Here is a 57,671-nt window from a genome sequence, read left to right on the forward strand (position 1 = left end):
GCCGGTGGACATCCACATGTCAACCTGGATCTGGTATTCGAAAGCGGCGTTCAAAAAAGCCGGCATAACGAAAGAACCGGCCACGCCGGACGAGCTGTTTGCCGCGCTGGACAAGCTCAAGGCGGCCGGCCTGGTTGGCCTGGCGCATGGCGGCCAGCCATGGCAGGAGAACATCCTGTTCCAGGCCATGCTGGCCAATGTCGGCGGCAAGGACTTGTATTTGCAGGTGCTGCGCGACCGCAATCCCAAGGCTATCAATTCGGAAGCCTTTAAAAAAGTGCTGCTGGCCTTCAAGCGTTTGCAAAGCTATGTCGATGCCGGTTCGCCTAACCGCAACTGGAATGACGCTACCGCCATGCTGATTAGCGGACGTGCCGGTGTGCAGATCATGGGCGACTGGGCCAAGGGCGAATTCGCTGCCGCGAAACAGACGGCGGGCAAAGACTTCGGCTGTATTCCCGGCCTCGGCGCGAACGTCCCCTATCTGATTCAGGGCGACGCGTTTGTCTTCCCGAAAACCAGCAATGCCGACGCGGTGCGTGCGCAGAAGCTGCTGGCAACCACCATGCTGGCGCCGGGCGCGCAGCTGGAGTTCAACAAGATCAAGGGTTCCCTGCCGATTCTGAGCAACGTCGATACCTCGACCATGGACGTTTGCGCGCAGGCTGGCATGGCCATCCTCAAGGATAAATCCCGTGCGGTCGGCATGATCGAGGTGTTCCTCACGCCCGACCAGAATGGCGCCTTGCAGGACGTGCTGACCACGTTCTGGAACACGCGCATGCCGGTGGAAAGAGCGCAGAAGGGGATTGCCTCTGCGTTGCAGGACTAATTGGGCTAAAGTGGTCTGCTTGTCATGTTTTGGGGCGTGGGTTATCCTTGCCGCCGCATAGACAGAACAGATAAGGGAACTCGTGGCAACCATCAAAGACGTAGCCCGGCTGGCGGGCGTGGGATTGGGCACCGCCTCGCGCGTTATCAGCGGCAAGGGATCGGTGTCGCAATCCACCACGGACAAAGTGCGCAAGGCGATCGAGGAGCTGGAATTCCGGCCATCGCACGCGGCGCGCTCGCTGCTGTCGGGGAGCTCGCAGATGGTGGGCGTGTACATTCCGTATCTGAGCGGGACGTTCTATACGCCGATTCTGCAGTCGATCTACACGGCCCTGCGTGCAGCAGGCTTGAACATGGTGGTGGCGTTCGGCGTCGGTGACGGCGATGCGCGCAACCAGGCGATCGAGGGCGTCAACTTCCTGATCGAGCGTGGCAGCGATGGCCTGATCGTGATGAGCAATGCGATGGAAGAAGAAGACTTCCTGGCACTGGGGCCGTTCCAGTCGAAGGTGGTGGTGATTAACCAGGACTTCGCGAGTATCACGGACCAGTGCTTCACGGTGAACCACGATGCCGGCGGACGGCTGGCCGCGCGTACCTTGCTGGACCTGGGGCACCGCAAGATCGCCGTGATTGCCGGTCGCGCTGCGGCGCCCGATAACCAGCAGCGTATCGCTGGCTTCAAGGATGAACTGGAAAAGGCGGGCATCGACACCAGCAAGATGTGGATGGCGGACGGTGAATTCACGCCGGAAGGCGGGCTGGCGTGCGCGGAGCAGCTGCTGCAATCGGGCGAGGAATTTACCGCAGTATTTTGCGCCAATGATGAAATGGCGGTCGGTGCGCTGTCGATGTTCCAGAAGGCTGGCGTGCAAGTGCCGCAGCAGGTGTCGGTGCTGGGTTACGACGATACGCACAGCGCGGAATTCACCGCGCCGCAGCTCACCACCGTGCACATTCCGTGGAGCGAGATGACCCTGAACGGGCTGAATTATCTGCTCAATCAGTGCTACGAATTAAAGCGTCCGGTGGTGCGCGAGTACCAGATCCATGTGGCGGAACGTGCTTCACTGGCGCGGCCGCCGCAGTAAGCAGTAAAAAGACGTAAAAAAAGAGGGCAGGCGCTGGTCGCATGCTCTTTTTTTGAGGTATATTGGAAACGATTCCACTGAATGGAACGGGGAGACTGATGTTTACACAACGATTGCTCAGAACAGCAGGCCTGGCGGCCGCGCTGCTGGCCGCGCAGTTGGCCGTGGCTGCGCAGGCGCAGACCGCTTTGCCCATGCTGCATACAGAGGGCACGAAATGGCTTGCGGCCGACGGCAAACAGCCGGCGCTGCGGGGCGTCAATCTGGGTAATTACCTGATCCAGGAATTCTGGATGATGGGGCAGGAGAACAAGTCCGTCGGCGACCAGTGCACGCTGGAGGCGGTCCTCGACAAGCGCTTCGGCTATCAGGAACGCCAGCGCCTGTACACGCTGTTCCGCGATAACTGGATCCAGCAGCGCGACTGGGACATGCTGCCGAAGATGAATCTGAATCTGGTGCGCCTGCCGTTCATCTACAGCGTGATCGAGGATGAGAAAAATCCACGCCACCTGCGCGCCGACGCCTGGAAGTATCTGGACAACGCCATCGACGAAGCCGAGAAGCGCGGCATCTATGTGATCCTTGACCTGCATGGCGCCGTGGGCAGCCAGGGCTGGGAACATCACAGCGGCTGCGCCGGCAAGAACAAATACTGGGACACGCCGGAATACCAGGAGCGCACCATCTGGCTGTGGCAGCAGATCGCCGCGCGCTACAAGGACCGTGGCGCGGTGGCCGGCTACAGCATCCTGAATGAACCGTGGGGCACCACGCCGGAGAATCTGGCCGTGGTCATGGGCACGCTCTACACGTCGATCCGCGAAGTGGACCAGAACCACGTCATCATCCTGCCGGGCCATAGCAAGGGCATCGATGCGTATGGCAAACCGTCCGAGCACGGCATGCGCAACGTCGCCTTCGAAATGCATCCATACCCCGGCCATTTCGGCTGGGGCAAACCGGGACTGGCCGTACATAAAGGCTGGCTGCAATGCGTGGGCGAAGGCGACAACGTGTGCAAATGGAAGGCCAAGCTGGAAGACCTGAACACCGCCTTCTTCGTTGGCGAGTTCCAGCCCTGGGCCTTTATGGGCGCTGAAAACGGCGGCCAGGTCATGCGCGTGACGTACGACACCTATGTCGCCAATGGCTGGGCGTCGACCGCATGGGCTTACAAACGGCTGACCAACCATGGCGGGCAGGGCACCGGCACCTGGGGCCTGGTCACCAACGCGCCCGGCGTCAAGATTCCTCAACTCGACTTCAACAAGGCCTCGCTGGCCGATATCGAAAACCTTTTCCGCCTGTTTGGCAGCGTGCCGTACGAGCCGCAGCAAACCGCCATCAAGTGGATGAATTCACCTACACCGCCAACTCCATTCGCCAAATAAAAACTATGACCATGATTCTTACTGACCTGCCTACGGCGATTAAACGTTCTGACTTTGCCAGCGATTTTCTGTGGGGTGTATCGACATCTGCCTATCAGATTGAAGGCGCCGTTGCTGAAGATGGCCGCGTGCCGTCGATCTGGGATACCTTTGCCGACACGCCGGGCAAGATCCGCGACGGCTCGACCGGCGCGGTCGCCTGCGACCACTATCACCGCTGGGAAGAGGACCTGGACCTGGCGCAGTCGATGGGCTTGAACTCGTACCGTTTTTCGATTGCGTGGACGCGCATCTTCAACGGCGTGGATGCGACGCCGAATCCGAAAGGACTGGAGTTCTATTCGAAGCTGGTGGACGGCATGCTGGCACGCGGCCTGCAACCATGGTGCACGCTGTACCACTGGGATCTGCCGCAGTACCTGGAAGACCAGGGCGGCTGGAACAACCGCGCCACCATCGACGCCTACCTGCAGTACGTGGACGTCATCACCAAACATCTGGGTGGCCGCATCAAGCACTGGATCACCCACAACGAGCCGTGGTGCACGGCCATGCACGGCAACTGGGACGGCATGCACGCACCGGGTAACAAGTCGCTGCCATTGGCGCTGCAGATCTGCCATAACGTGCTGGTGTCGCATGGCCGCGCGGTGCAGCTGATCCGCGCCAATGTGCCAGGCGCCAAAGTGGGCATCGCCCTGAGCCTGCATCCGGTGAAAGCCGCCAGCGACAGCGCTGCCGATATCGCCGCCGTGTCGCGTCACGACGCGCTGCGCAACCGCTGGTTCCTGGACGTGCTGTATGGCCGCGGCTATCCGGCGGAAGCGCTGGCGCTGGTCGGCAACGACGCGCCGAAGATCGAAGCAGGCGACATGGAGGCGATTGCTGCACCATGCGACTTCCTTGGCGTGAACTACTACTTCCCCGAGATTGTCCAGGACGCGCCGGACGAATATCCGCTGCGTACCAAAATCGTGTATCCGCAAGACCGACAGCGTACCGACTTTGGCTGGGAAGTCTCGCCGGAAGGCTTGATTACGCTGCTGGAGCGTGTCGCGCGCGACTATCCAACCGGTGACCTGTACGTCACTGAAAACGGTTCGTCCTACGACGACCACCTCGGCGCAGATGGCGCAGTGACCGACACCGCACGCCGCGACTACCTGATCCGCCATCTGGCAGCAATGCGCGATGCCATTGCTGCCGGTGGCAAGATCAAAGGCTATTTCGCCTGGAGCCTGCTGGACAACTTTGAATGGGCAGAAGGCTACCTGCGCCGCTTCGGCCTGACCTACATCGACTACGCAACGCAGCGCCGCATCGTCAAACAGAGCGGCGAGTGGTACAGCGCCTTCGTGCGCGGCAAAAACTGATAACTACAAACGGAGAGAGACTGAATGAATTCGCATAACCACATCCTGCGCCGCGCCGTGCTGGCCGCCACTGCCACGCTGGCACTGGGCATCAACGCCGTCGCCGCACCGGCCGCCAAACCGCTGACCGACTGGCCGCATATCACCAGCGCCGTCAAGCAGGACAAGGCCATGGAAGCGCGCATCAAGCAGATCGTGGCAGGCATGACGCTGGCGCAGAAAATCGGTCAGATGACCCAGCCGGAAATCAAATTCAGCACGCCTGAAGACATCCGCAAGTACTACATCGGCTCCGTGCTGAATGGCGGCGGCAGCTGGCCGCAAGGGAACAAGCATGCCAGCGCTGCGGACTGGGTCAAGCTGGCCGACGCTTACTACGACGCGTCGATGAGCACCGACATGAAGGTGCAGGTCCCGGTCATCTGGGGCATCGACGCCATGCACGGCAATTCGAATATGTACGGCGCCACGCTGTTCCCGCATAACATCGGCCTCGGTGCCGCGCATGATGCCAAGCTGATAGGCGAGATGGCCAAGTCGGTGGCCAAGGCGGTGCGTGCCACCGGTATCGACTGGGTGTTTGCGCCAACGCTGGCGGTGGTGCGTGACGATCGCTGGGGCCGCACCTACGAGAGCTTCTCGGAAGATGCGGCGATCGTTAAGGAATACTCGGGCGTTTACGTCAAAGGTCTGCAGGGCGATCTGAAATCGGACAACACCGTCGTCGCAACTGCCAAGCACTTTGTCGGCGATGGCGGCACGGCCGAAGGCAAGGACCGCGGCGTCAACCAGTCCACCATGTCGGAGATGATTAACATTCACGCGCAGGGCTACTACCCGGCGCTGGAAGCAGGCGTGCAGACGGTGATGGCGTCGTTCAATAGCTGGAACGACGTCAAGGGCGGCAAGGACCACGGCAAAATGCACGGCAGTAAAGAACTGCTGACCGTCGCACTGAAAGAGAAGATGGGCTTTGATGGCCTGGTGGTCAGCGACTGGAACGCCATCACCGAAGTGCCAGGCTGCGCCGAAGACAGCTGCGCCGCCGCCATCAACGCCGGCGTGGACATGGTGATGGTGCCGGAGAAGTGGAAACCCTTCATCGCCAACACCATCGCCCAGGTAGAGAAGGGCGAGATTCCGATGTCGCGTATCGATGATGCGGTAACCCGCATCCTGCGCGTCAAACTGCGCGCCGGTCTGTTCGATGGCAAGAAGCCTTCGCAGAACATCTACGCCGGCAAGCAGGAAGTGCTGCAAGACCGCGCGCTGGCGCGCCAGGCCGTGCGTGAATCGCTGGTCCTGCTGAAGAATAATGGCGGCGTGCTGCCACTGGCGCGCGGCAAGAAAATCCTCGTGGTCGGCAAGAGCGCTGACAACATGGCCAACCAGTCCGGCGGCTGGTCGCTGACCTGGCAGGGCACCGACAACAAGAACAGCGACTATCCATACAGCGACACCATCCTGGCAGGTATCCAGGATGCGGTTGGCAAGGACAACGTCACCTATAGCGAAAACGCCGCAGGGGTTGATGTCAGCAAGTTTGATGCGGTGATCGCGGTCATCGGCGAGACTCCGTATGCGGAAGGCGATGGCGACATCGGTCCCGCTGGCACGTTGCGTCTGTCGGGACGCCATCCGGAAGACCTGGCGGTGCTGCAGGCGGTATCGGGCAAGGGCAAACCAGTGGTGACGGTGGCGATCACCGGTCGTCCGCTGTACACCAATGACCTGCTGAATTTGTCGGACAGCTTTGTGGCCGCATGGCTGCCTGGCACGGAAGGCAAGGGCGTGTCCGATGTCCTGTTCCGCAAGGCCGACGGCAAGGTCAACGCCGACTTCCGTGGCAAACTGTCCTTCTCGTGGCCGAAGTCTGCGTGCCAGTCGCCGCTGAACGTGGGCGACGCCAACTACGATCCGTTGTTCAAATACGGCTATGGCCTGAACTACAGCAGCAAGACCTCGGTGCCGGCGCTGGACACCAGCTATCCGGAAGGCGGCTGCGGCAAATCGCTGGCGGTGCCGATCTATAACCCGACTGACCGTTCGACCTACGCCCTGTACGTCACCAGCGGCGACAAGCGCGTCGCTCTGGGCGCGGACCTGAACGCGGTGCACAACCTGCCCACCGTGAAAGTGGAAACTGCACAGATCAACACCCAGCAGGACGCCAAGCGCCTGACCTGGACCGGTCCGGCCAAGCTGGAAGCACAATCCAGCAAGGCCATCAAGGTGCCTGCCTACGCATTGGCTGACGGTGCACTGCAGTTTGATGCTATCGTGTCGGCTGCGCCGCAAGGCAAGGTTTCCATTGGCATGGAGACAGTGGCGCTGGACGCCAGTACCGTATTCCAGAAGCTGGCCGGCAAAGGCAAGCAGACGGTCAAGATTCCATTGGCCTGCTTCGGCGCCAAAGGACTGCCGCTGGCGGCACTGAGCACGCCATTCAGCGTGGCCGCCGACGCACCGTTTGCGGCGACGTTTGCCAACATCCAGGTGGTTGGCGGCGCTGCCAAGGACAAGGACGCGCTGGCATGTGGGGACTTCAAATAAATAAAGAAGCGTATAACGAGGAGAAAGTAAGAGTATGGAACACTATTCGCAAACTGCACCGGTAGCATCCGGGCAGTCGCAGGCGGGCGGCAATACCGGCCCGCTGGTCATCGTCACTATCCTGTTTTTCATGTGGGGTTTGCTGACGTCCCTGAATGACGTGCTGATTCCCCACCTGAAGGCGGTGTACACGCTGACCTATGTGCAGGCGATGCTGGTGCAGTTCTGCTTCTTCGGCGCGTATTTCATCGTCTCGCTGCCGGCCGGTATGCTCATCAAGAAGATCGGCTACCAGAACGGCGCCGTGGCAGGCCTGACGATTGCGGCGGCGGGCTGCGCGCTGTTCTATCCAGCGGCAACCAGCGGCTATACGCTGTTCCTGATTGCTTTCTTCGTGCTGGCTGGCGGCATCACCATCCTGCAGGTGGCCGCCAATCCTTACGTGGCGATATTGGGCGACGCGCGTACGGCATCCAGCCGTCTGACGCTGACCCAGGCCTTCAACTCGCTGGGCACCACCGTTGCGCCAACGCTGGGCGGCATCCTGATCCTGGCCGGCGGCGTTCTGAGCTCGGCCGACCTGGCCAAGCTGACCACCGAACAGCTGGCAGCCTATCACCACGCACAAGCGGCCAGCGTGCAAGGTCCTTACCTGGCGCTGGCTGGTGCACTGCTGGTGCTGGCAATCCTGTTCTCGCTGGCGCGTCTGCCGAAGATCATCGATACGGCAGCGGGCGGCGCACAAGGCGGCTTCTCCGAGGTGCTCAAGCACCGCCATCTGGCGCTGGGCGTGGTTGCGATCTTCCTGTACGTGGGCGGGGAAGTCAGCATTGGCAGCTTCCTGATTAACTTCATGGGTGATGCGCACGTTGCCGGCCTGTCCGCTGCGGATGCCGCGCCTTACGTCAGCTATTACTGGGGTGGCGCCATGGTCGGCCGCTTCATCGGCTTTGCGGTGATGCGTACCATCAGCCCAGGCAAGGCGCTGGCCTTCAACGCCGCAGCCGTGATTGTGCTGGTACTGGTGGCCATCTTTAGCGGCGGTGCACTCGCGATGTGGTCCCTGCTGGCGGTAGGCTTGTTCAACTCGATCATGTTCCCGACCATTTTCTCGATGGCGCTGAACAAGCTGGGTCCATTGACTGGCCAGGGTTCGGGCCTGCTGTGCATGGCGATTGTGGGCGGCGCGCTGGTGCCGTTCGCGCAAGGTCTGCTGGCCGATAACATCAGCCTGCAGCTGTCCTTCCTTGTGCCGGCGGCCTGCTATCTGTTCATCCTGTATTTTGGCGTGAAATACGCGAACATGTACACGGAGGAATAAGCTTTTCCGAAGCGCCTTTTAGAAGCTCCCCTCAGCTTGGGGAGCTTTTTTATTTTCTTTGATCTATCGCACAGACCTCGCATATTTTCGCCCCCTAAAATCATTGACATATCAATGAAAAGGAGTAGGTGCATGAATCATCCCATCAAAGCTTATCTGATCGGCGGCGGCATCGGCTCGCTGGCTGCAGCGGCATTCATGATCCGCGACGGTGGCGTGGCCGGCAGCGACATCACCATCTTCGAGGCGATGCCATTGGCAGGCGGCAGCCTCGATGGCGGCGGCAACCCGGACAGCGGCTATACGCTGCGCGGCGGCCGTATGCTCACCACCGACAACTACGAATGCACCTGGGACCTGTTCAAGAGCATTCCATCGCTGGAGCATCCTGGCCAGACGGTGTACGACGAAACTGCAGCTTTTAATGAAGCCAACAAGTCCCACTCGCGCGCGCGGCTGGTGGATCGCAACCGCTTCAAGGTCGATGTTACGTCCATGGGCTTTTCCATGCAGGACCGGCTGGAGCTGGTCAAGCTCACCGAAGCCGATGAAGCAACGCTGGGTGACAGCGCCATTACCGACTGGCTGTCGCCGGAATTCTTCGACACCAAATTCTGGTACATGTGGGCGACCACGTTTGCGTTCCAGCCGTGGCATAGCGCGGTGGAATTCAAGCGCTACCTGCATCGCTTCATGATGGAGTTCTCGCGCATCGAGACGCTGGAAGGCGTGAAGCGCACGGTCTACAACCAGTACGATTCCTTCGTGCGTCCTTTGCAGCACTGGCTGCATCAGCAGGGCGTGCAGATTGCGTTCAACAGCACGGTGCATGATCTTGAACTGACCGATGACGCCTCGACGGTCACCGCCATCCATTACACGCAGGATGGCGAAACCAAGATACTTCGCGTGCGCCCGGAAGACCTGGTGTTCTTCCAGAATGGCTCGATGACGGATGCCTCCAGCTACGGCAGCATGTTCAGCGCCCCGCCCAAGCTGGATAAGGACGACAGCCAGGGCTGGGCTTTGTGGGAAAAGCTGGCGCAAGGCCGTCCGCAGTTTGGCAATCCGGCTGCATTCAATTCCAGCATTCCCGAATCGTGGTGGGAGTCCTTCACCGTGACGCTGAAACAGCCGGCGTTCTTTGACCGCATGGAGAAATTCACGGGCAACCGCGCGGGCACCGGCGGCCTGGTAACGTTCAAGGATTCCAACTGGTTCATGTCCGTAGTGCTGGCGCACCAGCCACACTTTATCGGCCAGCCGGAAGGTGTGCAGGTATTCTGGGGCTATGGCCTGCATCCAGACCGCGTCGGTAACTTCGTCGCCAAGCCGATGGCGGAATGCAGTGGTGAAGAGATATTGCGCGAACTGTGCGGCCATCTGAACTTCGATTATGAAGAGGTGATGGCGACGGCAAACTGCATCCCATGCCGCATGCCCTACATCACCAGCATGTTCATGCCGCGCCAGTACAGCGACCGTCCGTTGCCGGTGCCGAAAGGCTCGCGCAACCTGGCCTTCGTCAGCCAGTTTGTCGAGGTGCCGGATGATGTGGTGTTCACGGTCGAGTACTCGGTGCGCGCGGCGCAGATGGCGGTCTACCAGCTGCTGGAAATCCAGCGCGAAGTGCCACCGATTACGCCGCATGACGAGTCGCTGAAAGTGAAGTTCGACGCGCTGATCAAGGCCTTTAAATAAGGTCGCCAGCAAAGTCTTTTGTGGAGGGATATACTCTTGATGTTGTCCCTCCACAGGAGCCGTCATGACAGGCAGGATGAGTAGAAAACACTGGTTCTCTCTGATCGTATTGACTGTCATCTTCGCCCATTACTGTTACTTCCGCGTCCCGTTTGTCGCCAATGACTACGGCCGCAGCATGGCTGAGTGGCCCTTGCTGGGTGACGTGCTGCTCTCCATTCCTCTGCTGTACTACTTCATGTTTCGCCCGCCGCTCAAACGCTTCCTGATGGCGTGGCTGGGCATTGTCGCCGCAGGGTTGCTGGTGGGCCGCGCGCTGATACCCGATGAAAGCAAATATCTGTGGCGCGGTATCGAAAGCTACTGGCTGCTGCTGGTGCTGGCCGAGAGTGCGCTGGAAATCTATTTGCTGGTGCTGGTCGCACGTCGCGTAAAGGCTTTGCTGCAATTGAACGGAAATGCCGACGAGGCGCTGGCGACCGCCGTTCGTGGCCGCTTTGGGCATAGTGGCTTCGCACCGTTTGCCTTGTTTGAAATGCGGATCTGGTACTACGCACTGTTCATGCGCAACGGCGAGCAACTGCGCTTTCGCGGCGAGCAGCACTTCAGCTATGGCAAGAACGACGGCAATGTGTCCAACCAGTTCGCGTTCATCATGGTGATGCTGTTTGAGATGCCGTTGTCGCACTTCATGCTGCACCTGATGTCGGTGAGACCATGGGCGGCGTGGCTGATGGACATCCTGAGTTTGTGGTCGATGCTGTATCTGGTGGCGGAATACCGCGCCAGCCAGTGGCGGCCCATCTCGCTCGATGGCAACGCAGTGCTGATCCGGAATGGCGTGTGTGCCGGCGACCGCGATGTGCCTTACGCGATGATCGAATCAGTGGTCCGCTGCGGCAACGACATCCGCCGCCAGCGTGGCATCCTGCGTTTCCGGCAGTTTGGCAGCCTGAATGTCGAGATTCAGCTGCAGCAAAACAGCAAGCTGGCGAACGGTTTTGGCCGCGTGCGGCCTGTCTCCAGAATCTACCTCAGCCTCGACAAACCCGACGCTTTCGTCGACGCCCTGCGCGCCAGAATCCCGCCGGCGCACCCACCGGTTTCTGCATAGGACCGAGCACACCAGGCGCTGTTCGTTGCCTGCACTTCCTCCGCATCGTCATGCACATCCGTGTAGTAGGGCGCGCGCGCCATCACCCCCGGAGACCAGCAGTGACAGCGGCTCTGCCAGCATTTGGCGTGGCGAACGGCCATGCAACAATTTGAAAGATTCTTCTTGCGTTGACGGAATACTGAATCCATAATCAATAAAAAAAATGAACAATCATTCATTATGGAGACAAAGATGCGTGGACGTATACCTGGTCCCGGCTGGACCTTTCATGGCCGATCCCTGCCTCTTGCGGTACTTGCCGCATGTGGCGCTTTCCCTTTCACCGTAGCGGCACAAAATGCCCGCCCAGATGCCGCAGCGGCGTCCGAGGCGATTGAAACCGTGGTCGTCACGGCACAGCGCCGCCGCGAACCGGCGCGCGAAGTGCCGCTCACCGCAGACGTCGTGCGGGGCGAGGCGCTGGAGCGGTCCGGCTATCAATCGCTGGCCGATCTGGCCGCGCTGCTGCCGGGCGTGAACTACAACGAAGCCGGCAGCGGTACGGGACAAAGCCAGGTCACCATGCGCGGCATCTCGACCGGTTCGCAGGTTGGCGCCACGGTCAGCATGTATATCGATGATGTCCCGTTCGGCTCCAGTTCCGGCTATGCGGGCGGCGGTTCCAGTGCGTTGGATCTGGGCCTGTTCGATCTGGCGGCGGCCGAGGTCTTGCGCGGTCCTCAGGGAACACTCTATGGCGCTGGCGCGATGGGCGGCTTGATCAAGTATGTCGCGGTCGAACCGGACACGCATGAGCGTGTGGCCAACGTCACCACGGAACTGTCCAACGCCCGGCACGGTGAGTTGAGCCACGTGGCGCGCGGCGTGTTCAACCTGCCGCTGAGCGATGGCGTCGCCGCGCTGCGCGCCACGCTGTATCAGCGCAAGGAGGGCGGTTTCGTGCACGACCGTAACCATGGCGGCCAGGTAGTTGATGGCTCGCTGACCAACGGCGCACGCGTGGCGCTGCTGCTGACACCGAGCAAGGATCTGTCGTTGCGGCTTACCGCGCTGACCCAGTCCCAGCAGCGTGACGGCTCGTCCACCGAAGATGTCCAGATTGCGACCGGGCAGCCAGTGGATGGACGGCAAACCAAACGGCTGTTCGTCAACGAACCGGTCAAAGTGCATAACGACCTGTTGTCGCTGGCGATCAAGGCCGACCTGCACTGGGCGACGCTGGATGCGATCACCGGCTGGCAGCGTTCACGCAATGACGGCCGCGCCGATCCGTCCGCACTGTACGTACCTTATCTGGCGCCGCTAGGCATCAGCGCACCGGGCTACGCGCTGGACTACAGCTTCTACAACCGCAAGGTGAGCCAGGAGATCCGGCTGACGTCGCCACGCAGCCGGGTATTCGAATGGCTGGCGGGAGCGTTCTACACCAATGAGGCTGGCGCCAAGTCGCAGCACTTGCAGCCACTGAATGCGGCATTCGAACCGGTTCAGCCGTTGCTGGCGGATGCACAATTTCCCTCCACCTTCCGCGAAGCGGCCGTGTTTGGCACCGGCACGTATTTCTTCAACGAGCGCACCGACGTGACCCTGGGTGTACGCCGTAGCCATAACACCCAGCACCTCGATCAGCGCTTCGCCGGCCTGTTCGCGCCGGCCCCGCAGCCGACAGCCGAGTCGTCTGAAGATGTGACGACCTGGATGGCGACCGCGCGCTGGCGGCCGGCGCCACGGCACGCATTGTACGTACGCGCCGCCAGCGGCTACCGTCCCGGCGGACCGCTGCCGGTGATCCGCAACCCGCTCACGGGCGAGCCGCTCAACAAACCATCGTTTGCTTCCGATACCCTGTGGAGCTACGAAGCCGGCTGGAAGGGCGACCTGGTACCAGGCAAAGTATCGGCCGAACTGGCCGTGTACCAGATCGACTGGAAAGACATGCAAGTGTTCACCGCGAACGCCGGGTTTTCCGGCATCGGCAATGCAGGACGCGCCCGCTCACGGGGGATCGAAGCAACCTTGCGCGCCAAGCCGGCCGAGGATGTGCGCGTGGCGGCCGCGCTCAGTCTGATCGATGCGAAACTCCGTGACGACAGCCCCGACCTCGGCGGCAAGGCCGGCGAGCGCCTGCCCGACGCCGCCCGGGTGGCTGGCGCGGTGCAGGTGGATCGCGATTTTTCGGTAGACGGCAACCATGCCTACCTGGGCGCATCCCTGCGCTACACGGGTGAGCGCTTCAATGCCTTCGTGCGGCCGCCGGCTAACCCTTTATACCGGTTGCCCGCCTACACCATGATCGACCTGCGTGGCGGCATCGAACTGGGGCGCGCCAGCATCGGCTTCTTTGTGCGCAACCTGCTGGACCGGCGCGCGCAGACTTCCGCCGATACCACGCTGAGCGCCATGGGCGGGCCGGCCCGCATCAACCTGGCCGCGCCGCGCACGCTGGGCGTGCAGTTTTCCTATGCCTTCTTTTGAGAGCGTCCCATGCTGATCTCAACCTTCATCGAACACGTCTCTTTCAAGCAGCCCTTGTCGATAGCCGGCCGCACCCTGGCTGGCCAGCAGGTGCTGCGGATCTCGGCCCGTTACCAGGGCTGGGCAGCCGAAGCGGAAGCGGCCGGTGTGTTTTACCGCGGCGAGTCCGGCGCCACCATGCAACAGCAGGTGCACGACTGGCTGGCGGATCTGCCGTGCGACCTGCCGGGCATGTGGCGCCGGGTGCAGCAGATGCCAGCGGGCGGCGCCCGCAATGCGCTGGACTGGATCGTCTGGCAACTGGAAGCGGCGCAGCGCGGCATCCCGGCTTATCAGCTGGCTCATTTGCCAGGTCTGCTGGCCAAGCCCACCATGGTCACGCTGGGCGCTGCCGCCGCCGGGCAGATGGCAGCCATGGCGCAGACCTATCCTGGCGCCCGCGCGCTCAAGCTCAAACTCGATGGCAGCGCCGAAGATGCCGAACGCGTCGCCGCCGTTCGGCGCGCGCGGCCGGACGTCAGCCTGTCTGTCGATGCCAACGAAGGATGGACGGTGGAGCACCTGGACCGCATCATGGGCTGCCTGCTGGAACACCGGGTGGAGCTCATCGAGCAGCCGTTACCGGCCAACGCTGATGCCATGCTGGACCACTTCCACTCGCCGATCCCGCTGGCGGCCGACGAATCGCTGCAGACAGTGCACGACCTGGAGCAGGTGGCGCGCCGCTACCAGGTGGCCAACATCAAGCTGGACAAATGTGGCGGACTGTCCGCAGCACTGCCGCTGGCCGCCAGTGCGCGGCGCCTCGGTCTGGGCGTCATGGTGGGATGCATGGGCGGCCGTTCGCGGGCCTTGCTACCGGCCTTCATCGCGGCCCAGGACGCCGACCTGGTGGATCTCGACGCACCGCTGTTGATGAGCACGGACAGCGTGCCGTCCGCCCGCTACGAGGACGGCTGCATCAGCTTCGACTTGGCAGCTTATGCACCTGCAGCCTCGGCGGCAACTGCCGCTAGCGTTTCTTCCGCACAGGCGTGGCATGCAGCCGGCTAATCAGCATGCGGGCCGCCGCGATCTTGGTATCGATGGTGGTCGGCACGCCGATCAACATTTGCGACTGTGCGGCAATCAGCAGCGACAGCAGGCTCTCGCCAACAGCCAGCGCGTCGGCCGCATCCAGGCCGGCAGCGTCTGCGTTGACCCTGGCGACAGCCTCCAGCACTGCGCTGCGCAACTGTTCGTAGTTCCTGATTACCACGGCCTGCACTTCGGGACTGCGGCGCGCAATCGCCGCCACTTCCAGCGCAGTCCGGGCCGCCTGTCCCGCAGTATCCGGCGCTTCCTGGCGGTGCAGGATGGTTTCCACCAGTTCCAGCAAAGCGGCAGCGCTGCCGCAGGCGGCAAATGGTGCACCACTCAGTTCGGCGGTTTCGATGAGTGCCACCAGGATGGCTTCCTTGGAACGGAAATGCACATACAGCGAACCGACCGACAGGCCGGCTTCCTTGCTGACGTCGCTCATGGAAGCGTCATACAGCCCCTTGCGTTCGAACACGGCGCGCGCGGCGCTGAGGATTTGCTGGCGTACGGCGGCCATATGGCCAGGATCGCGTTTAGGCATGGAAATAAAAAGAATGATTGTTTATTCATTTTAAATGGAAAGAGATAGCAATGACCAGTAATGACATGGAAAAACTTGATGCGGTACTGTCCGGCCTGGCAACCGATGGCGGTCCCGGTGTAATTGTGAGCGTGCAGCGTGCTGGCGTGCCGCTGGTGCGGCGTGGCTACGGCCTGGCCAGCCTGGACTCGGGGCTGGTGAACACGCCAGCGACCAAGATGCGGATAGGCTCCACGACCAAACACTTCTGCTGCGTGCTGGCGCTATTGCTGCGCAACGAGGGCAAGCTGTCGATTGACGAACCCATCGCGCGCTGGCTGCCTGAACTGCCAGCATCGCAGGGCGCGCGCACGGTACGCCAGCTGATGAACCATACCGGCGGCATGCGCGACTACCTGGACCTGTCGCTGCTGTCCAATGGCCTGACCATCGTGCCGGAAGAGGCGGCGTTTGATTACCAGTGCCGCCAGCAGGAAGAAAATTTCAGCACCAGCGAGCAGTTCATGTACAACAACGGCGGCTATCGCCTGTTGTCGCTGGTGATCGAGCGTGTAATCGGCAAGCCGCTGGCGCACGCCATGCGCGAACGGCTGTTTGAACCGCTGTCGATGTATGACACCGTGCTGTGGAGTACCGACCTTGATCCGCTGCCGGGCAGCGCAACCACGCATCTGGTGCATCCGGACGGCCATTTCACAAAGAGCCTGTTCCCATCGGTGATACTGGGCGAGGGCGGTGTGGCGTCGACGCTGGATGATATGCAGCGCTGGCTGAGCCATCTGGTCAATCCGGCGTTGTGGCCGCATACCTTGTCGGATGAACTCATGGCGCCGACCACGCTGTCCAATGGGTACATCAACCCCTACGGTTTCGGACTGATACACGAAAACTGGCGCGGGATGACGGTGCTGCACCATGCCGGCGGCGTGGTTGGGGGAACCTGCCAGATGCTGGCCGCGCCGGAACAGGACATCCAGATCATCGTCATGAGCAACCGCAGCGACGTCACCGCCGCCGACATTGCCCAAAAATTGCTGACTGCGCTGCTGGAACCGCAATTGACGCCGGAAGACGAGCCGGCCGATCCGCAGCTTGGCGCATCATTGGGCGGCGATTATTACTGCGACCAGAGCGGCCGGCACTTTGCGATTGAAGCGCGTGAGGGCAAGTTGTACCTGGTGAGCTTTGGCATGCCGTTGCCATTGCTGAGGGATGGCGAATCCGGGCTCAAGGTGAACCTGCTGTCGATCATCGTGTTCGGCATCGTCGCGGTGCGCGACAGCAGTGGCGCCGTGACCGCGATTCACGTAACGGAGCAGGGCAAGACCCACCGCTGCGAACGCGTCAGCCAACCGGTCCAGTCGGCCAGCAGTGTCGAACCGTTTTCCGGCAACTGGCGCAGCGACGAACTGGGCGCCGACATTGTGGTCGAAACGGGCGAGCGCGATGTGCTGCGCATCGTGGGTTTATATGGACGCAACGTGTTCAAGCTCCAGCCGCTGCGTGGCGATGTCTGCCTGCTATCGAGTCTGGACCCGCATGTGCCCCTGCATGGCACCTTGCGCCTGCGGCAGGGCGCAACAGGAGGCCGTGAACTGATGCTCGATACCTCGCGTACCCGCCGCTTGCGTCTGCAGGAGCGCGCCGACCATGGCTGACACCTCCGCCCCATCGCGCGTGCTGAGCGCCGGCTTTGGCGCGGGCACGCTGGGTTCAACGCTGAGTTCCGGCGTGGTGCCCTTGCTGTTCCTGTTCTACCTGACCGAGTTCGCCCATGTGCCGCCCGCGCTGGCGGGCCTGCTGCTGGCGATTCCCAAGGTGGCCGATATGCTGCTGGACCCGTGGATCGGCCGTTGCACGGATGGCTGGGCACGCAAGGCGGGCAACCGTGGCGCGCTGCTGGCGGTCACTGCACTGGTGCTGCCTGCCGTGCTGGTGCTGCTGTTTGTGCCGACCGACAGCCTGGCACTGCCATTGCGCGTGTCGTTGATCGGCGTGCTGCTGGTGGTCCAGTCGCTGGTGTTGACGGTGTTTTCCGTGGCGCATACCGCGCTTGCCGGCGACATCACGGACACCATTACTGGCCGCAGCACGCTGATGTCGGCACGCGCGCTGGGACAGACCTTCGCCGGACTGGCGGTGTCCGTGCTGGCGCCGCAACTGGTGGCGGCTTTCGGCTCAGGCAGTGGCGGCTATTTGTGCATGGCCGCCGTGCTGGCGGCTGCGTCAGCGCTGGCGCTGGTGCTGTGCTGGCTGGCCGTGCGCCGCACGCCGTTGCGGGCTGGCGTAGAAAGCCACGCCACCGCGCCATTGCTGGCGGCATTGCGCGCCACCTTGCGCAACCGGGAGTTCTATCGCGTGGTGCTGATCCTGGTGTTGCTGGGGACCAGTTCTACCGCCCTGTTTGCAGCGCTGCCCTATGCCAACCAGCATTTGCTGCGGGCCGGTCCGGAAAACCTGTCAGCGCTGCTGACGCCCATCTTCGTGTCGCTGCTGCTTGGTGTCGCGATAGCGCCGGTGCTGGCACGCCTGCTGCGTCCCAACGCGGTGCTGGGCGCAGCCTTGCTGGCCGCGTTCGCCGGCGTGCTGTGGTTTGCCGCCGGCCCGCGTGAAAACGTCTCGATGATGGCCGGTGGCGCGCTGTTCGGGCTGTCCTGCGGCACGCTGACCGTGCTCATCTCGACGCTGGCAATGGAAGCCGCAACGAATTCATCGAGCCGTGGCGAAAGCCTGGGCCTGTACCTGGGCATCCTGTTTTCTGCCGAAAAGCTGGGCCAGTCGCTGGGCGGCATCGTGGTCGGCTTTGGCCTGGAGTGGGTCGGTACGTTACAAGGCACACCCGCGCCGGCGGCGCTGCACCGCCTGGCAACGCTGTTTGTTGCGGTGCCGGCGGCGGCGCTGCTGTCAGCGTTGCTGGTCGTGCTGCCATTAATTGCGCGGAACAGCGCACAAGCGATAAAGGACAACAACGCATGAGAATCTTCACTTCCGCGCTGGTCACGGAAACCAATACTTTTTCGACCTTTCCCACCACGTTGCGCTCGTTCGAGGAACTCGGCATCGTGCGCGGCGCTATTGCGGACGACGTGCTTAGCGACGTCGGGCCGATCGTCAAGAACTGGCGCCGTCTGGCCGCACAATACGGAGACACCGTGCATGAAGGCGTGTATGCGATTGCCCAGCCTGCAGGCGTGGTGGCCGCTGGCGCCTACCGCCAATTGCGCGGCGAAATACTGGCCGCGCTTGAGCGCGCCATGCCGGTTGATATGGTACTGCTGTTCCTGCATGGCGCCATGGTGGCCGAGGGCGTGGACGATTGCGAGGGCGAGCTGATCGCCGCAGTGCGCGCCTTCGCCGGGCCAGACTGTGTGATCGGCGTCGAACTCGATCCCCATTGCCACATGAGCCCTGCCATGGCAAAGGAGGCGGATGTCATCATCCTGATGCGCGAATATCCGCACGTTGACTATGAACCACGCGCCGTGGAATTGTTCGAACAGTGCCGCGCAGCCGCCACCGGCGCCACCCGTCCGGTGATGGCCGTGGCCGACTGCGCCATGGTGGGTTTTTATCCGACCACCGCACAGCCGATGCGCGGTCTTGTGGACTTGCTGGGCGAGGTTGAACGCCGTCCCGGCATCCTGTCCGCCAGCTATGTGCACGGCTTCCCGTGGGGCGATGTGCCGGACGCGGGAACCAAGGTGCTGGTAGTGGCGGACCATGACCGCGAACTGGCGGCGCGCACCGCGCATGAACTGGCGCAGACGCTGTACCGGCTGCGTCACGACCTGCTGCCATGCCTGGAAAGTGTCGAGCAGGTACTCGACCCGGCGCCTGCCGGTCCTTATCCGGTGATCCTGGCTGATGCTGGCGACAACCCCGGCGGCGGTGCGCCGTGCGACCACACCGCGTTGCTGGCCGCCTTGTTGCGCCGTCCGGCGCTGCGCTGCGCGTTCGGCATGTTGTGGGACCCGGAGGCGGTCGACGCCTGCCACCAGGCAGGGCTGGGCGCGGCCATCAACCTGAGCATCGGCGGCAAGGCCGGGCCGGTGTCCGGTACGCCGCTGCAGCTGGATGTGACCGTGCTCGGTCTGGCCGAGCAGCACAGCCAGCAAGTGGGGCCGATGGTTGATCCGCTGGGGCGGGCGGCCTGGGTGCGCTGCGGCGCTGTGGACATTGTGCTGATCAGCCGTCGCCAGCAAACCCTGTCGCCTACCGCCTTCACCGGCCTTGGCGTGCCGCTGCACGAGGCGCGCGTGATTGCCGTGAAATCCAGCCACCACTATTACGCCGAGTTTTCCGCGCTCTCCAGCAATTGCCACGTGATTGAGACCGGCGCGGCGCTGTCGATGGACTTTGCGCACTTGCCTTACCGCCGGCGCAGCAAACTGTTTTACCCCGCTGTGGCCAACCCGGCGCCGGAGCTGGCATGAGCGCAGTAGCGAAGACGATAGCCCCGCTGCACCGCGTGGGATCGCCCAGCTGCGCCTGGGTCGAAGTCGATGGCCGCCATCTGCTGAGTTTTGGCGGATCGGGCTACCTCGGCCTCGGCGACCAGCCAGACCTGATCGAAGCCGGAGTCGCTGCGCTGCGCCGCTTTGGCGTGCATTCGCAGCTGGGCCGGCACTATGGTTATGCGCTGGGTGCGAATCTCGAAGCAGAGCAGGCCGCACGGGCATTTTTCGACGTCGATGGCGCGATGTACTTCGGTAGCGGCTATCTGTTTGGCCTGATTGCGATGCCGGCCCTGGCCGATTTCTGCGACGCGATTTTCATTGACGAAGCGGCGCACTACAGCCTGCGCGATGGCGCCCGCGCCTCCGGCCGTCCCGTGCATACCTTTCTGCACTGCGACCCGGCGGATCTGGGACGTCAACTGGCGCGCAAGCTGCCGCAGGGCGGTCGGCCCATGGTCGCCACGGATGGCATGTTCGCCACGCGCGGCACGATTGCGCCGCTGGATGCCTACGCCGCGCTGCTGAAGCGCCACGCAGGCTGGCTGGTCGTGGACGAGTCGCATGCGTTTGGCGTACTGGGTGCGCAAGGGCGCGGTGCGGTGGAGGCGTGCGGCATTGCGCGGGACCGGGTGGTGGCCGGCGGTTCGATGGCCAAGGCGTTTGGCGCGCACGGCGGTATTGCGCTGGGCGCAGCCGCCGTCATCGAGCGTCTGTGGCGGACGCCGGCCGCACGTGGCGCCGCGCTGGGCTGCTCCGCTGGTGCGGCCATGACAGCGCGCAGTTTGCAGCTGGTACGCCTGCGTCCCGAACTGCGCGCACGCCTGCACACCAATGCGCAGCTGCTTAAACGCAGCCTGCGCCACCTCGGCTTGGCCATTGACGACAACGGCAGCCCGATCGCTGCATTCATCGTTGACGATGCGCAGCGCATGCGCAACATACAGGAAGCTCTCATGAAAGAAGATATCTTCATTACGTATTCAAATTATGTCGGCGCCGGCCCGGAAGGCATCTTGCGTGTCGCCGCGTTTGCCGATCACCTGGAGTCGGACATCAACCGCCTGCAGATGGCGCTGGGGCGCATCCTGCTGGGCGCACCGGCCCGCATGGGCTTGCAGACCGGAGGCCGGTCATGATCGCGTCGCGTCAGGAGGCGCTGGCGCTGGACCGTGACGATCCGCTGGCGCACCTGCGGGAGCGCTTCGAACTGCCCGACGGTGTGGTCTACCTGGACGGCAATTCACTGGGCGCTTTGCCGCGTGCCACTGCGGCATGTCTGGAGGAGGTCGTCAAACGCGAATGGGGACAAGGCTTGATCGGTAGCTGGAACGAGGCGGGCTGGGCGCAGTTGCCTGCGCGGATCGGCGACAAGATCGCCACGCTGGTCGGCGCCAATCCGGGCGAACTGGTGGTGGCGGACTCCACCTCGGTCAACGTCTACAAGGCGCTCAGCGCCGCACTGGTAATGGCGCTGGCCAAACGCCCGCAACGGCGCCGCATCCTGTCCGAGCGCCACAACTTCCCCACGGATCTGTACATTGCAGAGAGCCTGGCGCGTCAATATGGTTGTGAACTGGTGCTGGCTGACGCGCCGGAGCAGATTCCGGAGATGCTGGAGCAGGGCGGGATCGCGGTCATGATGCTGACGCATGTGAATTACCGCACCGGCCGCCTGCACGACATGGCCGCATTGAACCGGCAAGCGCGCCGGGAGGGCGTGCTGACGCTGTGGGATCTGGCCCACTCCGCAGGGGCGGTTCCAGTGGACCTGAACGGTGACGACGCCGACTTCGCCGTGGGCTGCGGCTACAAATACCTCAACGGCGGCCCCGGTGCGCCGGCGTTCGTGTGGGTCCATGGCCGGCATGCGGACACTTGCCGGCAGCCGTTGAGCGGCTGGTTCGGCCATGCCGAGCCGTTTGCCTTCACGCCCAGTTATGCGCCCGCGCCTGGCAGCAGCCGTTTCCTCTGCGGCACGCCGGCCGTGCTGGCCATGGCGGCGCTGGAATGCGGCGTCGATACCGTGCTGGCCGCAGGCGGCATGCATGGGCTACGGCGCAAATCGCTGGCGTTGACGCGGCTGTTCATCGAGCTCGTCGAGGCGCATTGTGGTGAACACGGACTGGAGCTCGTCACGCCGCGTGACGAGGCGCTGCGCGGGAGCCAGGTCTGTCTGGCGTATGCCGACAACGCCTATCCCGTCATGCAGGCGCTGATTGCCCATGGCGTGGTTGGCGACTTCCGTGCGCCGGATATCCTGCGCTTCGGTTTTACGCCGCTGTACACGCGCTACGTCGACGTCTGGGACGCGGTGCAGGAGCTGGCCCGGGTGCTCGACTCGGGTAGTTGGCGGCAGGCCCGCTACCACCGTAAAGGAGCCGTCACATGAGCGCCGCCAGTGTCCACGAAGATGGCGCCAAACTCGATTTTTCCCGCGACATGAGTTATGGCGACTACCTGCACCTGGACGACATCCTCAACGCCCAGCATCCGCTGTCAGCCGACCGCAATGAAATGCTGTTCATCGTCCAGCATCAGGCCAGCGAGCTGTGGATGAAGCTGATGCTGCATGAACTGCGTGATGCGGTGGCCTGCATTGCAGATGACCAGTGCGCGCCAGCCTTGAAGATGCTGGCGCGCGTCTCGCACATCATGGCGCAGCTGGTACAGGCCTGGGACGTGCTGTCCACCATGACGCCGCCGGAATATGCCGCCATTCGTCCCTCGCTGTCCAACAGCTCGGGCTTCCAGAGCTGGCAATACCGGTCGATTGAATTTTTGATGGGGAATAAAAATGCCGCCATGCTGGAGCCGCACGCGCACCACGCCGCAAGGCGGCAACAGCTTGAAGCGGCCTATGCGCAGCCATCGCTGTATGACGAAACCTTGCGCCTGCTGGCGCGGCGCGGCATCCCTGTGCCGGCGTCGCACACGCAGCGCGACTGGCGCGCGCCATACGAGCCAAGTCCGGAAGTCGAGGCCGCATGGCTGGCCGTGTATCAGGCGCCGCATTTGCATTGGGATCTGTACCAACTGGCCGAAAAGCTGACTGACATCGAGCAGGCATTACGGCTGTGGCGCTTCCGTCACGTCAGCACGGTCGAGCGCGTTATTGGTTTCAAACGCGGCACGGGCGGCACGTCTGGCGTCAGCTATCTGCGGCGCATGCTGGACCAGGTGATGTTCCCCGAATTGTGGACCCTGCGCACGGCGCTGTAACCCGTTTCTTTTCAATTTCCGAGGCAATGTATGAGCAATAACAATCTTCCCTTTTCCAAATGGCGCCGCGCTGGCGGCCTGGTGTTCCTGTCGGGCGAGTTGCCGCTTGGGCCGGATGGCGCCATGCCATCCGGTATCGAAGCCCAGACCCGGTTGACGCTGCAGCGCATAGCTGCAACGCTGGAGGGCGTAGGTCTGGCTCTGCGTGACGTCGTGCAGGTCACGGTCTACCTGACGCACGCTGAGGACTTCGCGGCTTTTAACGCTGTCTACCAGCAGCATTTCACTGCGCCGTACCCGGTCCGCACCACCGTCGTTGCGCCGCTGGTGCTGCCCGGCGCGCGCGTTGAGATCACCGTGGTTGCCGCAGACAGCGCCGACGCGCAGCCGCAATCCGAGGTGGCAAGCCGATGAAGCGGCCGATACTGGTGATCGGCGCCGGCATGGTGGGAACCTGTACTGCGCTTGAGCTGGTGTTACGCGGGTATGCCGTGACCTTGCTGGACCGCCGCATGCCGGGGCAGGAAACGTCTTACGGCAATGCCGGCGTGATTCAGCGGGAAGCGGTGGAGCCGTATCCGATGCCGCGCAGCGCCGGTGCGCTGCTGGCGGCGGCGCTGGGCCTGGCGCCCAGCGTCAATTACCATCCGCTGTTCACGCTGGCGGTGCTGCCCAGGTTGTGGCAATACTGGCGCGCCTCGGCGCCCGGCCCTCACGCGGCAATCAGCCGCCACTACGCTGCATTGATCGCCCATGCGACCAGCGAACATGAGCGCCTGCTGCACCTGGCCGATGCGGACGATCTGGTGCGGCGCACGGGGCTGCGTCTGGCTTTTCGCAGTGGTAAGCCGTTTGCGGCGGCGTTGGCGGAGGCTGAACGTCTGCAGCGCATGTATGGCATCGATTACCGCGCGCTGGACGGTGCGGAGCTGGCACGCGCCGAGCCGGGATTTCGCACGACGCTGGCCGGCGCGGTGCATTGGTCTGATTCGTGGAGTGTGACCGACCCCGGCAAATTGGTGGAGCGCTATGCCGCGCTGTTCCGGCAAAGCGGTGGGCATTTTGTGCGTGGTGATGGATTGACGCTGCGGCAGCGCGGCGCGGCATGGCAGGCCGACAGCATGGACGGCCCTGTCGACGCCGCACAGGTGGTGATCGCGCTGGGACCTTGGTCTGACAATCTCATTCGCCGATTCGGCTATCGGCTGCCGCTATTCGTCAAACGCGGCTACCACCTTCACTACACAGGCGGCGCCATGCCGTCGGTTCCCACGCTGGATGCGGAACGGGGGTATGTGATGTCACCCCAGAGCCGTGGCTTGCGCATCACAACCGGCGCTGAAATCGCCGGCGTTGATGCGCGTCCCACGCCGCGCCAGCTGGCCCAGGCGGAAGCCTCCGCGCGCCAATTGCTTGACCTGGGCACGCCCGTTGAATCAGCTCCGTGGATGGGCAGCCGCCCCTGCGTGGCTGACATGCTGCCCGTCATTGGGCCGGCAGGCCGTCATCCCGGCCTGTGGTTCAACTTCGGCCACGGCCATCAGGGGTTCACATTGGGGCCGGCAAGCGCGCGCCTGCTGGCCGACTTGATTGAGGGCGGCACGCCGTTCATCAGTGCGGACGGTTATGCTCCGCAGCGGTTTGGAGGATAGCAGTAGATCGCCCAGCGCTGTGCCTGAGCGCTCATGCTTTCTACAGGAAGCGGTCGATGATTTTCTTGCTGTGCTTGTCCAGGTCGCGGATATCGCGGATCAGGTAGTGGATGCCGTGGATGTCGGAGATCAGCAGCGTGTCGACCGTCAGGCGGCGGATGTCTTCTTCGCCGCGCAGCACGAACTCGGTATCGCCGCGGTCCGTTGCGACGTTCCAGGTGCATGGCGTCGCAAAGCTGGTCACGCTGTTGATGCGCGAGATCTCCGGCATGAATTCGCGGCCGCCCAGTTCTTCGCTGACCAGCGCGCCAATGGCCGCTGGCAGGTCGCCGATACGGTCGATCCATGCTACTTCCTTGCCATCGCTGTTGAGCATCGAGATGCCGTCGTCCGGCGCCTGAACAGGGAAGGCGCGCACGGGCGATACGCCTTCGTGCACCACGCCAGCCGTGGTGGTCAGGACCAGGCGGCCAAAGGGATTGCGGGTCAGTTCAAATGTCGTCGTCATATGCTTATTCCTTGATGCCGTCGTTCAGATCGGCGTCGACATTGCGCGCCTGCGCCTGATACAGGCGGTAGTAGGCGCCTTTCTGTTCCATCAGCTCATCGTGCGGGCCATCCTCCACGACCACGCCGCGATCCAGCACGACCAGGCGGTCGGCCTTCTGCAGGGTGGACAGGCGGTGTGCAATCGCGATGGTGGTGCGGCCTTGGACCAGATTGTCCAGCGCTTTCTGGATTTCTTTTTCAGTCTCCGAGTCCACCGAGGCAGTGGCTTCGTCGAGAATCAGGATTTTCGGATCGATGAGCAGTGCACGTGCAATCGAGATGCGCTGACGCTCGCCGCCCGACAGGCCTTGCCCGCGCTCGCCGACCATGGAGTCATAACCTTGTGGCAGGCGCAGAATGAACTCGTGCGCGTGCGCGGCGCGTGCGGCGGCAATGATCTCTTCACGTGTCGCATCCGGTTTGCCATACGCCAGATTCTCGGCAATGGTGCCGAAGAACAGGAACGGCTCCTGCAGCACCAGGCCGATATTGCGGCGATAGTCCGACACGGCAAACGACCGGATGTCCACGCCATCGAGCATGATCGCGCCTTCCGCCACATCGTAGAAGCGGCAGATCAGGTTGACCAGCGTCGACTTGCCGGAACCCGAATGGCCTACCAGGCCCACCATCTGGCCTGCCTTGATTTCCAGGTCGATGCCACGGTTGACCGCGCGGTTACCGTAACGGAAGCCTACTTCGCGCAGCGTGATGTTGCCCTCGACCTTATCCAGCTTGACGGGCCTGGCCGGTTCCGGCACCGACGACACGTGGTCCAGGATGTCGAAGATACGCTTGGCGGCCGATGCCGATTTCTGCGTCACCGAGACGATACGGCTCATCGAATCCAGGCGGCCGTAGAAGCGGCTCGAATACGCGATGAACGAGGACAGCACACCCACCGTGATATGGCCCTTGGATACCTGGTAGATACCGAACACCCAGATCACCAGCAGGCCCAGCTCCGTCAGGAAGGACACGGTTGGCGAGAACAGCGACCACACGCGGTTCAGCTTGTCGTTCACCGCCAGATTGTGCCTGTTGGCGGTGCGGAAGCGCGACGCCTCGCGTGCTTCCTGCGCGAAGGCTTTCACCACGCGGATGCCAGGGATGGTATCGGCCAGCACGTTGGTCACTTCGCCCCACACGCGGTCGATCTTTTCGAAGCCGGTGCGCAGGCGGTCGCGCACAATGTGGATCATCCAGGCGATGAACGGCAGCGGCAGCAGCGTGAAGATGGCCAGCCACGGATCGATCGAGAACAGGATCACGCCGGTCATGACGATCATCAGGCAGTCCGACAGGAAGTCCAGCAGGTGCAGCGACAGGAACACGCAGATACGGTCGCTCTCGGAGCCGATGCGCGACATCAGGTCACCGGTACGCTTGCCGCCGAAGTACTCCAGCGACAGACGCAGCAAGTGTTCATAGGTGGTGGTGCGCAGGTCGGCGCCGATGCGCTCCGAGGCCAGCGCCAGTACATAGGTTTTGCCCCAACCGAAAATCCACGCCATCACGGCCGCGCCCACCAGGCCGGACATGTACAGCGCCACCAGCGACGGATCAACCTCTTTGCCGTTCTGGTAGGGGATCAGCACCTCGTCCATCAATGGGATGGTAAGGTAGGGCGGGATCATGTGCGCGCCAGTGGACAGCAGCATCAGCGCAAAGCCCAGCCCCAGCTGGAGTTTGTATGGCCGGGCGAAACGCCACAGGCGGAACAGCGTCCACGTCGATGGCGGCGTGTACACCACCTTGGTGCAGACCGGGCATTCTTCCTGGTCCGGCTCCAGCGGCGCCTTGCAGCTTGGGCAGATGTTTTTTTCTTCCTGCACCACCGGCTGGCCGGTCGAGTGGCTGTCGAGGTGGGCATCAAACTGTTCGATCAGGCGGATCGCCGCCAGGTTCTGGCCCAGCGTGAAACGCCAGGCGGCCAGGCGGCCTTGCTTATTCATCAACTCCAGATGGCCGACGCCAGCATGATCGTGGTGCTTGAGCATCAGATCCGGCGTAAAAGGCCACGATTGCCACGTGCCTGCACCCGGCGCGCGGGCTATCACGCGGCTGGCGGCGACCACCACTACACCCTTCGCGAAACGAAGTTGCTGATCCAGGTCAACCTCCAGGGCACTTACAACGTTTTCCCCTTGGGAAAGTTGTGCCTGTATCTCGGAACGCCAGCGTTCAGGGAGATCGCCAGAGCTTGATACGGTGGGAAGTTGTTCTGTTGTCATCGTGCGGCGTACTCCGAGGGGAAAAGGGCTGATACATCGGCGCATTTACGGTATTCTGTCAGTGATTAAACATTTGACAGAAAACAATAAAACCAGATGTTTTGCAGTAGCGGCAAGTATACCGCACAGCGGCAGGCCAAGGGTACAGGGTTTACAATACGGCGCGGGCTGGACAGGCCGATAACAAAGTTACAAGAATCAATACATGACTAAGAAGAAAGACATTGAAGTTCTCCGCGTAACCCATTTGCGCGGACCCAACATCTGGACCTATCGCCCAGTGATCGAGGCGTGGCTGGATATTGGCGAGCTGGAGAACTTCCCCTCGAATTTGTTGCCCGGTCTGTTCGAACGCCTGACGGCGATCCTGCCGGGCCTGATCGTCCACCGCTGCGGCGTGGGCGAGCATGGCGGCTTCCTGGAGCGTCTGCGCGACGGCACTTATGCCGGCCATATCCTGGAACACGTGGTACTGGAACTGCAAAACCTGGCCGGCATGAAAACCGGCTTCGGCAAGACCCGCGAAATCATCCCTGACAGTGGCCTGTACAAAATGGCCTTCCGCACCCGCCAGGAAGAAGTCGGCCGCGCCGCGCTGGCCGCTGGCCGCGACCTGCTGATGGCCATGATCGAAGATCAGCCTTATGACCTGGATGCTACCGTTGCCAAGCTGACCGACATGGTCGAGAGCCTGTGCCTCGGCCCAAGCACCGGCAACATCGTTGATGCCGCTGGCGTGCGCAAGATTCCCTTCATCCGCCTGACCGATGGCAACCTGGTGCAACTGGGCCATGGCGCGGCACAGCGCCGCATCTGGACTGCGGAAACCGAACACACCAGCGCGATTGCTGAAGGCATCGCCAGCGACAAGGACCTGACCAAGACCCTGCTGTCGTCCTGTGGCGTGCCGGTACCGGAAGGCGAACTGGTGACCAGCGCCGGACAGGCCTGGGAAGCGGCGCAGGACATCGGCCTGCCAGTCGTGCTGAAACCCTACGACGGCAACCATGGCCGTGGCGTCTCGCTGAACCTGAGCACCGAAGCCGACATCGCCGCCGCCTACCATCTGGCCGCAGAAGAGGGCGACAGCAGCAGCGTGATCGTGGAGCGCTTCATCGTCGGCGACGAGCACCGCCTGCTGGTGGTGGGCCGCCGCATGGTGGCTGCCGCGTCGGGCGAATCGCTGTGGGTGCATGGCGATGGCAAGTCCACCGTCGTGGAACTGTGCGATACGCAAATCAATACGGACCCACGCCGTGGCGACACCGAAGAATTCCCACTGGGTCTGGTGACGCCGCGCACCTCCGGCGAGATCGTACTGGAACTGCAGCGCCAGGGACTGACGCCGGATTCGGTTCCGGCCGATGGCTATAAAGTGCTGATCCAGCCGAACGGCAACGTGGCCGTGGATGTCACCGACAAGGTGCACCCGGAAGTGGCGGCCATGGCATCGCTGGCGGCGCGCATTGTCGGCCTGGACATCGCCGGCATCGACCTGGTGACGTCGGACATCACCCGTCCGCTGCACGAGACGGGCGGCGCCATCATTGAAGTCAATGCCAGCCCCGGCCTGCTGGCGCACCTCAAGCCTGCCGTGGGCGAACCACGCAATGTCGGCGAGGCGATTGTCGAGCACCTGTTTGGCGAAGAGACGGGCCGCATGCCGATCGTCGGCATCACCGGCAAGCACGGCACCACCGTGGCCTCGCGCCTGATCGCCTGGCTGCTGCAAATCAGTGGCAAGAAAACCGGCCTGGCGTGCGCCGATGGCCTGTTCGTCAATGGCCGCGAGCTGTCGCGTGATGGCCTGGGCGACTGGGAAACCGGCGAGCGCCTGCTGCTGAACAAGAGCGTCCAGGCAGGCGTATTTGAATCGAGCGCGCGCATGATCCTGAGCGAAGGCCTGGCCTACGACAAATGCGCCGTGGGCGTGGTCACCGACGTCAGCGATTTTGAAGAACTGAGCGAATTCCACATCGACAGTGCCGACAAGCTGTACAGCGTGCTGCGTTCGCAAGTGGACGTGGTGCTGCCGAGCGGCGTGGCGGTGCTGAACGCCGCCGATCCGCAAGTGGTGGAGATGGCTGACCTGTGCGACGGCGACGTGATTTTCTACGGCGTCGATGAACAGCTGGCCGCCATTGCCGCGCATCGCCAGGAAGACAAGCGCGTGGTGTTCCTGCGTGCCGACTGCATCGTCATGGCCGAAGGCAGCACCGAGGTGGCCAGCCTGCCGTTGTCGCCGCTGGTGCCGCCGGAAGCTGTGCTGGCTGCGATTGCCGCCGGCTGGGCGCTGGGCCTGACGCCTGAACTGATCGGCGCCGGTCTGCGCACCTTTGAGGCAGCCCCGAAGAACACGCATCACTGATCACTGAAAGAACAAGAAGAATGGAAGTTATACGCACCCGCGCCCTTCGCGGCCCGAATCTTTGGAGCCACCACACTGCGGTGGAAGTCATCGTCTCGTGCCCGCCGGAAGAACAATCGATCGCCACGCTGGCCGGTTTCGAACAGCGCCTGCGCGCACGCTTCCCGGCCATCGGCGCCCTGCATCCAACCGGTACCTCGGACGCTGTGGCGCTGGCACGCGTGCTGGAAAAGGCTGCACTGAGCCTGCAAGCGCAAGCCGGCTGCCCGGTCACGTTCAGCCGCACCACGGCTACGCTGGAAGACGGCATCTACCAAACCGTGGTCGAATACACCGAAGAAGCGGTCGGTCGCCGTGCCACCGAGCAGGCGGAAGCCCTGATCAACGCGGCGCTGAACGACACGCCATTCGACCTGGCTGCCGTGCTGGAAGAACTGCGCGACCTGGATGAAGACGTGCGTCTCGGCCCAAGCACCGGCGCCATCGTCAACGCTGCTGTGGCACGCGACATTCCTTTCCGCCGTTTGACCGAAGGTTCGATGGTGATGTTTGGCTGGGGCTCGAAACAGCGCCGCATCCAGGCGGCTGAAATGGATACCACCGGCGCGATTGGCGAAACCATCGCGCAGGACAAGGAGCTGACCAAGAAGCTGCTGCATGCCGCCGGCGTGCCAGTGCCTATCGGCCGCTCCGTGGAAGACGAAGCCGACGCCTGGAAAGCCGCACAGGAAATCGGCCTGCCTGTCGTGGTGAAGCCGAAGGACGGCAATCAGGGCAAGGGTGTTACGGTCAACATCATGACCAGGGAACATCTGGAAGCTGCCTTCCGCACCGCCAAAGAATTCCGTGACGACGTCATGGTTGAACGCTATCTGCCAGGCCACGATTACCGCCTGCTCGTGATCGGCAACAAGCTGGTGGCCGCAGCGCGCCGCGATCCACCGCATGTGGTGGGCGATGGCAAGCACACCGTGCGTGAGCTGGTCAACATCGTCAATGCCGATCCGCGCCGCGGCTCCGGCCATTCGACCTCGCTGACCAAGATCCGTTTCGACGACATCGCGATTGCGCGCCTGGCGCTGCAAGGCCTGGAAGCGGATTCGGTACCATCGCACGGCCAGCGCGTCATCCTGCGCAACAACGCCAACCTGTCGACCGGCGGCACCGCCACCGACGTCACCGATGACGTGCATCCGGAAGTGGCGGCACGCGCGGTGGAAGCAGCGCAAATGATCGGCCTCGATCTGTGCGGTGTCGATGTGGTGTGCGACAACGTGCTGGAACCGATTGAAAATCAGCGTGGCGGCGTGGTGGAAGTGAACGCCGCACCTGGCCTGCGCATGCATATCGCGCCATCGTTCGGCAAAGGCCGCGCGGTGGGCGAGGCCATCGTCAACACCATGTTTGCGCCGGGCGAGAACGGCCGCATCCCGGTAGTGGCGGTGACCGGCACCAACGGCAAGACCACCACCGTGCGCCTGATCGCGCACCTGCTGACCGCCAGCGGCCTGCGCACCGGCATGACCAATACCGATGGCGTCTACATCGAGGGCCGCCAGACCGACAGCGGCGATTGCAGCGGTCCACGCAGCGCGCGCAACGTGCTGCTGCATCCGGACGTGGATGCCGCCGTGTTTGAAACCGCGCGTGGCGGCATCCTGCGCGAAGGCCTGGCCTTCGACCGCTGCCAGGTGGCCGTGGTGACCAACATCGGCATGGGTGACCACCTGGGCCTGAACTACATCACCACCGTGGAAGACCTGGCGGTACTCAAGCGCGTGATCGTGCAGAACGTCTCGGAGCACGGCTTTGCGGTGCTGAACGCGGTGGATCCGATCGTGGCCGGCATGGCGGCGAACTGCCGTGGCAAGGTGATCTTCTTTGGCGCGGACCGTACGCACCCGGTGATCGCCACGCACCTGGCGCAAGGCTGCCGCACTGTTTACGTGGAAGATGGCCACATTGTGGCGGCGGAAGGGCGCGAGCAGCACACTATCCCGCTGTCGCAAGTACCGATCACGCGCAATGGCGCGATCGGCTTCCAGGTCGAGAACGTGATGGCATCGGTGGCGGCTGCATGGGGCGTGGGCATCAGCTGGGACGCGATTCGCCTGGGCCTTAAAACCTTCGCCAATGATTCCGATAATGCGCCTGGCCGCTTCAATGTGTTCGACTACAAAGGCGCCACGCTGATCGCTGACTACGGCCATAACCCGGACGCGATTCTGGCGCTGGTAAAAGCCGTCGAAACCATTCCGGCCAAGCGCCGCGTGGTGGTGATTTCCGGCGCCGGCGACCGCCGCGACCAGGACATCACGCAGCAGACCGAAATCCTCGGCCGCGCGTTTGACGACGTGCTGCTGTACGAAGACGCCTGCCAGCGTGGCCGCGTGGATGGTGAAGTCGTCGCGCTGCTGCGCTCCGGCCTGAACGGCGCACCGCGCACTTCGCACATTGAGGAAATCTACGGCGAATTCAAGGCCATCGATACCGCCTTGTCGCGCCTGCAGGACGGTGACTTGTGCCTGATCCTGATCGACCAGGTGGAAGACGCGCTGGCCCACATCGCCAAGCGCATCAAGGAAGTCTGAGGATTTCAGCTTCCTTCAAAAGCCGGCCTGCGGGTCGGCTTTTTTACGTCCGTGATTTTTGGTGAGATTGCAATTGAACGCGGGAATTTCTTTTCCCGAGGGATAATGTTAAAAAAGTAACTTGCTATCCCGCGTTTTAATATGCAAATCACAGCAATAACAGATCAGCTTGGCGCCGCGCTGGCCGCCTTTTCCAGTGTCAGCCGCCTCTACGCGCTGTCCATCGACGGTGACGATGCCAACTTGATGGTCGAAGCTTTCCTGGCTGACGATATGCTACAGGGGACGGGCCAGCGCGACATCATCGCGCTATCGACCAACGCCGGACTTCAACTGGCGCCGCTGCTGGGCTGCCAAGCCGCGCTGGAGGTCAGCCTGGCCGACGGCAGCCGCACTCAGTTCCGAGGCGAAATCACGCAAGCTGCCATGCTGGGTAGCGAAGGCGGCTTCGCGCGCTACCGGTTGCGGCTGACACCGTGGCTGTGGCGCCTGAGCCAGGTACGCAACAGCCGCGTATGGCAGGACAAGACCGTCACCGCCATCGTTGACGAAGTGTTTGACGCTTACGCGCCACTGGCCCAGTGGCGCTGGAGCGAAGAAACTGAACCATTCATGGCCGACGCAGTGGCACGCAGCTACTGCTGCCAATACCGTGAATCCGATCTGGACTTCGTACAGCGCCTGCTGACCGAGGAAGGCCTGGCCTGGCGCCTCGAACAACTGGACGACGGCGTCGGTGTGGTGGTGTTTGCCGACAGCAGCCAACAGACCGCGACACCCGAAGACGCCAGCAGCAAAGCGGGGGGCGGCATCCGCTTCCACGGCGTGCGTGCCGGCGAGGCATCGGACACGGTGCAGGCCTTGCAGAAGCGCCGCAGCGTGACCGCCTCGCTGACTACCTTGCTCAGCTACGACTACAAAGCCAAACAGGCCGTCAATGCCGGCGCACTATCGCGCCTGAAATCTGGCAAGCTGCCGCCGCTGGAAAGCTATGACATTCCCGGCCAGTACGCCTACACCAACAGCGCGCAGGCGCTGCGCTATGCGGATATCCAGATGCAGGGCAGGGAAGCTGCATCCCAGTTGTATCGCGGCCGCTCGACCGTTCGGACCATGGTGGCAGGCACGCGTTTTACGCTCACGCAGGGGCCGTTATCCGCCACGCCGGATGCTGCGCCATCCTATGTGTTGCTGCGCGTACGTAGCGTTGGCGTCAACAACCTGCCGTCGCCCGCGCAGCAAGCGCTGGCGGAATTGTTCGGTCCGATTCCAGAGCTGCTGCAAGAGATGGCCGGCCCGGCCGATGCCGACTTCGCATTGACCATCGCGCAGGCGCGCCAGACCGGCTACGCCAACAGCTTCGAGGCAGTCGCGTCGGATGTGATCTGGCGCCCGCAACTGCCGGGCAGCGATGGCCGCAGCCATCCGCGGCCTACCGCGCGCGGCGCGCAGAGCGCTATCGTCATTGGTGCGGACGGTGCATCGCAGGCGGCCGGAGCAGACGAGCTGTATTGCGACCGGCTGGGCCGCGTACGCATCCGGTATCACTGGCAGGACAACACTGACGCCACCTGCTGGGTGCGCGTGGCGCAGCGTTCGGCGGGCGGCGGCATGGGCAGCCAGTTCCTGCCGCGGATCGGCCAGGAAGTGCTGGTGCAGTTTATCGAAAACGATATCGACCGGCCCATCATCATTGGCGCGCTGTACAACGGCCAGGGCGAGGGCGGTGTCACACCGACGCCAGCCGGCAAAAACGATGCTGACAAGGCGGCACAGCCGTTCAATCCGGCTGGCGACCATTCACCATCGGCACAAGGCAATCTCGCTGGCGGCAACGGCCCGCTGTGGCATGGCGCTTCGTCCGATACCGCCGGACATCGCAACGCGGCGGCACAATGGGGCGTGCGCAGCAAAGAATTTGGCGGCCTCGGTTACAGCCAGCTGCTGTTCGATGACACCGACGCGCAAGGCCGCGTGCAATTACGCTCGACGCATGCAGCCAGTGAGCTGACCATGGGCCACCTGATCCACAGCGCCGACAACTACCGCGGCAGCCTGCGTGGGCAGGGCGCCGAATTGCGTACCGACGCCTATGGCGCGGTGCGTGGCGGTAGCGGCCTGCTGATCAGCAGCTACAAGATAAATCACGGCGCGGCTGCGCGTGATCCTGCCGGCGACAATGCGGGCGGCATCGCGCTGCTCAAGCAGGTCGTCAAGACAGGCGAGACCTTTAGTGATGCGGCCAAGACCCACCAGACGGTAGCGCTGGCGGGACACATAGGCGCAGCGCAAGCCAACGCCAGCACATTGGATGACAAGGCCGCACCACTGACAGCGATGCTCGCTGCGGTGTCTGGCATGGTCGGCAACGCCAGCGTGAGCGCTGCCAAGGCCGATGCGGCAGAGAGGAAGACCGCACCGGGCAAAGACAGCTTGCCGCACACCGGAGCGCCGATCATCGCCGTCAGCGGCCGCAGTGGCATCGGTGTGACTTCCGGCGCGGCGGTGCAGCTGGCCAATGGCGAGACCATCTCGCTCGTCAGCGGCAATGACAGCCAGTTCATTACGGGCGGACAGATACGCATGCACAGCGGGCAGGCAATCGGTGTGCTCGGTGGCGTGGTCAAACCTGGCGAGAACGGCCTTGGCATGCAGCTGGCTGCGGCCAAGGATGCGATAGACATGCAGGCGCAGGCGGATGAATTGAAGCTGCAGGCGCGGGATGAAATCAACATCGTCAGTACCAGTGCCGAGGTAGACTGGGCAGCGGCCAAACGCATCAGCCTGTCGACGGCCGGCGGCGCCAATATCACGATCGAGGGTGGCAATATTACGGTGCAGTGTCCGGGCAAGCTGACGATACATGCGGGCAAGAAGAGTTTTCTTGGACCGGAGAGACAGAATTACCCGTTGCCGATGCTGCCGATGAATGTGTGCAAGGCATGCCTGCTGGCTGCCTTGCGCGCCGGTAGTCCATTCATTGCACCAAACGCGGGCTGAGGTCGACCGATGTACTTTGCCACCAACCCACCTTCCGCCACGCTGCCACTCCAGATCGCGCAGGAGTTCCAGAATTTGAGCGATGCATCGCCGACACAGACGCTGCATCTGTTTGCATTGGTTGACTGCGCTTTTGATGAAGCATTTTTTAAAACGCATTATCGGCGCGTATTGGCGCGACAATCGCTCTATGCCGGCACAAGCCTGTCGGCGCTTGGTGCAGCGGCGCCCTATCTGCTGAGCGCACCCGATGGTGTTGAGGCGCGTACTGAATGGTTGAGGCGGTTGTTCACCATGTGCGAGGCCAAGCCCATGCTTAGTATCATCGCCAGCGCGCTGAGCTTAGACGAACTGGTGCGCCACATGCGCCCCTATCTGATTGTCATGACGCCAGATTCGATGGAATGGCCAGTGCGCTGGGGCGATACACGCGTGCTGCCCGCATTGCTTGACACGTTGGATGCACCGCATCGCAATCACTTGCTATCACCATTGGCGCGATGGTGGTCACCGGGACGGGATGGCGGATTGCTTAGCTGGCAGGGCGCGGCGGCACAACCGTCAGCAGTTGATTTTGACAAACTGCCCATCAGCGACGAGGTCTTCGCTAAGTTAGTAGCACTGCTCGAAGCGGATGCTGTGCTCGCCAATCTGTACGATAGCCAACCCGATCTGCTAGCAGCGAACAGTCCGGCGGAGTGCCATGCACGTGTGGCGAAAAAACTGCTGGTGGCCAGCGCCAACGGTATCGAAGCCGCTCCCGCTAGAGAACACTTCAGTGTTCTAGCGTTGATATTGGCGGACGATTTTACGCAGCAACCGGCCATGGCCCATCTACTGCATCGCACGTGTCAAGGAGCCGACTATAAAAATGAGATTACTTTACTACCTGAAGAGTTCTGGCAAGCTGTAGAGCGATAAAGATTCCTCTACCCATAACTAAAGAAAGAAAATAATGAAACGACTAGCATCTTTAATTTTCTTAGTATTAATTTCCACAATAGCGGGTTGCGCCAGTAATAATCTCCATGCGCAGCCGAGCGATAGAGCACCAGCTCAAGTTGGGATTGTCAATCACACAGGAAATTACATTTATTCAGCGTCCGTGGATGGAGCCGGTGGCGGTGGTATGGATCGGTGGGGAGCTGGAGTCGCCAATATATGCTGTGCCTCCATACCCCGAGTATGGCAGCCAGGCATGAAAGTGTTAGTGAGATGGAATATGCCAGTGGGTATTCAAGACGTTATCAAAGAGAAGGTCGTGGAAGTGGAGAAATATGATCGACCTGGTAGTATTTATATTCATTTTTTTCCTGATGATGAAGTGCGTGTAATCGTCACATCTATCGTGCCATATAATTCAGCGCACCCAATTCCTTATGCTGGTAATCCAAACGAAAAATAAACTTATTCTCGTATAATCATGATTGCTAGCACACCCGCCACTGCGCCATATCCAGTAGACGTATTTCTTAAACCCTCGTCAAAAGAAAGGTCGTCAATCGCAATGGTTGTCTGTAGTACGGCAACAGAGTTGCCTTGCCGCATTCCTGTGCGAGTGGGACTGTTTTTTGATGGGACAAATAATAATCTGGGGCGAGACCGGGACGGAAAACGGGTAGGTGTCATCAATGAAAAGACAAAAAAGCCATCTGACATTCCAACGGTACGGCTAAAACCTGAGGATTGTAGTCATAGCAACGTAGCTCGTTTGTTCGAAGCATTTCCGAGAACGAAACAGAAGAGCGGCTATTTTCCTTACTATATTGCTGGCGTAGGCACTCCTTTCCCCGAAATCGGCGAATTGACTGAGACTGATGATGGTAAAGCCTTTGCAAAGGGAGGGCAAGCTCGTATTATTTGGGGATTGTTTCAGATCCTTAATAGTATTTGTTTAACTTTGGATCAGCAAGTTATGTACGAGGATGACGAAGCAGGCAAGCTTAGTCAGAATTATGGAAATGAAGTCGGCCGTGTTGAGCGGGATGTGGAGAATAAGCAAAATCATCGCATGACACACCGCGAGTGGTTCGAACCACACCTTAAAAATCTACAGGCAAAACTGGCAAGCCGGCCTAAACCAACTATTCCTTCACTTACAGTATCGGTATTCGGGTTTTCGCGCGGAGCAGCCGAGGCAACTGCTTTCTGCCATTTTTTCGCCGAGTTGCTTGACAATGATAGGCTGGTTGGGATTCCTGTCAGTATTGATTTCCTTGGCGTGTTTGACATCGTAGCCACCGTAGGAATGTCCGATTCTGCTGGACGTACCACCATCATTCCACGTGCTTTTTTCGATGGTCATTGGGCTTGGGCTAACAGGATACTTAGGCCGCTACCAGGTTGCGTGAAAGCTGGCAGGCATTACATCGCCGCACACGAGCAGCGTATGAATTTCCCGCTAACGCAGATTCGCAGTAACGGCGGTGACTTTGTCGAAGTATTTTTCCCCGGCGTTCACTCCGATGTCGGTGGTGGCTATGCGCCTGGGGAGTACGGTAAAGGACGGGGCGCGCAATCTGCCATGCTGTCTCAAATTCCGTTGGCCTATATGTACAAAGCCGCCCGCGAGGCAGGTGTGCCGCTAAAACCATTTAGTGAACTTGAGGCACGTGATCAGCAGGATTTTCTAGTTAGCGCCCAATTAGCAAGTGCCTGGGATGCTTACACGGGCACGCTTGGGAAACATGGATCTTTCCTCATCAAGCATATGGAGCTGTACTACCGCTGGCGTGCTGCGCGGTTAACTTCGCTTGAAAACACCGATAGCTTCAAGGCATCCAGTCCGCAGGCCCAAGAGGATATGCGAAGCAGCAATAACATGCTGCGGGGAGATCTGGACGCGCTCACCGTGAGGAAGCCGATGCAGGGGCCTCGGCAGGGCGGTAATAATGAGCCATTCCGGCCTAGTGATCTTTCGCGTATCAATCAGTGGCAATACTATCGCGCGCAGAACTTCGTGCCGCTAGATAAATGGGAAACGTGGGCCTTGGGTGTATTTGAAAAACACGAGTCCTTACCTGCGGAAGTGATGCGGTTTTTTGATGACTACGTGCACGATTCCCTCGCTGGCTTCTACCTGGCTGGTGCGGTAACAGAATTTGACAAGCGTGTAGCGGTGGCCAATGCGCGCTCCAAGAGCGAGTGGCGACGAAGTGATTTTGATAAAAAAGTCCTTGCACTGGCCGATAAAGTCGAGGCTGCGCAGAAAAAAGCAAACGATCAGGTGCCTCTGACCAAGGAGGAGCAAGCACTGGTCGATGAGTCAAAAACAGGAACTCCCTTCCCAATCATGACCGATAAAGACACTGCAGACATGCGCAGCGCTTTGATCACCACGCAGACAGCGACCCGTCGTGAAGGCGGCGGCTATCTCTTGCGGCGCAGCTTTTATCCGCAAGAAGGCTTCTTCATACGTGAGAGCATCAATGAGGAGGAGCTGGAAAAGATGCCAACAGGACCAGAAGTACCAGAGAAGATCTCGTCAAACACCGTTACCTACGAATACATCTGGAGCGATAACTTGATCGGCGACCTGGCGATAAATACAGAAGCGCCTGCGAGGGGGCGTGAGGAGCGCATGGTGGCGTGAGCTTGGTGGACTGCCATGCGTGCTTCAAAATGACGCCGCTGTAAATAAGGCGAAATCCAGTGCATTTCCAAGTGATAAAAAACCATGGCTACTTTCCGTACTATATTGCCGGTGTGGGAACTCCATTTCCTGAAATAGGTGAATTGACTGAGACTGATGAAGGAAAAGCATTTGCCAAGGGAGGTCAGGCGCGAATTGTGTGGGGTTTGCTTCAGTTACTGAATGCCACAACTCTTACTTCCAATGGCAACCGACCATTATATAGCGATGATAAGGTTGGCCAGCTTGCCCAAGCTTATGATCAAGATATCCTCCACTTGCCCTCCATTTAGGAAAAAATGAAACGCTCCTTATATTTAATTCCTTTAGCCTTCGCCATAATATTCGTATTTGCAGGCTGTGCTGCGGGCAAGACGCAACAGCAAGAAGGTGACGGGGCACCAGCTCAAATTGGAATTGTCAATCATACCGGAAATTATATCTATTCCGCTTCAGTTGACGGAGCGGGCGGTGGTGGGATGGACCGTTGGGGAGCAGGGGTTGCCGACATTTGCTGTGCTTCTATTCCGCCGGCCTGGTATCCCGGTCTGAAAGTACTGGTGCGATGGGACATGCCCAATGGGCATGAACACATTGTGAAAGAGAAAGTGGTGGAGGTCGAAAAATATAGCGAGACTGGGAGTATTTATATTCATTTTTTTCCGAATGATGAAGTGCGTGTGGTTGTTACGCCGCTAGGGCCATACAACCCGTCCCATCCGATACCTATTGGTAATCCGAACAAAAACTGACTCCAGATTTGTATAACTATGATTGCCGCCACGCCTATCAGTGAGGTGTACTGTCAATAATAGACACGTCCGTTTCAAGCAGCCAGCACCGGCTTGCTGAAGTTCTCTGCAAACGATGCTGGCGATACGTAGCCAAGGCGCGAGTGACGCCGCTGGCGGTTGTAGAAAATCTCGATGTACTCCTTGAACGCTGATTTCGCGTTGGCCCGTGTGGCATACCTCTGATGATGAATCATTTCGTTCTTCAAGCTGCCCCAGAAGCTCTCCATAGGAGCGTCACTCAGTGGTTGAGGGTAGCAGATAACGTCCAAATTGAAGGTAATAAGCATCGGGTAGCGTTGTGCCAGTTTGGCCTTACTCGGCCAGAGCTGATGGAGGATGCGCGTTATATAGCATTACTAGAAACTGCCGATAGTCGACGCACGTTGGATGAAACACTGAATTTTTTGTCGTAGCCAATATTCTGGATCGAAAATCTATGAAGCTTAAAAATACTGTTAGCTTGGCCGTGCTGTTTGCAGGAGTCATGGCATTGCTTGCTTCCTGTGCTTTTGCTCAGCCGGGCAAACCCACAGCATTTGATGTTGGTGTACGTTCAATCAACTACTCAGGTAAGGAAGTTGCGCTGATAGTCGTTGATCCGAAAGACAAATCTAATAGTGGCGGAGGTAATGTACTCAATCCGTATAGTATGGGGGGAGGAACAATTTGTTGTTTTTCGATACCATCGACATGGAAGTCTGGTTATCAAGTACTAGTCAAGTACAGCTTTTATCCTGAAAAAACATGGAACGAACAGCTGGTTGATGTCCCCCCGTATGCAGAGGGCGTTGCCGGCGATATATGGCTAGCTATGCATGAAGATGGTCGCGCTGAGGCAGTTGTGTCGAACTTTGGCCCTACTCGGCCTGAATGGCCAGGGCGCGTTAAGGGCCGACCAGTTGCGACTGAGAAGTATGAATTGAAGGTACGGAATGAGCAATTGAATACACAAAAGGGCATGTTGGCCGCCATGGAAAAAGCGCTTGAAAATGACTCACATAAGCTCACTCCAGAGGAAATTGAAAAGCTGAAAAAGGCGATAGAAGATACAAGAAAAAGAGTTCGCCTGATGGAGGAAATGATCCCATGAGTGCAATACTGTGTTCTCCGATCCCAACCACTGCAACGAATCCCAGTGATTTAAAAGAGTTTTTTGATCCAGAAAAAGAGCTTCCAAAAATAAATGAGTTCATAAGTGATAGAGAGTGTCCTGATTCTCATTCCAAAATTGCCTACTTGTAAGGTAAATTTGGTCTTTGGATTTTTCTTTGATGGCACAAACAATAACTTGGATATCCTTGCCGCCGACAGGGAGTTAGCTGACGAAGTAAAGCTGTTCAACAATTGGCAAAAATGGAAAAAAGAAGAAAATACGAACAGCCCACCAGCACCGTTTAACTACAATGAATGGGGAGCAATCCAAACGTATTGGGACTTACCAGCACCATCAACTGCCATTACCGATCTCTTTGATAATTACGTGCACGACTCGCGCGCATGGTTTAAACCGTTTGGCACAGATGCCGTGGATTTGTTAATTGAAATGGAGGCGCTAGAGGCAAGCGTTGAGAAAATCGAGGCATGGGAAAAAAATCCGGTTGGACCGAAGCCGGCGCCGTTGACCAAAGCGGATTACGACAAAGTCACTCGATATCGTCCTTGCCGCAATACTGCGGACGCGTGCACGGCTGTGGTTTCGTTTCACACGGACGAGAAGGACACCTGTTACAAGGCGGCTTTTTGCGGTATCGAAAAATATATATGGGCAACGACCGATTCATACCTGAGGGAGCGGTATATGTGCAGGTTCAACCCGCAGAGTCTCAGTACCCTGTCGCCGAGATGTCAGATTCTTCTACCCTTGAGCAACATGCTTAGCGTCTATCCTTAACGGCTCGCCGTTGTGAAAGCCAGCATTGATTCACGGCCTCCGTTAGTCAATCGGTCCGGCGATATAGTTGGTGGCAATTCGATAGAGATTATCTATAAATTCAATAGATATATATAGATTTTATTTATCGATCTAGCTGGTTAAAATAGCTCCACGCTATCAAACAACGAGGAGCTATAGTATGAGCCAGCCACCTATCACGACCGCCTCCGGCATCCCTGTCGCCGATAACCAGAATTCCCTGACCGCCGGCCCGCGTGGCCCGGTGCTGCTGCAGGACTTCCATCTGATCGAAAAACTTCAGCACTTTAACCGCGAGCGTATTCCTGAGCGTGTCGTGCACGCCAAGGGTTCGGGGGCGTATGGTACGTTCACTGTCACTGGCGATATCACCAAGTACTCCAAGGCCAGGCTGTTTGCTGAAGTGGGCAAGCAGACTGACACCTTCCTGCGCTTTTCGACCGTGGGCGGTGAGAAAGGCAGTGCTGATACGGAGCGTGATCCACGCGGCTTTGCGCTGCGCTTCTATACCGAAGAAGGCAACTGGGATCTGGTGGGGAACAACACGCCGGTGTTCTTCCTCAAGGACGGCATCAAATTCCCGGACTTCATCCACACGCAAAAGCGCGATCCGCAAACCAATCTGAAATCGCCAACCGCGATGTTTGATTTCTGGAGCCGCACGCCGGAGAGCCTGCACCAGGTGACGACGCTGTTTTCCAGCCGTGGCACGCCGGATGGCTACCGTCACATGCACGGCTTCGGCAGCCACACCTACAGCCTGATTAACGCCGCCGGTGAACGTGTGTATGTAAAGTGGCATTTCCTGACGCAGCAAGGGATCAAGAACCTGAGCGCCGACGAAGCGGTACGCATTGCCGGCACCGATCCAGACTACTCGCAGCGTGATCTGTTCAACGCGATTGCACGCGGCGATTTCCCGCGCTGGGACGTCAAGGTGCAGGTGGCTACCGAGGCTGAGCTGGCGGCATGGGAAGCGCGCACTGGCTGGAATCCGTTTGATCTGACCAAGGTCTGGCCGCATGCGGATTTCCCGCTGCTGCAAGTGGGTGTGCTGGAGCTGAACCGCAATCCGGTCAACTACCACGCGGAAGTGGAGCAAGCCGCGTTGTCGCCGTCGAATGTGGTGCCGGGCCTGGGCTACTCGCCGGACAAGATGCTGCAGGCGCGCTTGTTCGCTTACCACGATGCGCAACTGTACCGCGTCGGCACCAATCACCAGCATCTGCCGGTGAACGCACCGCGCTGCCCGTTCCACAACCAGCAGCGCGATGGCGCGATGGCGACGTTCAACGGCGGCGCCTCGCAGAACTATGATCCGGTGCAGGCCAATGGCAGCAACCCGCATGGCATGGGCCATGGCGAACCACCGCTGGCGCTGGACGGCGCGGCGGGGCGCTACGATGGCCGCGGCAAGGAGGACGATTACACGCAAGCCGGTGATCTGTTCCGCCTGATGCCTGCGGACGAGCAGCAAAACCTGTTCGCCAACATCGCAGGTCCGCTGAGCCAGGTCAGTGCCGAGATCATCAACCGGCAACTGGCGCATTTCGACCAGGCCGATCCAGCCTACGGTGCGGGCGTGCGCGCAGCACTAAAAGCACGCGGCGTCAACGTGGCCTAAAGGTGACGGCAGCCGACCACGAAGTGCACTACAATCGTGATGTTGCAGTGCACCGTGGAGGTCTGATTTGAGCCGCAAACCCGCTTGCCCGCCATCGACCGCCTTGCCGGGCCAGATTGTTCTGGTCCTGCAGGGCGGCGGCGCTTTGGGCGCCTATCAACTGGGTGTCTACCAGGCCTTGCACGAAGCCGGCATCGAGCCGGACTGGGTGATCGGCACGTCCATCGGCGCGATCAATGGCGCCATCATCGCCGGCAATCCGCCGGAGCGCCGGCTGGATCAGCTGCGCGAATTCTGGCATCGCATGGAGCGCAACTCGTTTGGCTTTTCCACCATGCCGCGTGCGATCGCCAACGCGATTACGGTGGGGCAGGGCATACCGGCGTTCTTTGAGCCCAACCTGGCGTCGTGGTGGAATCCGGAAGCGCGGGTCGGCATCGAACATGCGTCGTTTTATCAAACCACGCCTTTGCGCAGCACGCTGGAAGCGCTGGTGGACTTTGATTATCTCAATGCGAAGCAAATGCGCCTGACGGTGGGCGCGGTGAATGCCCGCAGCGGCGCGATGCGCTATTTCGATACCCGCAGGGAGCCGCTGTGCGTCGAGCATGTGATGGCGTCTGGTGCGCTGCCACCGGCATTCCCTGCGGTGCGCATCGACGGTGAGCCGTACTGGGATGGCGGCATCTATTCCAATACGCCGATTGAGGCGGTTCTCGATGATGAGCCGCGCCGCAGCTCGGTGATCTTCTCGGTGCAGGTGTGGAATCCGGATGGCAGCGAGCCGCAAAGCGTGATGGATGTGCTGGATAAGCACAAGGAGATCCAGTACGCGAGCCGCGCCAGCAATATCGAGCAGCAGCGCAAGCTGCACCGGCTGCGCCATGTGATCCGTGAGCTGACCAAACATCTGCCGCAGCAGGAACTGGCGCAGGCGGATGTGCGTGAGCTGGCGTCATGGGGCTGCGGCACAGATATGCATGTGGTTTCGCTGCGCGCGCCGCGCATCGGTAATGAGGATCACACCAAGGATATCGACTTCAGCGCGTCCGGCATCCGCGCGCGCTGGCAGGCGGGCTATGACGATACGCAGCGCTTCATCACGCTACGCCCGTGGGATGAGCCGATTGATCCTATCGAAGGCATCGCCATCCACGAACTGCCGGAGCACTAGGCGCCCAGTACGTCGTGGCACACGTCCAGCCATGCGCGTGCTGCGTGTGACAGGTAGCTGCCGCGCCAGACATGGGCTGGTTGCCATGGCAGCTCAGGATCCACCAGCTTGACTGCATCCAGGTGGCCGATGGCCAGGCGATGGATAAAAGGCTCGGGCAGCAGCGCGACGCCCATGCCGGCGGATGCCATGGCCACTAGCCAGTCCCACTGGCCGCTTTGCGCTGCGATGACGGGCTCGAAGCCGGCGTCGGCAAAAGCTGCGCGCAGCGCGCGTGTCATGGCGAAATCATCTTTCAACAGCACCAGCGGCGTCTTCGCCAGCGACTTCAGTTTGATCGTGTTGCGGCCTTTCTGGAAGGTGCCGCGCGCCGCCAGCGCCCACACGGGATAGCTGGCGATGGGCGCGGACTGCAGGCCGAGTAGCGGATCGGCAGGCAGCACCGTCATGCCGATTTCCAGGTCGCCTTGCGCCACCTGGCGTTCTATCGCCTGGCCGGCATCTTCCTGCAGCGTCAGCGTGATGTTGGGATGGCGCTGACGGAAGGCTTTCAGCACGGGCGTGAACAGCAGATTGATCATGGGCGGGATACCGACGGTCAGGTGGCCGCGTTCCAGCGACTGCGTGTCGCGCACTTCGGCTGCCAGCTGGCGCATGGTGGCCAGCATTTCCACGCCGCGCGCGTAGACCACATTGCCGGTGTCGGTCAGCGTCAGCTTGCGGCCTTCGCGTAGCAGCAGCTGCGCACCGACTTCCTCTTCCAGTTGCCGCACCATCTTGCTGATGGTCGACTGGGTAACGTGCAGCGACTCCGCTGCCTGCGTAAAACTGTTCAGACGGACGGTTTCGACGAAGTAGCGGAGCGAGCGCAGGTCCATGAATTTTACGACTGGAAATGGAGAATTTAAGTCATGATACGACTTTTTCCTGATTCTATACTGAAACAAAGAATGAGGAGAACCCATGTACGAAGATCGCATCCGCCGTCCGGCGCTCATGAAAAAATTGATGAGCGCTGAACAAGCCGCCCTGTTATTCAAAGACGGCATGACCGTCGGCATGAGCGGTTTTACCCGCGCCGGAGACGCCAAGGCGCTGCCGGTCGCACTGGTCGAACGTGCGCGCCAGTCGCCGCTGCACCTGACGCTGCTGACCGGCGCATCGCTGGGCAATGACAGCGATGGTTTGATGGCCAATGCAGGCGTGGTCGCGCGCCGCATGCCGTTCCAGGCCGATGCAGCCTTGCGCCGCAAGATCAACTCCGGTGAGGTCATGTTCATTGACCAGCACTTGTCCGAGACCGCAGAACAGCTGCGTTCCGGCGACCTGAAAGCGGTGGATATCGCGGTGATCGAGGCGGTGGCGATTACGCCTGATGGCGGCATCATTCCCACCATGTCAGTCGGGAACACGGCCAACTTCGTGCAGCAGGCGGACAAGGTGATTGTCGAGATCAATCTGAGCGCACCGCTGGCGCTGGAAGGCTTCCACGATATTTATGTGCCGGGCAAGCGTCCGCACCGTGGCGCGATTCCGCTGCTGACACCCTGGCAGCGCATGGGCTGGACCTCGATTCCCGTGCATCCCGACCGCATTGCCGCCATTGTCATTACCGATAGTCCGGACAGTCCGTCGAACGCGCTGCCGCCGGATGAAGAGACGGATGCCATTGCACGCCACGTCATCCGCTTCCTGGAAGGCGAGGTGAAGGTAGGGCGCATGGACCCGTCGCTGCGTCCACTGCAGGCTGGCATCGGCACCATCGCCAACGCCGTGCTGCATGGCCTGATCGACTCGCCATTCCGCGACATGACGATGTACTCCGAGGTACTGCAGGACAGCGCGATCGAACTACTGGACTCCGGCCAGCTGTCGATGGCGTCGGCGTCGTCGATCACGCTGTCGGCGGCCATGCATGAGAAGTTCATCCACAATCTGGAGAAGTACCGCGAGCGCATCGTGCTGCGCCCGCAGGAAATCAGCAATCATCCCGAGGTGGTGCGCCGGCTCGGCATCATCGCGCTGAATACGGCGCTGGAGTTTGATATTTACGGCAATGTGAATTCGACCCACGTCGGCGGCACGCACATGATGAACGGTATCGGCGGCTCGGGCGACTTTGCGCGCAACGGCCAGCTGTCCATCTTTGTCAGCAAATCGGTGGCCAAGGATGGTGCGATTTCCAGCGTGGTGCCGTTTGCGGCGCACGTCGATCATACCGAACACGATGTCGATGTGCTGGTGACGGAGCACGGCCTGGCGGACCTGCGTGGCCTGGCACCGCGTGAGCGTGCGCCGCTCATCATCGAAAATTGCGCCCATCCGGATTACCGCCCGCAGCTGCGCGCCTATTTTGCGGAAGCGCTGCAAGGCGGCGGCCAGACGCCGCACGTTCTGGAGAAGGCCTTGTCGTGGCACGCCCGCTATAAACGGGAAGGGAGCATGCTGGTAAAATAATGGTCATCAGTATTCACTTAATATTGGATCAACATGACCATTAAAATCAGCCAGAACTTCGACTCCGGCGCCATTGAAGTGCTGCGCGCCGATAGTGCCGCCAACATCGAACTGAATCTGCGCAAGGATTCGCACGCGGACATCCACCAGTGGTTCCACTTCCGCGTGCAGGGCGCGCGCGGCCAGAAGCTCACTATGCGCTTCCTGAACGCCGGCAGCGCCACCTACGCCAAGGGCTACGAGGACTATCAGGCCGTGGCCAGCTACGACACGGAAAACTGGTTCCGCGTGCCGACCAGCTTTGATGGCGAGGTCATGACGATCAACCACGCGCCGGATACGGACAGCATCTACTACGCGTACTTCGAGCCGTATTCGTTCGAGCGCCATCTGCGCCTGCTGGGCGAAGTGGGCGAGCATCCGCTGGCCCGCGTGCATGACCTGGGCAGCACCGTGGATGGCCGCGACATGAATCTGGTGGTCATCGGCAAGCCGGAAGCGGAAAAGAAAATCTGGTTCATCGCGCGCCAGCACCCTGGCGAGTCGATGGCGGAATGGTTCATCGAAGGCCTGATCGATTCGCTGCTGGACGATGCGAACCCGATCGCCCGCAAGCTGCTGCAAAGCTGCGTGTTCTACATCGTGCCGAACATGAATCCGGACGGCTCGGTACGAGGCAACCTGCGTACCAACGCAGCTGGCGCCAACCTGAACCGCGAATGGATGACGCCATCCGTTGAGCGCAGCCCGGAAGTGCTGTACGTGAAGCAGAAGATGCACGAAACCGGCATCGATATGTTCTTCGACATCCATGGTGATGAAGCGCTGCCGTACAACTTCGTGGCCGGTAACGAGATGCTGGAAAACTTCAGCGACGAGCGCCGCGCCAAGCAGCAGGCTTTCATTGACCGCTACAAGAACGCCTCGCCGGACTTCCAGGACAAGTATGGCTACGCCGCCAGCAAGTACAAGGAAGACATGCTGACGCTGGCCTCCAAGTACGTCGGCCACCACTTCGGCTGCCTGGCGCTGACGCTGGAAATGCCGTTCAAGGACAACGCGGATCTGCCGGATGCACACGTGGGCTGGAATGGCGCGCGCAGTGCGGCGCTGGGCGCGGCGATCCTGCAGCCTATCCTGCTGTCGCTGGGCGACTACTGATCGTGGGCGTCGAGATCGAACGCAAGTTCCTGCTCTCTGGCGATGGCTGGATGCGTCTTGGCGAGCCGGTGCATTTTCGCCAGGGCTATCTGTCGTCGAACAAAGAGCGCGTGGTGCGCGTACGCATCGAGGGCGAGCGTGCGGTGCTGACGATCAAGGGCGCCAACAAAGGGGCCACGCGCGGCGAATGGGAGTACGAGATTCCCGTCGCCGAAGCGGCTGAGCTGCTGGATGGCTTGTGCGAGCAGCCGTTGATCGAGAAGTATCGGCGCCGTATCGCGTTTGGCGGCAATGTGTGGGAAGTGGATGAGTTCCTGGGCGTGAATGCCGGCCTGGTCGTAGCTGAGATTGAATTACAGTCGGAAGACCAGCAGTTCGACAAGCCGGACTGGATCGGCGAGGAAGTCACGAGCGATCTGCGCTACCTCAACTCCAACCTGATCAAGCACCCTTACTCCGCTTGGTAAAGCAGCCGGTTTGTCCTAAGCTGTATGAATGGACAGCGAACGGCAAACCGCGCTGGAAGCGCGCTTCGATACGATACTGCCGACCTTGGCAACCAAGGCGGACGTGGAGGCGCTGCGTGCGGATATCCATAAATGGATGGTAGGCAGCATGATCGGCCTGTTCATAGGCTTTGGCGGTTTGGCGGCCGCGATGGGACAGTTACTCAAGCCGGTAGCTCCGGCAACGCCAGTCGTGGTACAGACTCAACCGACTCAGGCACAAGCTGTACCGCAAGCCAATCAACCGATCGTCATTTACTTGTCGCCGCCCAAATGAAAAAAGCCCCTGAAGATCAGGGGCTTTTGTTTTTAGTGGAAGTGTTCCGTGCCGGCCGGTGTGTCTTCCGGCATTTCGGCATGTGCCAGTTCACCTACCGGGTCGGCAAACAGGGGCGCACCGCAGTCGTCGCAGAACTCCACCACATAGCGTTCGCTATGCTTCTTCACCTGCGTGACGCCAGCCGCGTTCAGGTGCGAGATGATGTCTTCCACCGGCGTCATCGGCTTTTGCACCGCGCTGAGCGCGCCAGGGCCTTCGGGCGGCATGCCTTCCTCATCTTCCTGACCGTACAGCGGCCACACCACGCCGTAGATCACATCCGACGACGAGCGCTGCGTGAAGGCCACGCGGTACTCATCGATCTGGCCGTCAGCGCTTTCCTCGCCAAAGCCGGCAATCACGGCGCGCAGTTCGGATGGCTCGACCGACAGCGTGTGCGTCAGGTAGTGCACCGCGGCGCGGATCGATACCGGGCGGATCAGCTTGTCCGCCTCGCGGCAGGCCATGTAATACGCTTCCGGCAGCAGCAGCTCGACACCACAGCCCGGCAGCAGGCGGTTGACGGTCGGCGTTGCCTGTAAGCGCCATTGCTCCAGCGCGGCGCTGCGTTCGGCGGCAAAGCTGGCCTGGTGTTCGGGCATCTGCCAGCGGAACAGCGGTGCGCCCGCTGGCGCCACCACGGCCGCCAGCAGATAGCGCGTGTCGGCCAGGAACGGCGCCGTTTCAGGGACTTTTGTATCCGCCTTCAGTACCGTGCCTTTGACGGCGGCCTGCGCCAGTTTGTGCACCTTGCCATAGGTTTCAACGTGGCTGCGCGGCAGCTGGTCGATCGAAAACAGGGTAGGCGACATCGCCATCTGCGTGCCGTCGGCCAGCAGGTGGGCGGAGAAGTGCGCCGACAGGGTTTGCAGGATGTCCGCCGGGATCGCGCCGGAGGCAATCGCGAAGCGGGTCCAGGCCAGCAGAGGCGCGGCCACCAGCAGCACATCAAACGGCTTGCTGACGCCGTCGGTGGTGTCGATCGAGAAGGTGCCCGATTCGCTGACCGCTTCCACGCTGTCCATCAGCACGTCATACGCGTTCAGATCTTCCTTGAACAGCGCGTTGAGGGTGGCATCAACGGTTTCCTGGTGGCCGGTCTTCAGGAGTTTCTGGAGCTGTGCATCGAGAGAGTGCTCCCAGGCCCGCTCTTCGATACGGCTGGCCGCCTGCCCGACAGCCTGGGCGTAGGTGGCGAGGCGCTGGCTCTCGGCAGACAATTTTTGGGATGAAGCTTTAGATGGACGACGCATAGCGCAATAAGAGTCTCATTAAAAGTGAATAGAACGGATCAGTCATACAGATGATAACCCTTATGAACCCTATTGTAGTTCATTCGGCAAACGTGCATAAAAAAACGCCCCGTGGGCGTGCGGCGGCCTGGGCCGTCGCAGCGCACGGGGCGTCTTGTCTGCTGGAAGATTAAGCAGCCAGCAGCTGACGCAGCACGAATGGCAGGATACCGCCGTGCTTGTAGTAGTCCACTTCGATCGGGGTATCGATACGCAGCAGCACTTTGACTTCCTGGCTCGAACCGTCTGCACGGTTGATGACCAGGGTCGCCAGCTGTTGCGGCTTGATCTCGCCGTCCAGGCCTTTCAGGTCGTAGGTTTCCTTGCCGGTGATGTTCAGCGATTCGACCGAGTCGTTGCCGATGAATTGCAGCGGCAGCACGCCCATGCCGACCAGGTTGGAGCGGTGGATACGCTCAAACGAGCGCACGATCACGGCTTTCACGCCCAGCAACTGGGTGCCCTTGGCCGCCCAGTCGCGCGACGAGCCGGTGCCGTACTCTTCGCCGCCGAACACCATGGTCGGGGTGCCGGCTGCCACGTATTTCATGGCGGCGTCGTAGATCGACAGCTGTTCGCCCGATGGCTGGTGAATGGTGATGCCGCCTTCGACTGCGGAACCGTCGGCTTTTGGCGGGATCATCTTGTTCTTGATACGCACGTTGGCAAACGTACCGCGCATCATGATCTCGTGGTTGCCGCGGCGCGAGCCGTAGGAGTTGAAATCGGCTTTCTGCACGCCGTTTTCCTTGAGCCATTTACCGGCCGGGCCGTCTTCCTTGATCGAGCCGGCTGGCGAGATGTGGTCGGTGGTGATCGAGTCGCCAAACACGCCCAGCGCGCGCGCGCCGGTGATGTTGGGATCGGTCTCTTTCGGAGTCATCTCGAAACCGTCGAAGAACGGTGGTTCGGCGATGTAGGTCGAGGCCGGCCAGTTGTAGACCTGGCCTTCGGTCGACGATACGTTTTCCCACAGCTTGCCTGGGTTGCCCTTGACGTCGGCGTAGTTCGACTTGAACACTTTCGAGTTCATCGCAAACTTCATGAGCTTGGCGATCTCTTGCGAGGTCGGCCAGATATCGCCCAGGTACACGTCCTTGCCGTCCTTGCCCTTGCCAACTGGCTGGGTCATCAGGTCAACCGTCATGTTGCCGGCAATCGCGTAAGCGACCACCAGCGGTGGCGATGCCAGGAAGTTCGAACGGATGTTCGGGTGGATACGCGCTTCAAAGTTACGGTTACCCGACAGCACAGCCGACGCCACGATGTCGTTCGAGGTGATGGCTGCGTTCAGTTCCGGGGTCAGGTCGCCAGCGTTGCCGATGCAGGTGGTGCAGCCGTAAGCGGTGACGCCGAAGCCCAGTTTTTCCAGGTAAGGCAGCAGGCCGGCGGCGGTCAGGTACTCGGTCACCACGCGCGAGCCAGGGGCCAGCGAGGACTTGATGTGCGGCGCCACGGTCAGGCCGGCTTCCACGGCTTTCTTGGCCAGCAGGCCGGCGGCCAGCAGCACGCTCGGGTTTGAGGTGTTGGTGCACGAGGTGATTGCCGCGATCAGCACGTCGCCGTTTTTCACGTGCACGCCGTTGCTGGTGGTGTAGGTCTGGTTCAGGTCTTCCGGCTTTTTGTTGAAGCCATTGTCCGACGTCGGTTTCGAGAACAGCTCGATGAAGTTGTTCTTCACATTGCCGATTTCGATACGGTCTTGCGGACGCTTAGGACCGGCCAGCGATGGCGTCACGGTCGACAGGTCCAGCTGCAGTTCGCGGGTGAAGTCCAGTTCGCCAGCTTTGGCGACGCCGTACATGCCTTGCGCCTTGAAGTAGGCGGCAAACGCGGCGATTTCTTCCTTGGTGCGGCCGGTGCCTTCGAAGTACTCGATGGTGGCATCGTCAACCGGGAAGAAGCCCATGGTGGCGCCGTATTCCGGCGCCATGTTGGCGATGGTGGCGCGGTCGGTCACGGACAGGGTCTGGGTGCCTTCGCCGAAGAACTCGACGAATTTGCCCACGACCTTGGCTTTACGCAGCATCTCGGTGATGGTCAGCACCAGGTCGGTCGCGGTGCAGCCTTCGCGCAGCACGCCGGTCAGGTTAACGCCGATCACGTCCGGGGTCAGGAAGTAGACTGGCTGGCCCAGCATGCCGGCTTCCGCCTCGATGCCGCCTACGCCCCAGCCGACCACGCCGATGCCGTTGATCATGGTGGTGTGCGAGTCGGTGCCGACCAGCGAATCAGGGTAGTACACGCCGTTGCCGTCCTTGTGGACGCCGCGTGCCAGGTATTCCAGGTTGACCTGGTGGACGATGCCGAAGCCTGGTGGCACCACGCCGAAGGTGTCGAAGGCTTGCATGCCCCATTTCATGAACTGGTAGCGCTCGTTGTTGCGCGAGAATTCCAGCTTCATGTTCAGGTCCAGCGCCTTCGGCTCGCGGAAGTGGTCGATGGTGACCGAGTGGTCTACCACCAGATCGACGGGCACCAGCGGTTCAATCTTCTTGGCGTTCACGCCCATTTTGTACGCGACGTTACGCATCGCGGCCAGGTCGGCCAGCAGCGGTACGCCGGTGAAGTCTTGCAGCACAACGCGGGCGACGACGAACGGGATCTCGTCGGTACGCTCACCGGTCGCGGACCAGTTGGCGACTTGCTTGACGTGTTCTTCGGTGACTTTCTTGCCGTCGACGTTACGCAGAACGGACTCCAGCACTACACGGATCGAGACCGGCAGGCGGGAGATTTTGACGCCAAGGCTCTTTTCCAGGGCTGGCAGCGAATAGAACTTCGCTTTCTTGCCCGAGATGTTGAATTCCTTCAGCGTGTTAAGCGTGTTGTGGGACATGACCTCTCCTTCGGGTGGGTATTGTCTATTATTAAAGAAGCGTAAGCTCTGGCGCCCGTGCTGGCGCGCCGCTATCGGAACTGCGTTTATTGAATCGTGATCTTGGCGCTGGTCGGCTCATTGGCCGCCGTGGCGGCCGGGGCCGGCTTCAGCTGCTCAGCATTGCGGCATTCATTGGCCAGCTGGCGGTTTTGTTTGGAATCCAGCAGCATGCCTTTGGCGGGAATGCCGATCCAGATCAGGCCATACAGCTTGTTTTCAAAGCGGTTGGCGCCGGTGGTGGTGCCCACGCGCGTCAGGCGGTGCAAACGCTTCTTCCAGCGCAGCGCGATGTGCGATTCGTCGCTGGCATTCTGATAAATGGTGATCTTGTTGCCCAGTTCGCAGTCGAAATCGACCACGGAGGAGTCGGTAATGGCAGGTTCGTCGGCCTCTTCGTCCGGCGCCTTGGGCTCGGCGGTTTTGGCGGCGGCGGCTTTCTTGGTGCTCTTGGCAGCGGCTTTCTTGACGGTTTTCTTGGCTGGGGCGTCGCCTTCCGCGTGGGCGGTGGCGGCCATGGTCAGCGAGGCCAGCGCGAGACTGCAGGCCATGAATAATTTGGAGATCGACATCAGTTTGCTTCCTGTGGGTGTGCGGTGGAGGTGCCGTTGAACAGCGGGGCCACGGACTCGGGCAAGGTCAGCCCGGCCAGTCTGGCGCGCTGTAAAACGGTCCAATAGTATCTGTAGCTGGCGCGGTCATGCAAGCGGCCATGCTGGGAAATCGGCCCCCATTGCGCGGCGGCTGCTTCATGCAGGATGGCTGCGGCCTCGCCGACCTCGGACAGGCGCGGCGTAAAGGTCTTGATGATGGGTTTGATCTGGTTGGGATGGATGCTCCACATGCGCGTGTAGCCGAATTCGGCGGCGGCGCGCTGGGCATCGTTGGCGGCCACCGCAGTGTCCTTGATCTCGGTGGTGACGTTATGCGACGGCACCTTGCCGTGCGCGTGGCAGGCGGCGGCGATTTCCAGTTTGGCGCGCACCACCAGCGGGTGCGTGAACTGGCCTGGCGTACGCATCGCGCTGCCCGGGATGGCGCCGTAGTGCGAGGAGACGAAATCCATGATGCCGAACGACAGGCATTCCACCTGGGGCAGGGCGGCAATCGCGTAAGCGTCGCGCAGGGCGCCGTGGGTTTCAATCAGCACGTGCACCGGCAGGTCCTTGCGGCCGGCCCTGGCGGCGTGGGTGTGAATCAGTTTGATGGCGCGCGCCACTTCGTCCACGCTATTGATCTTGGGCAGTGCGATGTAGGCCAGACGCTGGGCCGCGGCGCAGATGATTTCCACGTCCCTGGCAAACCACGGGCTGGCGACATCGTGCACGCGGGCGCCGATGCGGTTGAATTTGTTGTCGTCGGAATTGAGCAGTTCGACGATGAGGCGGGCATGCGCTTCCTCGTTGCCGGCGCTGGCGCCGTCTTCGCAATCGAGGGTGATGTCGAACAGGGGACCAAGTTCTTGTTGCAAGGCGATCGATTTGCGCATCAGCTTTTCGGAGCCGGCGTAGTGGTCGCAAGCCGGTAGCAGCGTCGGCTGGAGATTGCCCTGGAATAAAACCTCGGATGGGTGCATGCGTGACTGGTCAGAGGGTGAAACAACCGCCGCGCTGCTCTCGGCAGCGCGGCGGGTACGGCGGATCGGTGCTTTGACCGGTTCCACTGACGGAACGAAGATTATGGCAGCAGGTGCTTGACGCCTTCGCGCTCTTCGGTCAGTTCTTTCAGGGTCAGGTTGATGCGCTCTTGCGAGAAGGCGTCGATTTCCAGGCCTTGAACGATGGTGTATTCGCCGTTTTCGGTGGTGACCGGGAAGCCGAACATGGTGCCTTCAGGGATGCCGTACGAACCATCCGAAGGAATGCCCATGGTGGTCCACTTGCCGTTGGTGCCCAGTACCCAGTCGCGTACGTGGTCGATGGCGGCGTTGGCAGCCGAAGCAGCCGACGACAGGCCGCGCGCTTCGATGATCGCTGCGCCGCGTTTGCCGACGGTTGGCAGGAAGGTGTTGGCGTTCCATTCCTGGTCGTTGATCAGCTCTTTCACCGATTTGCCGTTGACGGTGGCGAAGCGGTAGTCAGCGTACATGGTTGGCGAGTGATTGCCCCATACGGTCAGCTTCTCGATGTCTTTCACCTGGGTGCCGGTTTTGGCAGCCACTTGCGACAGCGCGCGGTTGTGGTCCAGACGCAGCATGGCGGTGAAGTTCTTCGCTGGCAGCGATGGCGCCGATTTCATGGCGATGTAGGCGTTGGTGTTGGCTGGGTTGCCGACCACCAGGACTTTGACGTTGCGCGAAGCGACGGCATCCAGTGCCTTACCTTGTACGGTGAAGATCTGGGCGTTGGCTTCCAGCAGGTCTTTACGCTCCATGCCTGGGCCGCGTGGACGGGCGCCTACCAGCACGGCAACGTCAACATCCTTGAAGGCGGTCATCGGGTCGGAGTGGGCGGTCATCTCGGTCAGCAGCGGGAACGCGCAATCGTCGATTTCCATCATCACGCCCTTCAGCGCCTTCTGTGCTTTCTCATCGGCGATTTCCAGCAGTTGCAGGATGACTGGTTGATCTTTGCCCAGCATGTCGCCGTTGGCGATGCGGAACAGCAGTGCGTAACCGATTTGGCCGGCGGCGCCGGTAACAGCAACACGCATTGGGGTTTTAGCCATGATGAATCTCCAAAGTGGGAAGTAAAACGTTCTTGAAGCTGGACCGGCGGCCGGTCCGGGAAACCGTAATCATACTGCAAAATTCAACGCTTATAATTATGTTCGATAAGCGTTGGCTCGGGAGTGTAGGCCTGCCACCACTATCTGTCAATCCTATCTTATGTCTTATATAAGACAGATAAGTTTGTACTGTTTTTTCTGGACGGCACTGTGTATTTGTGGTGAAATCTTGGCCTATGAGTTCCGCGCCACCCAATCCGAATAATAATCCCACCGCTGTCAGCGCCGGTGGTGCGGGTGGCTCGTCCCCAACTTTCTCCCCTTTGTACCAGCAAATCAAGGCCCTGATCACCCAGAGCCTGCAGTCCGGCGAATGGAAACCGGGCGAACTGATTCCTAGCGAAGTCGAACTGGCCAACCGTTTCAAGGTCAGCCAGGGCACCGTCCGCAAGGCGATTGACGAGCTGGCCGCCGAGAACCTGGTGATGCGCAAGCAGGGCAAGGGCACGTTTGTGTCGACCCACCATGAGGCGCGCGCCCATTTCCGCTTCCTGCGGCTGATGCCCGACGAAGGCGTGCCGCACTACCCCGAGAGCAAGTTCATTGAAGTCAAGCGCACCCGCGCGCCGGCTGACGTGGCGCGCCTGCTGGACCTGAAGTCCGGCGATGCCGTCATCTTCATCAAGCGCGTGCAGTCGTTTGACGCGGTGCCGACCATCGTCGAAGAGCTGTGGCTGCCGGGATTGACCTTCAAGGGCCTGACCGCCGAGCGCCTGGAAGAATACAAGGGGCCGATGTATGGCCTGTTTGAATCCGAATTCGGCACGCGCATGATACGTGCCACCGAAAAAATCCGCGCAGTGTGTGCCTCCGACGGCGACGCTGCGCTACTGCATATCGCCGCCAACACGCCCTTGCTGGCGTCGGAGCGGGTCTCGTTTACGTACGGCGACAAGCCGGTTGAGCTGCGCCGCGGCTTGTATCTGACTGAAAGTCATCACTATCATAACGAGTTGAACTAAGCGAGTTGAACTAAGCGCGTTGAATTAAGCACGTTGAATTGAAGGAGACGCAGCGCAGAAAGAGGCGTGGTCACACGCCCGTAGCATTGTTGCGCTGATAATACGTTGAGCTACGGAAAGGTAGCCAGGGCCGATGTTGCCAACCACTATTTTTGTTATGTGTAACAATAGATATTGGTTATAAGAGTGGAAATCGGCGAAAATCGCAGTCTCACCAAATTTTTGTATAAGCCTGAGGAGGTCTTGTTATGTCAGAAGCCGTAAGGGAAGCCCCTAAAAAAGAACGGCCGGAGTTCCGTAACATTCATGTTACCGAGCTGTCCAACTACCGCATGCCATTGGCTGCCACCGTGTCGATCCTGCACCGTATTTCCGGTGTCGGCATGTTCGTGCTGCTGCCATTCGTGCTCTATCTCTTGCAGAACAGCCTGCGCTCCGAGATCTCTTTCGCGTACTACGAAGGTTTCGTCACCTACCCGCTGGTCAAAGTGATCATCCTGGGGCTGTCGTGGAGCTTCCTGCACCATATGTGCGCCGGCATCCGTCACCTGGTGATGGACCTGCACATCGGCCTGGATAAGCATTCGGCGCGCAAGTCGTCCGCCACGGTGCTGGTTATCAGCCTGGTGCTGACCGCACTGATCGCCCTGAAACTGTTTGGAGTATTCTGAAATGTCCATCAAC

The 57,671-nt window shown here is 60.7% G+C and carries 46 protein-coding genes and 1 pseudogene (2 of these 47 running past the window's edge); 37 read left to right on the forward strand and 10 right to left on the reverse strand.

Annotated elements, in window-relative coordinates; genetic code table 11:
- From GTP58_RS01595 to GTP58_RS01640, 10 genes are all read left to right on the forward strand, one after another.
- On the forward strand, positions 1-832 hold the 3' portion of the coding sequence (locus tag GTP58_RS01595) for an ABC transporter substrate-binding protein (RefSeq protein WP_072780922.1). Its footprint begins 434 nt before the window's first position; 832 of the gene's 1,266 nt are visible here — the last part of the coding sequence; the start codon falls outside the window, past its left edge; it ends in the stop codon at positions 830-832.
- An 82-nt stretch (positions 833-914) separates the two neighbouring features.
- Positions 915-1,925 (forward strand): LacI family DNA-binding transcriptional regulator, encoded by a 1,011-nt coding sequence (locus GTP58_RS01600; protein WP_072780920.1) that lies wholly within the window; start codon positions 915-917, stop codon positions 1,923-1,925.
- Between the two features lie 98 nt (positions 1,926-2,023).
- Complete coding sequence (locus GTP58_RS01605) at positions 2,024-3,319, forward strand: glycoside hydrolase family 5 protein (protein WP_161076016.1); 1,296 nt, start codon at positions 2,024-2,026, stop codon at positions 3,317-3,319.
- Positions 3,320-3,330: 11 nt separating this feature from the next.
- Positions 3,331-4,692 (forward strand): GH1 family beta-glucosidase, encoded by a 1,362-nt coding sequence (locus tag GTP58_RS01610; RefSeq protein WP_229215394.1) that lies wholly within the window; start codon positions 3,331-3,333, stop codon positions 4,690-4,692.
- Positions 4,693-4,716: 24 nt separating this feature from the next.
- Entirely contained in the window at positions 4,717-7,245 is a 2,529-nt protein-coding gene (locus tag GTP58_RS01615; protein ID WP_161076018.1) for a glycoside hydrolase family 3 protein, read from the forward strand.
- A gap of 34 nt (positions 7,246-7,279) precedes the next feature.
- Entirely contained in the window at positions 7,280-8,566 is a 1,287-nt protein-coding gene (locus tag GTP58_RS01620; protein WP_161076019.1) for a sugar MFS transporter, read from the forward strand.
- 132 nt (positions 8,567-8,698) lie between these two features.
- Complete coding sequence (locus GTP58_RS01625) at positions 8,699-10,267, forward strand: oleate hydratase (protein ID WP_161076020.1); 1,569 nt, start codon at positions 8,699-8,701, stop codon at positions 10,265-10,267.
- Positions 10,268-10,331: 64 nt separating this feature from the next.
- Positions 10,332-11,381 carry a hypothetical protein gene (locus GTP58_RS01630; RefSeq protein ID WP_161076021.1) on the forward strand — a complete coding sequence of 350 codons (1,050 nt, stop codon included), beginning with the start codon at positions 10,332-10,334 and terminating at the stop codon, positions 11,379-11,381.
- A gap of 234 nt (positions 11,382-11,615) precedes the next feature.
- Entirely contained in the window at positions 11,616-13,859 is a 2,244-nt protein-coding gene (locus GTP58_RS01635; RefSeq protein WP_161076022.1) for a TonB-dependent receptor, read from the forward strand.
- Between the two features lie 9 nt (positions 13,860-13,868).
- Entirely contained in the window at positions 13,869-14,912 is a 1,044-nt protein-coding gene (locus GTP58_RS01640; RefSeq protein WP_161076023.1) for an enolase C-terminal domain-like protein, read from the forward strand.
- On the opposite strand, the gene GTP58_RS01645 is transcribed toward GTP58_RS01640, so the two are convergent.
- Complete coding sequence (locus tag GTP58_RS01645) at positions 14,872-15,480, reverse strand: TetR/AcrR family transcriptional regulator (protein ID WP_161076024.1); 609 nt, start codon at positions 15,478-15,480, stop codon at positions 14,872-14,874. The genes GTP58_RS01640 and GTP58_RS01645 overlap by 41 nt on opposite strands.
- A gap of 50 nt (positions 15,481-15,530) precedes the next feature.
- On the opposite strand from GTP58_RS01645, the gene GTP58_RS01650 reads away from it, so the two are divergent.
- Genes GTP58_RS01650 through GTP58_RS01685 form a run of 8 tightly spaced genes read left to right on the forward strand, consistent with a single transcriptional unit; the run spans position 15,531 to position 24,808 of the window.
- Entirely contained in the window at positions 15,531-17,138 is a 1,608-nt protein-coding gene (locus GTP58_RS01650) for a serine hydrolase (protein WP_161076025.1), read from the forward strand.
- On the forward strand, positions 17,131-18,456 hold the full coding sequence (locus GTP58_RS01655; protein WP_161076026.1) for an MFS transporter: 1,326 nt from the start codon (positions 17,131-17,133) through the stop codon (positions 18,454-18,456). The genes GTP58_RS01650 and GTP58_RS01655 overlap by 8 nt, the downstream gene beginning before the upstream one ends.
- Entirely contained in the window at positions 18,453-19,913 is a 1,461-nt protein-coding gene (locus GTP58_RS01660; RefSeq protein WP_161076027.1) for a M81 family metallopeptidase, read from the forward strand. The genes GTP58_RS01655 and GTP58_RS01660 overlap by 4 nt, the downstream gene beginning before the upstream one ends.
- Positions 19,910-21,073, forward strand: a complete 1,164-nt coding sequence (locus tag GTP58_RS01665; protein WP_161076028.1) for a pyridoxal phosphate-dependent aminotransferase family protein — start codon at positions 19,910-19,912, stop codon at positions 21,071-21,073. Before GTP58_RS01660 ends, GTP58_RS01665 begins: the two co-directional genes overlap by 4 nt.
- Positions 21,070-22,326 (forward strand): kynureninase, encoded by a 1,257-nt coding sequence (kynU, locus tag GTP58_RS01670; RefSeq protein ID WP_161076029.1) that lies wholly within the window; start codon positions 21,070-21,072, stop codon positions 22,324-22,326. The genes GTP58_RS01665 and kynU overlap by 4 nt, the downstream gene beginning before the upstream one ends.
- Positions 22,323-23,156 (forward strand): tryptophan 2,3-dioxygenase, encoded by an 834-nt coding sequence (gene kynA, locus GTP58_RS01675; RefSeq protein ID WP_161076030.1) that lies wholly within the window; start codon positions 22,323-22,325, stop codon positions 23,154-23,156. Before kynU ends, kynA begins: the two co-directional genes overlap by 4 nt.
- 30 nt (positions 23,157-23,186) lie before the next feature.
- Positions 23,187-23,570: a RidA family protein gene (locus tag GTP58_RS01680; protein WP_161076031.1), complete on the forward strand. Its 384-nt coding sequence runs from the start codon at positions 23,187-23,189 to the stop codon at positions 23,568-23,570.
- Positions 23,567-24,808, forward strand: coding sequence for an FAD-binding oxidoreductase (locus GTP58_RS01685; protein WP_161076032.1), 1,242 nt, complete (start codon positions 23,567-23,569; stop codon positions 24,806-24,808). The genes GTP58_RS01680 and GTP58_RS01685 overlap by 4 nt, the downstream gene beginning before the upstream one ends.
- A gap of 40 nt (positions 24,809-24,848) precedes the next feature.
- Here the strand turns inward: GTP58_RS01685 and GTP58_RS01690 are convergent, their stop codons facing one another.
- Positions 24,849-25,316, reverse strand: coding sequence for a DUF1854 domain-containing protein (locus GTP58_RS01690; protein ID WP_072780896.1), 468 nt, complete (start codon positions 25,314-25,316; stop codon positions 24,849-24,851).
- Positions 25,317-25,320: 4 nt separating this feature from the next.
- Positions 25,321-27,591: an ABC transporter ATP-binding protein gene (locus tag GTP58_RS01695; RefSeq protein WP_161076033.1), complete on the reverse strand. Its 2,271-nt coding sequence runs from the start codon at positions 27,589-27,591 to the stop codon at positions 25,321-25,323.
- 205 nt (positions 27,592-27,796) lie between these two features.
- Here GTP58_RS01695 and cphA (GTP58_RS01700) point away from each other — a divergent pair, with 205 nt between their 5' ends.
- From cphA (GTP58_RS01700) to GTP58_RS01735, 8 genes are all read left to right on the forward strand, one after another.
- A complete protein-coding gene (gene cphA, locus GTP58_RS01700) occupies positions 27,797-29,959 on the forward strand; it encodes a cyanophycin synthetase (protein ID WP_161076034.1) in 2,163 nt (720 codons plus the stop codon).
- Positions 29,960-29,979: 20 nt separating this feature from the next.
- A complete protein-coding gene (gene cphA, locus GTP58_RS01705; protein WP_161076035.1) occupies positions 29,980-32,550 on the forward strand; it encodes a cyanophycin synthetase in 2,571 nt (856 codons plus the stop codon).
- Between the two features lie 141 nt (positions 32,551-32,691).
- The gene (locus tag GTP58_RS01710; RefSeq protein WP_161076036.1) at positions 32,692-35,550 is read left to right on the forward strand and encodes a type VI secretion system Vgr family protein; all 2,859 of its coding nucleotides are present in this window, start codon (positions 32,692-32,694) and stop codon (positions 35,548-35,550) included.
- A 9-nt stretch (positions 35,551-35,559) separates the two neighbouring features.
- Positions 35,560-36,471: a DUF4123 domain-containing protein gene (locus tag GTP58_RS01715; protein WP_161076037.1), complete on the forward strand. Its 912-nt coding sequence runs from the start codon at positions 35,560-35,562 to the stop codon at positions 36,469-36,471.
- Between the two features lie 34 nt (positions 36,472-36,505).
- Complete coding sequence (locus tag GTP58_RS01720; RefSeq protein ID WP_161076038.1) at positions 36,506-36,955, forward strand: DUF3304 domain-containing protein; 450 nt, start codon at positions 36,506-36,508, stop codon at positions 36,953-36,955.
- A gap of 18 nt (positions 36,956-36,973) precedes the next feature.
- Positions 36,974-39,142, forward strand: coding sequence for a DUF2235 domain-containing protein (locus tag GTP58_RS01725; RefSeq protein ID WP_161076039.1), 2,169 nt, complete (start codon positions 36,974-36,976; stop codon positions 39,140-39,142).
- 59 nt (positions 39,143-39,201) lie between these two features.
- The gene (locus GTP58_RS01730; protein ID WP_161076040.1) at positions 39,202-39,474 is read left to right on the forward strand and encodes a hypothetical protein; all 273 of its coding nucleotides are present in this window, start codon (positions 39,202-39,204) and stop codon (positions 39,472-39,474) included.
- 6 nt (positions 39,475-39,480) lie between these two features.
- Positions 39,481-39,933, forward strand: a complete 453-nt coding sequence (locus GTP58_RS01735; protein ID WP_161076041.1) for a DUF3304 domain-containing protein — start codon at positions 39,481-39,483, stop codon at positions 39,931-39,933.
- Positions 39,934-40,007: 74 nt separating this feature from the next.
- Here GTP58_RS01735 and GTP58_RS01740 read toward each other — a convergent pair.
- Positions 40,008-40,211: pseudogene (locus tag GTP58_RS01740) on the reverse strand (IS3 family transposase); the annotation flags it as partial.
- 200 nt (positions 40,212-40,411) lie between these two features.
- On the opposite strand from GTP58_RS01740, the gene GTP58_RS01745 reads away from it, so the two are divergent.
- The 4 genes from GTP58_RS01745 (at position 40,412) to GTP58_RS01760 (ending at position 44,685) form a co-directional block, all read left to right on the forward strand.
- On the forward strand, positions 40,412-41,065 hold the full coding sequence (locus tag GTP58_RS01745) for a DUF3304 domain-containing protein (protein ID WP_161076042.1): 654 nt from the start codon (positions 40,412-40,414) through the stop codon (positions 41,063-41,065).
- Between the two features lie 105 nt (positions 41,066-41,170).
- The gene (locus GTP58_RS01750) at positions 41,171-41,866 is read left to right on the forward strand and encodes a hypothetical protein (protein WP_161076043.1); all 696 of its coding nucleotides are present in this window, start codon (positions 41,171-41,173) and stop codon (positions 41,864-41,866) included.
- Positions 41,867-42,047: 181 nt separating this feature from the next.
- Positions 42,048-43,511: a catalase gene (locus tag GTP58_RS01755; protein ID WP_161076044.1), complete on the forward strand. Its 1,464-nt coding sequence runs from the start codon at positions 42,048-42,050 to the stop codon at positions 43,509-43,511.
- 67 nt (positions 43,512-43,578) lie between these two features.
- Complete coding sequence (locus tag GTP58_RS01760; RefSeq protein WP_229215395.1) at positions 43,579-44,685, forward strand: patatin-like phospholipase family protein; 1,107 nt, start codon at positions 43,579-43,581, stop codon at positions 44,683-44,685.
- Here the strand turns inward: GTP58_RS01760 and GTP58_RS01765 are convergent.
- The gene (locus tag GTP58_RS01765) at positions 44,682-45,563 is read right to left on the reverse strand and encodes a LysR substrate-binding domain-containing protein (RefSeq protein ID WP_161076045.1); all 882 of its coding nucleotides are present in this window, start codon (positions 45,561-45,563) and stop codon (positions 44,682-44,684) included. The two genes, GTP58_RS01760 and GTP58_RS01765, sit on opposite strands and share 4 nt — an antisense overlap.
- An 85-nt stretch (positions 45,564-45,648) precedes the next feature.
- Here GTP58_RS01765 and GTP58_RS01770 point away from each other — a divergent pair, with 85 nt between their 5' ends.
- Genes GTP58_RS01770 through GTP58_RS01785 form a run of 4 tightly spaced genes read left to right on the forward strand, consistent with a single transcriptional unit; the run spans position 45,649 to position 49,086 of the window.
- Positions 45,649-47,142 carry an acetyl-CoA hydrolase/transferase family protein gene (locus tag GTP58_RS01770; RefSeq protein WP_161076046.1) on the forward strand — a complete coding sequence of 498 codons (1,494 nt, stop codon included), beginning with the start codon at positions 45,649-45,651 and terminating at the stop codon, positions 47,140-47,142.
- A gap of 33 nt (positions 47,143-47,175) precedes the next feature.
- Positions 47,176-48,303, forward strand: coding sequence for a M14-type cytosolic carboxypeptidase (locus GTP58_RS01775; RefSeq protein ID WP_072780882.1), 1,128 nt, complete (start codon positions 47,176-47,178; stop codon positions 48,301-48,303).
- A gap of 2 nt (positions 48,304-48,305) precedes the next feature.
- Positions 48,306-48,770, forward strand: a complete 465-nt coding sequence (locus GTP58_RS01780) for a CYTH domain-containing protein (RefSeq protein ID WP_072780881.1) — start codon at positions 48,306-48,308, stop codon at positions 48,768-48,770.
- A 28-nt stretch (positions 48,771-48,798) separates the two neighbouring features.
- The gene (locus GTP58_RS01785; RefSeq protein ID WP_161076047.1) at positions 48,799-49,086 is read left to right on the forward strand and encodes a hypothetical protein; all 288 of its coding nucleotides are present in this window, start codon (positions 48,799-48,801) and stop codon (positions 49,084-49,086) included.
- 32 nt (positions 49,087-49,118) lie between these two features.
- On the opposite strand, the gene GTP58_RS01790 is transcribed toward GTP58_RS01785, so the two are convergent.
- The 5 genes from GTP58_RS01790 to GTP58_RS01810 all read right to left on the reverse strand — a co-directional run bounded on the left by GTP58_RS01790 (position 49,119) and on the right by GTP58_RS01810 (position 55,965).
- Positions 49,119-50,381 carry a DUF2863 family protein gene (locus GTP58_RS01790; protein ID WP_161076048.1) on the reverse strand — a complete coding sequence of 421 codons (1,263 nt, stop codon included), beginning with the start codon at positions 50,379-50,381 and terminating at the stop codon, positions 49,119-49,121.
- Between the two features lie 169 nt (positions 50,382-50,550).
- On the reverse strand, positions 50,551-53,259 hold the full coding sequence (gene acnA / locus GTP58_RS01795; protein ID WP_161076049.1) for an aconitate hydratase AcnA: 2,709 nt from the start codon (positions 53,257-53,259) through the stop codon (positions 50,551-50,553).
- Positions 53,260-53,345: 86 nt separating this feature from the next.
- Positions 53,346-53,870 carry a hypothetical protein gene (locus GTP58_RS01800; protein ID WP_161076050.1) on the reverse strand — a complete coding sequence of 175 codons (525 nt, stop codon included), beginning with the start codon at positions 53,868-53,870 and terminating at the stop codon, positions 53,346-53,348.
- On the reverse strand, positions 53,870-54,874 hold the full coding sequence (locus tag GTP58_RS01805) for a CoA ester lyase (protein WP_161076051.1): 1,005 nt from the start codon (positions 54,872-54,874) through the stop codon (positions 53,870-53,872). The genes GTP58_RS01800 and GTP58_RS01805 overlap by 1 nt, the downstream gene beginning before the upstream one ends.
- A gap of 101 nt (positions 54,875-54,975) precedes the next feature.
- Positions 54,976-55,965 (reverse strand): malate dehydrogenase, encoded by a 990-nt coding sequence (locus GTP58_RS01810; protein WP_161076052.1) that lies wholly within the window; start codon positions 55,963-55,965, stop codon positions 54,976-54,978.
- 236 nt (positions 55,966-56,201) lie between these two features.
- Between GTP58_RS01810 and GTP58_RS01815 the strand changes: the two genes are divergently transcribed.
- The 3 genes from GTP58_RS01815 to sdhD form a co-directional block, all read left to right on the forward strand.
- Positions 56,202-56,987: a GntR family transcriptional regulator gene (locus GTP58_RS01815; RefSeq protein ID WP_161076053.1), complete on the forward strand. Its 786-nt coding sequence runs from the start codon at positions 56,202-56,204 to the stop codon at positions 56,985-56,987.
- A 248-nt stretch (positions 56,988-57,235) separates the two neighbouring features.
- Positions 57,236-57,658: a succinate dehydrogenase, cytochrome b556 subunit gene (gene sdhC, locus GTP58_RS01820; RefSeq protein ID WP_072780871.1), complete on the forward strand. Its 423-nt coding sequence runs from the start codon at positions 57,236-57,238 to the stop codon at positions 57,656-57,658.
- A 1-nt stretch (position 57,659) separates the two neighbouring features.
- A protein-coding gene (gene sdhD / locus GTP58_RS01825) for a succinate dehydrogenase, hydrophobic membrane anchor protein (protein ID WP_072780870.1) crosses the window boundary here: on the forward strand, positions 57,660-57,671 show its 5' portion. The gene runs 360 nt beyond the window's last position; the window shows 12 of its 372 coding nt (coding positions 1-12); it begins with the start codon at positions 57,660-57,662; its stop codon lies off the right edge, out of view.

The sequence above is a fragment of the Duganella sp. CY15W genome, from assembly GCF_009857555.1.
Classification (GTDB): domain Bacteria; phylum Pseudomonadota; class Gammaproteobacteria; order Burkholderiales; family Burkholderiaceae_D; genus Rugamonas; species Rugamonas sacchari.

Excerpts from the sequence above, each read along its gene's own strand:
- GTP58_RS01605 (WP_161076016.1), top strand. The coding sequence starts at position 2,024 with ATGTTTACACAACGATTGCTCAGAACAGCAGGCCTGGCGGCCGCGCTG.
- GTP58_RS01610 (WP_229215394.1), top strand. The coding sequence starts at position 3,331 with ATGATTCTTACTGACCTGCCTACGGCGATTAAACGTTCTGACTTTGCC.
- GTP58_RS01615 (WP_161076018.1), top strand. The coding sequence starts at position 4,717 with ATGAATTCGCATAACCACATCCTGCGCCGCGCCGTGCTGGCCGCCACT.
- GTP58_RS01620 (WP_161076019.1), top strand. The coding sequence starts at position 7,280 with ATGGAACACTATTCGCAAACTGCACCGGTAGCATCCGGGCAGTCGCAG.
- GTP58_RS01625 (WP_161076020.1), top strand. The coding sequence starts at position 8,699 with ATGAATCATCCCATCAAAGCTTATCTGATCGGCGGCGGCATCGGCTCG.
- GTP58_RS01630 (WP_161076021.1), top strand. The coding sequence starts at position 10,332 with ATGACAGGCAGGATGAGTAGAAAACACTGGTTCTCTCTGATCGTATTG.
- GTP58_RS01635 (WP_161076022.1), top strand. The coding sequence starts at position 11,616 with ATGCGTGGACGTATACCTGGTCCCGGCTGGACCTTTCATGGCCGATCC.
- GTP58_RS01640 (WP_161076023.1), top strand. The coding sequence starts at position 13,869 with ATGCTGATCTCAACCTTCATCGAACACGTCTCTTTCAAGCAGCCCTTG.
- GTP58_RS01645 (WP_161076024.1), bottom strand. The coding sequence starts at position 15,480 with ATGCCTAAACGCGATCCTGGCCATATGGCCGCCGTACGCCAGCAAATC.
- GTP58_RS01650 (WP_161076025.1), top strand. The coding sequence starts at position 15,531 with ATGACCAGTAATGACATGGAAAAACTTGATGCGGTACTGTCCGGCCTG.
- GTP58_RS01655 (WP_161076026.1), top strand. The coding sequence starts at position 17,131 with ATGGCTGACACCTCCGCCCCATCGCGCGTGCTGAGCGCCGGCTTTGGC.
- GTP58_RS01660 (WP_161076027.1), top strand. The coding sequence starts at position 18,453 with ATGAGAATCTTCACTTCCGCGCTGGTCACGGAAACCAATACTTTTTCG.
- GTP58_RS01665 (WP_161076028.1), top strand. The coding sequence starts at position 19,910 with ATGAGCGCAGTAGCGAAGACGATAGCCCCGCTGCACCGCGTGGGATCG.
- kynU (WP_161076029.1), top strand. The coding sequence starts at position 21,070 with ATGATCGCGTCGCGTCAGGAGGCGCTGGCGCTGGACCGTGACGATCCG.
- kynA (WP_161076030.1), top strand. The coding sequence starts at position 22,323 with ATGAGCGCCGCCAGTGTCCACGAAGATGGCGCCAAACTCGATTTTTCC.
- GTP58_RS01680 (WP_161076031.1), top strand. The coding sequence starts at position 23,187 with ATGAGCAATAACAATCTTCCCTTTTCCAAATGGCGCCGCGCTGGCGGC.
- GTP58_RS01685 (WP_161076032.1), top strand. The coding sequence starts at position 23,567 with ATGAAGCGGCCGATACTGGTGATCGGCGCCGGCATGGTGGGAACCTGT.
- GTP58_RS01690 (WP_072780896.1), bottom strand. The coding sequence starts at position 25,316 with ATGACGACGACATTTGAACTGACCCGCAATCCCTTTGGCCGCCTGGTC.
- GTP58_RS01695 (WP_161076033.1), bottom strand. The coding sequence starts at position 27,591 with ATGACAACAGAACAACTTCCCACCGTATCAAGCTCTGGCGATCTCCCT.
- cphA (WP_161076034.1), top strand. The coding sequence starts at position 27,797 with ATGACTAAGAAGAAAGACATTGAAGTTCTCCGCGTAACCCATTTGCGC.
- cphA (WP_161076035.1), top strand. The coding sequence starts at position 29,980 with ATGGAAGTTATACGCACCCGCGCCCTTCGCGGCCCGAATCTTTGGAGC.
- GTP58_RS01710 (WP_161076036.1), top strand. The coding sequence starts at position 32,692 with ATGCAAATCACAGCAATAACAGATCAGCTTGGCGCCGCGCTGGCCGCC.
- GTP58_RS01715 (WP_161076037.1), top strand. The coding sequence starts at position 35,560 with ATGTACTTTGCCACCAACCCACCTTCCGCCACGCTGCCACTCCAGATC.
- GTP58_RS01720 (WP_161076038.1), top strand. The coding sequence starts at position 36,506 with ATGAAACGACTAGCATCTTTAATTTTCTTAGTATTAATTTCCACAATA.
- GTP58_RS01725 (WP_161076039.1), top strand. The coding sequence starts at position 36,974 with ATGATTGCTAGCACACCCGCCACTGCGCCATATCCAGTAGACGTATTT.
- GTP58_RS01735 (WP_161076041.1), top strand. The coding sequence starts at position 39,481 with ATGAAACGCTCCTTATATTTAATTCCTTTAGCCTTCGCCATAATATTC.
- GTP58_RS01745 (WP_161076042.1), top strand. The coding sequence starts at position 40,412 with ATGAAGCTTAAAAATACTGTTAGCTTGGCCGTGCTGTTTGCAGGAGTC.
- GTP58_RS01755 (WP_161076044.1), top strand. The coding sequence starts at position 42,048 with ATGAGCCAGCCACCTATCACGACCGCCTCCGGCATCCCTGTCGCCGAT.
- GTP58_RS01765 (WP_161076045.1), bottom strand. The coding sequence starts at position 45,563 with ATGGACCTGCGCTCGCTCCGCTACTTCGTCGAAACCGTCCGTCTGAAC.
- GTP58_RS01770 (WP_161076046.1), top strand. The coding sequence starts at position 45,649 with ATGTACGAAGATCGCATCCGCCGTCCGGCGCTCATGAAAAAATTGATG.
- GTP58_RS01775 (WP_072780882.1), top strand. The coding sequence starts at position 47,176 with ATGACCATTAAAATCAGCCAGAACTTCGACTCCGGCGCCATTGAAGTG.
- GTP58_RS01785 (WP_161076047.1), top strand. The coding sequence starts at position 48,799 with ATGGACAGCGAACGGCAAACCGCGCTGGAAGCGCGCTTCGATACGATA.
- GTP58_RS01790 (WP_161076048.1), bottom strand. The coding sequence starts at position 50,381 with ATGCGTCGTCCATCTAAAGCTTCATCCCAAAAATTGTCTGCCGAGAGC.
- acnA (WP_161076049.1), bottom strand. The coding sequence starts at position 53,259 with ATGTCCCACAACACGCTTAACACGCTGAAGGAATTCAACATCTCGGGC.
- GTP58_RS01800 (WP_161076050.1), bottom strand. The coding sequence starts at position 53,870 with ATGTCGATCTCCAAATTATTCATGGCCTGCAGTCTCGCGCTGGCCTCG.
- GTP58_RS01805 (WP_161076051.1), bottom strand. The coding sequence starts at position 54,874 with ATGCACCCATCCGAGGTTTTATTCCAGGGCAATCTCCAGCCGACGCTG.
- GTP58_RS01810 (WP_161076052.1), bottom strand. The coding sequence starts at position 55,965 with ATGGCTAAAACCCCAATGCGTGTTGCTGTTACCGGCGCCGCCGGCCAA.
- GTP58_RS01815 (WP_161076053.1), top strand. The coding sequence starts at position 56,202 with ATGAGTTCCGCGCCACCCAATCCGAATAATAATCCCACCGCTGTCAGC.
- sdhC (WP_072780871.1), top strand. The coding sequence starts at position 57,236 with ATGTCAGAAGCCGTAAGGGAAGCCCCTAAAAAAGAACGGCCGGAGTTC.